The sequence below is a fragment of the Aminobacter sp. SR38 genome (genome assembly GCF_014843375.1).
Lineage (GTDB): Bacteria > Pseudomonadota > Alphaproteobacteria > Rhizobiales > Rhizobiaceae > Aminobacter > Aminobacter ciceronei.
In genome coordinates, this window is sequence record NZ_CP062112.1 from 5,438,755 (window position 1) to 5,493,733 (window position 54,979).

General features: G+C 60.5%; 58 protein-coding genes and 1 pseudogene (2 of these 59 running past the window's edge). 33 read left to right on the top strand and 26 right to left on the bottom strand.

The window, feature by feature from the left end; all coding sequences use genetic code 11:
* Together IG197_RS26630 and IG197_RS26635 are read right to left on the bottom strand one after the other, a co-directional pair.
* Positions 1-405, bottom strand: partial view of a DeoR/GlpR family DNA-binding transcription regulator gene (locus IG197_RS26630; RefSeq protein WP_246765255.1) — the 5' portion only. It extends 261 nt beyond the left edge of the window; the window shows 405 of its 666 coding nt (coding positions 1-405); it begins with the start codon at positions 403-405; the stop codon falls past the left edge of the window.
* Positions 406-700: 295 nt separating this feature from the next.
* Positions 701-1,138, bottom strand: coding sequence for an NlpC/P60 family protein (locus tag IG197_RS26635; RefSeq protein ID WP_246765256.1), 438 nt, complete (start codon positions 1,136-1,138; stop codon positions 701-703).
* A 336-nt stretch (positions 1,139-1,474) separates the two neighbouring features.
* Between IG197_RS26635 and IG197_RS26640 the strand changes: the two genes are divergently transcribed.
* Positions 1,475-1,960, top strand: a complete 486-nt coding sequence (locus tag IG197_RS26640) for an N-acetyltransferase (RefSeq protein WP_192315893.1) — start codon at positions 1,475-1,477, stop codon at positions 1,958-1,960.
* A 21-nt stretch (positions 1,961-1,981) separates the two neighbouring features.
* Here IG197_RS26640 and IG197_RS36675 read toward each other — a convergent pair whose 3' ends face one another.
* A complete protein-coding gene (locus IG197_RS36675) occupies positions 1,982-2,110 on the bottom strand; it encodes a hypothetical protein (protein WP_256441226.1) in 129 nt (42 codons plus the stop codon).
* 84 nt (positions 2,111-2,194) lie between these two features.
* Here IG197_RS36675 and IG197_RS36680 point away from each other — a divergent pair, with 84 nt between their 5' ends.
* Positions 2,195-2,320: a hypothetical protein gene (locus IG197_RS36680; RefSeq protein WP_256438249.1), complete on the top strand. Its 126-nt coding sequence runs from the start codon at positions 2,195-2,197 to the stop codon at positions 2,318-2,320.
* A 12-nt stretch (positions 2,321-2,332) separates the two neighbouring features.
* On the opposite strand, the gene IG197_RS26645 is transcribed toward IG197_RS36680, so the two are convergent.
* Entirely contained in the window at positions 2,333-3,226 is an 894-nt protein-coding gene (locus IG197_RS26645; RefSeq protein ID WP_192315895.1) for a LysR family transcriptional regulator, read from the bottom strand.
* Between the two features lie 16 nt (positions 3,227-3,242).
* Positions 3,243-4,313: a YeiH family protein gene (locus IG197_RS26650; RefSeq protein ID WP_192315897.1), complete on the bottom strand. Its 1,071-nt coding sequence runs from the start codon at positions 4,311-4,313 to the stop codon at positions 3,243-3,245.
* 171 nt (positions 4,314-4,484) lie between these two features.
* On the opposite strand from IG197_RS26650, the gene IG197_RS26655 reads away from it, so the two are divergent.
* Together IG197_RS26655 and IG197_RS26660 are read left to right on the top strand one after the other, a co-directional pair.
* Entirely contained in the window at positions 4,485-5,378 is an 894-nt protein-coding gene (locus tag IG197_RS26655; RefSeq protein WP_192315898.1) for a DMT family transporter, read from the top strand.
* Positions 5,379-5,479: 101 nt separating this feature from the next.
* Positions 5,480-5,947, top strand: a complete 468-nt coding sequence (locus IG197_RS26660) for a DUF1801 domain-containing protein (RefSeq protein WP_312870921.1) — start codon at positions 5,480-5,482, stop codon at positions 5,945-5,947.
* An 18-nt stretch (positions 5,948-5,965) separates the two neighbouring features.
* On the opposite strand, the gene IG197_RS26665 is transcribed toward IG197_RS26660, so the two are convergent.
* The 3 genes from IG197_RS26665 to IG197_RS26675 form a co-directional block, all read right to left on the bottom strand.
* Positions 5,966-7,390, bottom strand: a complete 1,425-nt coding sequence (locus IG197_RS26665) for a coniferyl aldehyde dehydrogenase (protein WP_154383989.1) — start codon at positions 7,388-7,390, stop codon at positions 5,966-5,968.
* A complete protein-coding gene (locus IG197_RS26670; protein WP_192315899.1) occupies positions 7,377-8,069 on the bottom strand; it encodes a lysoplasmalogenase in 693 nt (230 codons plus the stop codon). Before IG197_RS26670 ends, IG197_RS26665 begins: the two co-directional genes overlap by 14 nt.
* Positions 8,070-8,320: 251 nt before the next feature.
* Entirely contained in the window at positions 8,321-8,953 is a 633-nt protein-coding gene (locus tag IG197_RS26675) for an alpha/beta fold hydrolase (protein WP_192315900.1), read from the bottom strand.
* 245 nt (positions 8,954-9,198) lie between these two features.
* Here IG197_RS26675 and minC point away from each other — a divergent pair, with 245 nt between their 5' ends.
* The 4 genes from minC (at position 9,199) to IG197_RS26695 (ending at position 11,999) form a co-directional block, all read left to right on the top strand.
* A complete protein-coding gene (gene minC / locus IG197_RS26680) occupies positions 9,199-9,903 on the top strand; it encodes a septum site-determining protein MinC (RefSeq protein ID WP_067961361.1) in 705 nt (234 codons plus the stop codon).
* A gap of 16 nt (positions 9,904-9,919) precedes the next feature.
* A complete protein-coding gene (minD, locus tag IG197_RS26685; RefSeq protein ID WP_067961362.1) occupies positions 9,920-10,735 on the top strand; it encodes a septum site-determining protein MinD in 816 nt (271 codons plus the stop codon).
* Entirely contained in the window at positions 10,732-11,001 is a 270-nt protein-coding gene (gene minE, locus IG197_RS26690) for a cell division topological specificity factor MinE (protein ID WP_067961364.1), read from the top strand. Before minD ends, minE begins: the two co-directional genes overlap by 4 nt.
* Before the next feature lie 242 nt (positions 11,002-11,243).
* Entirely contained in the window at positions 11,244-11,999 is a 756-nt protein-coding gene (locus IG197_RS26695; protein WP_192315901.1) for a DUF1868 domain-containing protein, read from the top strand.
* Positions 12,000-12,065: 66 nt separating this feature from the next.
* Here IG197_RS26695 and IG197_RS26700 read toward each other — a convergent pair whose 3' ends face one another.
* The 4 genes from IG197_RS26700 to IG197_RS26715 all read right to left on the bottom strand — a co-directional run bounded on the left by IG197_RS26700 (position 12,066) and on the right by IG197_RS26715 (position 13,940).
* Positions 12,066-12,740, bottom strand: a complete 675-nt coding sequence (locus IG197_RS26700; RefSeq protein WP_192315902.1) for an alpha/beta hydrolase — start codon at positions 12,738-12,740, stop codon at positions 12,066-12,068.
* The gene (locus tag IG197_RS26705; RefSeq protein ID WP_192315903.1) at positions 12,737-12,910 is read right to left on the bottom strand and encodes a hypothetical protein; all 174 of its coding nucleotides are present in this window, start codon (positions 12,908-12,910) and stop codon (positions 12,737-12,739) included. The genes IG197_RS26700 and IG197_RS26705 overlap by 4 nt, the downstream gene beginning before the upstream one ends.
* 124 nt (positions 12,911-13,034) lie before the next feature.
* A complete protein-coding gene (locus IG197_RS26710; protein WP_192315904.1) occupies positions 13,035-13,433 on the bottom strand; it encodes a VOC family protein in 399 nt (132 codons plus the stop codon).
* A gap of 75 nt (positions 13,434-13,508) precedes the next feature.
* The gene (locus tag IG197_RS26715; RefSeq protein ID WP_067961369.1) at positions 13,509-13,940 is read right to left on the bottom strand and encodes a hypothetical protein; all 432 of its coding nucleotides are present in this window, start codon (positions 13,938-13,940) and stop codon (positions 13,509-13,511) included.
* A 303-nt stretch (positions 13,941-14,243) separates the two neighbouring features.
* On the opposite strand from IG197_RS26715, the gene IG197_RS26720 reads away from it, so the two are divergent.
* Complete coding sequence (locus IG197_RS26720) at positions 14,244-14,684, top strand: hypothetical protein (protein WP_192315905.1); 441 nt, start codon at positions 14,244-14,246, stop codon at positions 14,682-14,684.
* 107 nt (positions 14,685-14,791) lie between these two features.
* Here IG197_RS26720 and IG197_RS26725 read toward each other — a convergent pair whose 3' ends face one another.
* Both IG197_RS26725 and IG197_RS26730 read right to left on the bottom strand, forming a co-directional pair.
* The gene (locus IG197_RS26725; RefSeq protein WP_210346887.1) at positions 14,792-15,751 is read right to left on the bottom strand and encodes an aspartyl/asparaginyl beta-hydroxylase domain-containing protein; all 960 of its coding nucleotides are present in this window, start codon (positions 15,749-15,751) and stop codon (positions 14,792-14,794) included.
* A 214-nt stretch (positions 15,752-15,965) separates the two neighbouring features.
* Positions 15,966-16,412: pseudogene (locus IG197_RS26730) on the bottom strand (aldehyde dehydrogenase family protein); the annotation flags it as partial.
* A gap of 690 nt (positions 16,413-17,102) precedes the next feature.
* On the opposite strand from IG197_RS26730, the gene IG197_RS26735 reads away from it, so the two are divergent.
* Positions 17,103-17,564: an acyl-CoA thioesterase gene (locus tag IG197_RS26735; RefSeq protein ID WP_192320004.1), complete on the top strand. Its 462-nt coding sequence runs from the start codon at positions 17,103-17,105 to the stop codon at positions 17,562-17,564.
* Positions 17,565-17,751: 187 nt separating this feature from the next.
* The gene (locus tag IG197_RS26740; RefSeq protein ID WP_067966427.1) at positions 17,752-18,099 is read left to right on the top strand and encodes a RidA family protein; all 348 of its coding nucleotides are present in this window, start codon (positions 17,752-17,754) and stop codon (positions 18,097-18,099) included.
* Positions 18,100-18,134: 35 nt separating this feature from the next.
* On the opposite strand, the gene IG197_RS26745 is transcribed toward IG197_RS26740, so the two are convergent.
* Positions 18,135-18,422 (bottom strand): hypothetical protein, encoded by a 288-nt coding sequence (locus tag IG197_RS26745; protein WP_192315906.1) that lies wholly within the window; start codon positions 18,420-18,422, stop codon positions 18,135-18,137.
* Between the two features lie 361 nt (positions 18,423-18,783).
* Here IG197_RS26745 and IG197_RS26750 point away from each other — a divergent pair, with 361 nt between their 5' ends.
* From IG197_RS26750 to IG197_RS26790, 9 genes are all read left to right on the top strand, one after another.
* The gene (locus IG197_RS26750; protein ID WP_192315908.1) at positions 18,784-19,605 is read left to right on the top strand and encodes a universal stress protein; all 822 of its coding nucleotides are present in this window, start codon (positions 18,784-18,786) and stop codon (positions 19,603-19,605) included.
* A gap of 20 nt (positions 19,606-19,625) precedes the next feature.
* Positions 19,626-20,132 (top strand): hypothetical protein, encoded by a 507-nt coding sequence (locus IG197_RS26755; RefSeq protein ID WP_192315909.1) that lies wholly within the window; start codon positions 19,626-19,628, stop codon positions 20,130-20,132.
* A gap of 161 nt (positions 20,133-20,293) precedes the next feature.
* A complete protein-coding gene (locus tag IG197_RS26760; protein ID WP_192320006.1) occupies positions 20,294-20,824 on the top strand; it encodes an Hsp20/alpha crystallin family protein in 531 nt (176 codons plus the stop codon).
* Between the two features lie 220 nt (positions 20,825-21,044).
* Positions 21,045-21,470 (top strand): DUF2267 domain-containing protein, encoded by a 426-nt coding sequence (locus IG197_RS26765; RefSeq protein ID WP_067961380.1) that lies wholly within the window; start codon positions 21,045-21,047, stop codon positions 21,468-21,470.
* 50 nt (positions 21,471-21,520) lie between these two features.
* Positions 21,521-22,138, top strand: coding sequence for a phosphoribosyltransferase (locus IG197_RS26770; RefSeq protein ID WP_371746497.1), 618 nt, complete (start codon positions 21,521-21,523; stop codon positions 22,136-22,138).
* 147 nt (positions 22,139-22,285) lie between these two features.
* On the top strand, positions 22,286-23,122 hold the full coding sequence (locus IG197_RS26775; protein ID WP_192315911.1) for a universal stress protein: 837 nt from the start codon (positions 22,286-22,288) through the stop codon (positions 23,120-23,122).
* Between the two features lie 11 nt (positions 23,123-23,133).
* Positions 23,134-23,883, top strand: coding sequence for an SDR family NAD(P)-dependent oxidoreductase (locus IG197_RS26780; RefSeq protein WP_192315913.1), 750 nt, complete (start codon positions 23,134-23,136; stop codon positions 23,881-23,883).
* Positions 23,884-23,948: 65 nt separating this feature from the next.
* Positions 23,949-24,881 carry a carbamate kinase gene (locus tag IG197_RS26785; protein ID WP_192315915.1) on the top strand — a complete coding sequence of 311 codons (933 nt, stop codon included), beginning with the start codon at positions 23,949-23,951 and terminating at the stop codon, positions 24,879-24,881.
* Between the two features lie 23 nt (positions 24,882-24,904).
* A complete protein-coding gene (locus tag IG197_RS26790; protein ID WP_192315917.1) occupies positions 24,905-25,366 on the top strand; it encodes a pyridoxamine 5'-phosphate oxidase family protein in 462 nt (153 codons plus the stop codon).
* 64 nt (positions 25,367-25,430) lie between these two features.
* Here the strand turns inward: IG197_RS26790 and IG197_RS26795 are convergent, their stop codons facing one another.
* The gene (locus IG197_RS26795; protein WP_154383998.1) at positions 25,431-26,267 is read right to left on the bottom strand and encodes a universal stress protein; all 837 of its coding nucleotides are present in this window, start codon (positions 26,265-26,267) and stop codon (positions 25,431-25,433) included.
* Between the two features lie 163 nt (positions 26,268-26,430).
* Here IG197_RS26795 and IG197_RS26800 point away from each other — a divergent pair, with 163 nt between their 5' ends.
* On the top strand, positions 26,431-26,832 hold the full coding sequence (locus IG197_RS26800) for a cytochrome c (RefSeq protein WP_067961394.1): 402 nt from the start codon (positions 26,431-26,433) through the stop codon (positions 26,830-26,832).
* Positions 26,833-26,883: 51 nt separating this feature from the next.
* A complete protein-coding gene (locus IG197_RS26805) occupies positions 26,884-28,419 on the top strand; it encodes a bifunctional aminoglycoside phosphotransferase/ATP-binding protein (protein WP_192315919.1) in 1,536 nt (511 codons plus the stop codon).
* Between the two features lie 4 nt (positions 28,420-28,423).
* Here IG197_RS26805 and IG197_RS26810 read toward each other — a convergent pair whose 3' ends face one another.
* Positions 28,424-31,150 carry a bifunctional acetate--CoA ligase family protein/GNAT family N-acetyltransferase gene (locus tag IG197_RS26810; protein WP_192315921.1) on the bottom strand — a complete coding sequence of 909 codons (2,727 nt, stop codon included), beginning with the start codon at positions 31,148-31,150 and terminating at the stop codon, positions 28,424-28,426.
* A gap of 128 nt (positions 31,151-31,278) precedes the next feature.
* Between IG197_RS26810 and IG197_RS26815 the strand changes: the two genes are divergently transcribed.
* Positions 31,279-31,623: a hypothetical protein gene (locus tag IG197_RS26815; protein ID WP_192315923.1), complete on the top strand. Its 345-nt coding sequence runs from the start codon at positions 31,279-31,281 to the stop codon at positions 31,621-31,623.
* A gap of 49 nt (positions 31,624-31,672) precedes the next feature.
* Positions 31,673-33,295, top strand: a complete 1,623-nt coding sequence (groL, locus tag IG197_RS26820; RefSeq protein WP_192315925.1) for a chaperonin GroEL — start codon at positions 31,673-31,675, stop codon at positions 33,293-33,295.
* 127 nt (positions 33,296-33,422) lie between these two features.
* On the opposite strand, the gene IG197_RS26825 is transcribed toward groL, so the two are convergent.
* The 5 genes from IG197_RS26825 to arcD form a co-directional block, all read right to left on the bottom strand.
* Positions 33,423-34,232 carry a universal stress protein gene (locus IG197_RS26825; protein WP_192315927.1) on the bottom strand — a complete coding sequence of 270 codons (810 nt, stop codon included), beginning with the start codon at positions 34,230-34,232 and terminating at the stop codon, positions 33,423-33,425.
* Positions 34,233-34,303: 71 nt separating this feature from the next.
* On the bottom strand, positions 34,304-35,248 hold the full coding sequence (gene arcC / locus IG197_RS26830; RefSeq protein ID WP_192315929.1) for a carbamate kinase: 945 nt from the start codon (positions 35,246-35,248) through the stop codon (positions 34,304-34,306).
* Between the two features lies 1 nt (position 35,249).
* Positions 35,250-36,251: an ornithine carbamoyltransferase gene (argF, locus tag IG197_RS26835; protein WP_192315931.1), complete on the bottom strand. Its 1,002-nt coding sequence runs from the start codon at positions 36,249-36,251 to the stop codon at positions 35,250-35,252.
* A 12-nt stretch (positions 36,252-36,263) separates the two neighbouring features.
* Complete coding sequence (locus tag IG197_RS26840) at positions 36,264-37,481, bottom strand: arginine deiminase (RefSeq protein ID WP_192315933.1); 1,218 nt, start codon at positions 37,479-37,481, stop codon at positions 36,264-36,266.
* A 21-nt stretch (positions 37,482-37,502) separates the two neighbouring features.
* Complete coding sequence (gene arcD / locus IG197_RS26845; RefSeq protein WP_192315934.1) at positions 37,503-38,972, bottom strand: arginine-ornithine antiporter; 1,470 nt, start codon at positions 38,970-38,972, stop codon at positions 37,503-37,505.
* A 306-nt stretch (positions 38,973-39,278) separates the two neighbouring features.
* On the opposite strand from arcD, the gene IG197_RS26850 reads away from it, so the two are divergent.
* From IG197_RS26850 to IG197_RS26870, 5 genes are all read left to right on the top strand, one after another.
* Positions 39,279-41,147, top strand: a complete 1,869-nt coding sequence (locus IG197_RS26850; protein WP_192315936.1) for a heavy metal translocating P-type ATPase — start codon at positions 39,279-39,281, stop codon at positions 41,145-41,147.
* A 26-nt stretch (positions 41,148-41,173) separates the two neighbouring features.
* A complete protein-coding gene (locus IG197_RS26855; protein ID WP_192315938.1) occupies positions 41,174-42,445 on the top strand; it encodes an MgtC/SapB family protein in 1,272 nt (423 codons plus the stop codon).
* Positions 42,446-42,608: 163 nt separating this feature from the next.
* A complete protein-coding gene (locus tag IG197_RS26860) occupies positions 42,609-42,893 on the top strand; it encodes a hypothetical protein (RefSeq protein ID WP_246765257.1) in 285 nt (94 codons plus the stop codon).
* Between the two features lie 75 nt (positions 42,894-42,968).
* Positions 42,969-45,572, top strand: a complete 2,604-nt coding sequence (mgtA, locus tag IG197_RS26865; protein ID WP_192315941.1) for a magnesium-translocating P-type ATPase — start codon at positions 42,969-42,971, stop codon at positions 45,570-45,572.
* A 36-nt stretch (positions 45,573-45,608) separates the two neighbouring features.
* A complete protein-coding gene (locus IG197_RS26870; RefSeq protein ID WP_192315943.1) occupies positions 45,609-46,196 on the top strand; it encodes an NAD(P)H-dependent oxidoreductase in 588 nt (195 codons plus the stop codon).
* Positions 46,197-46,202: 6 nt separating this feature from the next.
* Here the strand turns inward: IG197_RS26870 and IG197_RS26875 are convergent, their stop codons facing one another.
* A complete protein-coding gene (locus IG197_RS26875) occupies positions 46,203-47,186 on the bottom strand; it encodes a zinc-dependent alcohol dehydrogenase family protein (RefSeq protein ID WP_192315945.1) in 984 nt (327 codons plus the stop codon).
* A 23-nt stretch (positions 47,187-47,209) separates the two neighbouring features.
* Positions 47,210-47,857: a BON domain-containing protein gene (locus IG197_RS26880; RefSeq protein ID WP_192315947.1), complete on the bottom strand. Its 648-nt coding sequence runs from the start codon at positions 47,855-47,857 to the stop codon at positions 47,210-47,212.
* Between the two features lie 208 nt (positions 47,858-48,065).
* Between IG197_RS26880 and IG197_RS26885 the strand changes: the two genes are divergently transcribed.
* From IG197_RS26885 to IG197_RS26895, 3 genes are all read left to right on the top strand, one after another.
* Positions 48,066-49,574 carry a PAS domain-containing sensor histidine kinase gene (locus tag IG197_RS26885; protein ID WP_192315949.1) on the top strand — a complete coding sequence of 503 codons (1,509 nt, stop codon included), beginning with the start codon at positions 48,066-48,068 and terminating at the stop codon, positions 49,572-49,574.
* Positions 49,561-50,184, top strand: coding sequence for a response regulator FixJ (fixJ, locus tag IG197_RS26890; RefSeq protein WP_192315950.1), 624 nt, complete (start codon positions 49,561-49,563; stop codon positions 50,182-50,184). The genes IG197_RS26885 and fixJ overlap by 14 nt, the downstream gene beginning before the upstream one ends.
* Positions 50,185-50,383: 199 nt before the next feature.
* On the top strand, positions 50,384-50,944 hold the full coding sequence (locus tag IG197_RS26895) for a helix-turn-helix domain-containing protein (RefSeq protein WP_083948563.1): 561 nt from the start codon (positions 50,384-50,386) through the stop codon (positions 50,942-50,944).
* Positions 50,945-50,964: 20 nt separating this feature from the next.
* On the opposite strand, the gene IG197_RS26900 is transcribed toward IG197_RS26895, so the two are convergent.
* The gene (locus tag IG197_RS26900; RefSeq protein WP_192315952.1) at positions 50,965-51,456 is read right to left on the bottom strand and encodes an NUDIX domain-containing protein; all 492 of its coding nucleotides are present in this window, start codon (positions 51,454-51,456) and stop codon (positions 50,965-50,967) included.
* 146 nt (positions 51,457-51,602) lie between these two features.
* On the opposite strand from IG197_RS26900, the gene IG197_RS26905 reads away from it, so the two are divergent.
* The gene (locus IG197_RS26905) at positions 51,603-53,195 is read left to right on the top strand and encodes an MBL fold metallo-hydrolase (RefSeq protein WP_192315954.1); all 1,593 of its coding nucleotides are present in this window, start codon (positions 51,603-51,605) and stop codon (positions 53,193-53,195) included.
* A 196-nt stretch (positions 53,196-53,391) separates the two neighbouring features.
* Here IG197_RS26905 and IG197_RS26910 read toward each other — a convergent pair whose 3' ends face one another.
* On the bottom strand, positions 53,392-54,979 hold the 3' portion of the coding sequence (locus tag IG197_RS26910) for a SulP family inorganic anion transporter (protein WP_192315956.1). Its footprint extends 197 nt past the window's final position; the window shows 1,588 of its 1,785 coding nt (coding positions 198-1,785); the start codon falls outside the window, past its right edge; it ends in the stop codon at positions 53,392-53,394.

The following is a 54,979-nucleotide window of genomic DNA, read 5'->3' on the forward strand; positions in this document are numbered from 1 at the left end:
GAACTTGAAGCGCCTGATATATTCCGACGTTTCCTCGCGGAAGACGCCACCGTCGACCTGGCGGACGAAACCGCCTGGCACGGCGATGGCGAAATTGGTGCTTTCGCTCAGCGTCGTTGCGACGCGCAGCGAGTAGGTGACGACGCGCAGGTCGCGGCGCTTGACCAGCGCGCGCGCCATCGCCTCGCAGGTGGTGCCGGTGTCGATGAAGACAGCAGCACCATCGGGCACAAGCTCGGCGGTCAGGCTGCCGATGCGCTCCTTGGCGGCGGCGTTTTCGACGTGGCGCTGGCGCAGCACCGTCGGATCGACGGGTGCTGAAATCGTCGCCCCGCCATGCAGGCGCCGCACCTTGCCGCCCTGCTCCAGCGCCATGATGTCGCGACGTGCGGTCTGCGTGGTCACCCCGTATAGTGGTGACCTCCTCGGCCAAGTGAGCAACGGTGCCTCGGACCATGGCGTCGACGTCAAGCTGGCGGTCAGCTTTTAAGCGCTGTTGCGGCTCTGTCTTGCCGAACTGGAATCGGCTTTCCCGCTTCCAGTGCGCGCGGACCAGGATGGACCTCAATCCGGCAGTCAGCTTCCAGGAACTGCAACTCTGTCCTGCCGGCACCTGTGTGCCGGCTGGACGAGGACAAAAAAGCCCTCGGCGTCGAAAAAGGCATCCGCGGCCATGGGGCCGTGGCCGCGGATGCCTGACTTACCTGATCTTGTGGCCTTGCAGGATGCGCTCGACGGGTGCCCAGCCAATGTAGCGTGGCTGAGTCCAGCCTTCGGCGGGCTCCAGTGCCTCGACGGCGTTGATGTCGTCGATGCGCACTTCATCCCAGGCATGGACGATGCGGCCCTCGCCAAGGCAAAGCCCGACATGGCCCCAGTTGGTCGTGACGTCGAATAGCTCGCCGGTCATGTCGAAGAAGACGAAGGCGCCGCGCGGCGGTTCGCCGGTCGGTGGGTTGACGCCATATTCGTCCGCCGATTCCTTGGCGCAGTCGCCGCCGAAGATTTCGATCTCGTTGCTCTCTTCATAGGCGTCCTCGACGAAGGCGAGGCAGCGGAAGCAGTAATCCTCATTGCCAAGCTGGGACATGGCCCAGGTGATGGCGTTATCGATGTAGTTTTCTGTGCGTGTTTTCAAGGAGCAGATATCCTGTTGAAATGATAGTTTTGTTGACCTCGATCGTGATTGCTACGATGCGCGCCATTCGGTCCTCCATTCCAGGATGTTAAATTAGTAATGTCCGAATCTTTTCCAGAACATGTTTTGATTTTACCGATCAAGTGGTTCTTGCGTCGGGGGGGCGGCTCATACTTTTGTTTGTATCGCTCGAGCAATACATAATTTGAAATGAGAGTTGCTTGACGCCACGGAATTCCGAAACTATGTGCGCTTCGGGCAACAGCCCGACCCGTTGGCGGACGACATCAACCGCGCCGGCTTTGCCGGGTCAGACATCCAAGCATGGAAAGTGCCATGACCGAAAAGATCAATTCGGCCGCCGAAGTCTCGTTGCGCCGTATCTCCGCCCAGACCGTCTCCGACATTTGCGATCTCAGCGAGACGTTGAGCGAGGCCCAGCGCAACAAGGTCGCCGACAACGGCACCTCGATCGCCGAGGCGCATTTTTCCGAAAACGCCTGGTTCCGCGCCGTCTATGCCGACGAGGTACCGGTGGGCTTCGTCATGCTGCATATCGGCTCCGACTATGACGTCATCGACTGCCCTGGCGCCTTCCTCTGGCGCTTCATGATCGCGGGACCGTTCCAGCGCATGGGGTATGGCGAAAAGGCGATCGCGCTCGTCGTCCGCGAGATGAAGGCGAGGGGATTTGCCGAACTCTTCACCAGCTACGGCCTGGGTGAGGCGAGCCCGGAAGGCTTCTACAAGCGACTCGGTTTCGTCACGACGGGCGAGACCTATGACGACGAGGTCGAGGCCGTGCTGAGCTTCGCGAACTGACCGGGCATACGGGCCGGCGGCTTACCGGCGGCCCGCATGTTCCAGGTCAGCCAGTTCACGCAGCGGGCGTTCGAGCCTCTCCATCTGGCTGGCTATTGGCCACATTCCGTCGATGACGATGTCTGCTGAATCGACGAGCGTGACCGCCATCGGCGTAGAACCTGTGCGATGCCAGCCCAGATAGTCATCGGGATGGCGTGAGATGCCATCGACGTCGTCCCAGAGATGACAGCTGTGAAAGCGCTCGGCCAGGGCGCGCGTGAGCGTGGTTTTTCCGGGTCGGAAATTCCCGAAATGGCGATGATCATCCGCATGCGCGGCATCTGGCAGGGGACGATGACGCCAGCATTTCGCACGTGAAGCCGACGTCGATCAGCCGTGGCTGGCTTCACCCCGGACCAGCGCCAGAAATTCGCGCGCGGCGCGCGTGGCATAACGCTCCAGGTGGCGCAGTACGAAGAAGCTGCGCCTGGGCAGCGCGAAGTCGACGGCGACAAGCGTGCCGGCCTTGAGCGAGGCGTGCGCCACGAGGCGCGACATGATGGCGACGCCGGCACCGGCTTCCACCGCCGCACGTACGGCCTCGTTCGAGGGCAGCTCGAGCACGATGTCGAGGCTGTCGGTCTCGACGCCGCGCAGCGCCCGTATCGCTTCGAAATGGGCGCGCGTGCCCGAACCTTGTTCACGCACGATCCAGCGCTGCGACTTCAGGTCCTCGGGAGAGGACGGCGGCGTGACGGTCCAGGGATGATCGGCGACGGCGACCAGCACCAGTTCGTCCTCGGCGACCGCTTCAATGGCGAGGGCGGGATCGTTGACCTCGCCCTCGACAAAGCCGAGATCGGCCGAACCGTCATGGATCTGAGCTGCGACCGTCTCGGTGTTGCCGATGGTGATGCCGAGCGCGATGCCGGGAAAGCGCTGTTGGAAACGATGAGCGACCGATGGCAGCCAATAATTGGCGACAGTCTGGCTGCCGGCAAGCTTGAGCGAGCCGCGCTTCAGGCCGGCGAGATCGGCCAGCACCACCTCGGCGGAGCCGGCACGGGCCAGCACGGCACGCGCCTCGGACAGGAAGATGCGGCCGGCGTCGGTGAGCACGATGCGGCGGCCGACGCGGTCGAACAGCTTCGTCTGGTAACGCGCCTCCAGCGCCGACACCGCGGCGCTGGTCGCCGATTGCGTCAGGTTCAGTGCCTGGGCGGCCCGAGTGACATGTTCGCGTTCGGCGACCGCAACGAAGATCCTGAGCTGTTCGAGAGTCACGGCTTTCCTTTCGGTCTCAGCCCAGAAGCTTGACCAGCATTAGAGAGAAAGTCGCGATGAAAAGGAACGCGGCCAGGCCAAGAAAGAGTGGACGAAGTCCCTTGGCCCTGAGCTTGCGAATGTCGGTCTCGAGGCCCATGGCGGCAAGCGCCATGGTGAGCAGGAAGGTGGTGAGTGCGACGATCCATGTCTTCGCATCCGCCGGAATGTCGACGAGGCTGTTGACGCCAACCATGGCTATGAAGCCGAGCACGAACCACGGCATCGGGGCAGTTGTGTCGCCTTGGGTCGCTCTGGACGATCTCGCGCGCTGGCGGGCGGCAAGGCTGAGCGTGATCACGACAGGCGCCAGCATCAGGACACGGGTGAGCTTGGCGACGGTGCCGAACTCGCCGGCCTGCTGGCCGTCCTGGAAGGCGGCTGCCACGACCTGGGCGATCTCGTGGATCGAGGCGCCCGCCCACAGACCGTAGGCGTGGGGGCCAAGCTGGAGCAACCCGGGCAGCAGCGGATAGGCAAACATTGCGATCGAGCCGAAGACGGTGACGCAGGCAACCGCATAGGCGACATCCTCGTCCGATGCCTTGGTCACCGTGTTGGTGGCGATGACGGCGGACGCGCCGCAGATCGAGGTGCCGGCGGCGATCAGCTCGGCAAGCTTTTGCTCGACGCCGATCAGCCGACCGAGCCACACGGTGAAGGTGAAGGTGGCAACAAGCGTGGCAGCGATGATGGCCACACCAGTGATGCCGACTTCGGCGACCTGGCTTGCTGTCAGCTGCAGGCCAAGCAGGATGATGGCGAAACGCAGCACCTTGCGCATCGAAAACGCCACACCTGGTTTGGCCTGGTCCGGGGTGCCGGCAAGATTGTGAAAGGCGATGCCCAACACGATCGCAATGATCATCGGGCTGAAACTGCCGAGGCCGGGCAAATGCCGCAGCGCAAAGGCAAGGGCAGCGATGCCCGCCGCAAGCAGCAGCCCGGGCAGCAGTCTGGCGTTGTCGTGACGGCCACGCGCCGGCTGGCGCCCCGCCTGGCTGCGGGTGGGGGAAAGCGTGGTTTCGGTTCTGGTTAGGGCATTCATGGGCTTGGACCTGTCGATTTCAGGTGCAAGCTATGCGCCCGCTTTCAATCAATCCAACGCGTAATATCGCTTGAATCGTTCGGGTGAGGCGAATGGTCTGGCGCGTTTCACCTCTGTCCGGTCTCTGGTATCTCTTGGGCCCTTCCGTTCCTCATTCATGCCGAGTCGCCGATGCCTGTTTACGAGATTGCAGCACTGGGTGCCGCGACATGCTGGGCCGTCACCGGGTTGATTTCGGCCGGGCCTGCCGGCCATCTCGGTGCGCCGGCGTTCAACCGGCTGCGCCAGCTCTTCGTCACCGGGCTTTTGGCTGTCTACGTGGTGGCGACCGGCAACTGGCGCGAACTCGACGCCGGCGTTGCCGGGCCGCTGATCCTGTCGGGCCTGATCGGTATCTTCGCCGGCGACACGCTTTTGTTTGCCGCGCTGAACCGGCTCGGCCCGCGCCGCTCCGGCATATTGTTTGCGCTCAATGCGCCGATTGCTGCCGTGCTTGGCTGGATGGTGCTGGGCGAGGATCTGTCCGCCAAGGCCGCGGCCGGCATCGGGTTGACGGTCGCCGGCGTGTTGCTGGCGATCCTGTTCGGCAAGCGCCGCGACCAGCTGCACGCCTGGGAGACGGTGAAGGGGCCGCTGTGGATCGGCGTGGCGCTCGGGCTGGGAGCCGCCACCGGCCAGGCGATCGGCTCGATCATCGCTCGGCCTGTCATGGCGACAGGTATCGACCCGTTCCTCGCCTCGATGCTGCGTGTCGGCATTGCCGCCTTCTGCCTGACGGTGCTGCTGCAACTGCCGATCCCGGCGGTGAAGCCGAAGGGGCCGCTGACCTGGAAAGTGGCGGCGCTGACGGCGCTGACCGGCATCATCGCGCTCGCCATCGGCATGACGCTGCTGCTGTTTGCGCTGTCCGGCGGCAAGGTCGGCATCGTCTCGACCCTGTCTGCCACGTCGCCCGTGATCATCCTGCCGATGCTGTGGGCCAAGACGGGCGAACGCCCGGCCGGCGGCGCCTGGGCAGGGGCGGCGCTGGTGGTGGCTGGCATGGCGCTGCTGTTCATGAAGTGAGGGCGGCCGACGGCAAATGAGGCCCGCACCGGCCCCTGAAATTCAGCAGGATTTGTCAATCCGGATGATGCGATCGTGCCGGGCGGAGCAGGGATCAGCTGATGATGCAGCAAGCCGACATGAACGAGTGCAGACTGGCTGATATGCACAACGTGGCTGCGCTCAACGCCGCGATACCAGAGGCCGTGGCGGCGGCGTTTGCAGCATTCCCCGCGCCGGTGCGGGCGCGATTGCTCGAGATACGCGGGCTGATCCTGTCGACGGCGGCCGAAACGCCGGGCGTCGGGCCATTGACCGAAACGCTGAAATGGGGCGAGCCGGCTTATCTGACGGAAGCCAGCGGCAGCGGCTCCACCATACGGCTCGGCTGGCCGAAGCCCGGCGGCCAGACCTGCGCGGTGTATTTCAACTGTCAAACGACGCTGGTGGAGAGTGTTCGCGCCCATTTTGGCGAGACCTTCACCTATCAGGGCAACAGGGCGCTCCTGCTCGACGTCGATAAACCGTTGCCGGCCCCATTGGCGATCTGCCTGGCGATGGCGCTGACCTATCACCGGCGGCAGCGCTGACCCAGCGGCACATCTCAATCAGTGCAGTTTCGTTACCAGCCGCACCAACCAGTCGGTCAGGCCCTTGTAGGGCGGGCGGATCAGGTCACTGGCCGAGGGCTCGTATTTGCGCAACACCGGCATCGCCTTGGAGAAGGTGAGGAAACCCTCGCGGCCGTGATAGTGGCCCATGCCGGAGGCGCCGACGCCGCCGAAGGGCAGGTTGGCGCAGGCGAACTGGTAGAGCGTGTCGTTGACACAAACGCCGCCGGCGACGATGCGCGACAGCATGGTTTCGATCTCGGCCTTGTCGTCGCCGAAGCAATAGAGCGCCAGCGGGCGGTCTCGCTCCACCACATAGGCGATGGCCTGGTCCAGCGAAGCATAGCCGACGATGGGCAGGATCGGCCCAAAGATCTCGTCGCGCATGACGGCGCTGTCAGGGGCGGGATCGAGCACGGCGGTCGGCGCCAGCAGGCGCTCGCGGCCGGCGGGCAAAGTGGCGATGTCGAGCAGTGGGACCCGCTCGTGGCCGCGTACGGCTGCGTCGTCGAGCAGGCCGCTCAGGCGGGCGAACTGGCCGTCATTGACGATCGAGGTGTAGTCGTCGAAACCTTGCCTGGCGTTGTAGCGGGCACTGACTTCCTGCTTGACCAGGCGGACGAGCTCGTCGCGCTTTTGCTGCGGCACCAGAACATAGTCGGGCGCGATGCAGGTCTGGCCGGCGTTGAAGAATTTGCCGGTGGCGATGCGCCGGGCCGTGCGTTCGAGATTGGCCGACGGCGCGACGATGGCTGGCGACTTGCCGCCGAGTTCGAGTGTCACCGGCGTCAGGTTGCGGGCGGCCGCGGCCATCACCTTGCGGCCGACAGCCGTCGAGCCGGTGAAGAACAAGTGATCGAAAGGCAGTTCGGAAAAGGCCGCCGACAGCTCAGTGCCGCCTTGCGCCACCGCCACCCGCGCAGGCGGAAAGACTTCTGCCAGCAGCGACTGCAGGAAGGCGGCGGTGCGCGGCGTGTGTTCGGAGGGCTTGAGGAAGACGTGGTTGCCGGCGGCGATGGCCGCGACAAGCGGTGCCAACGCCAGGTTCACCGGATAGTTCCACGGCGCGATGATGCCGACGACGCCAAGCGGCACGTGGCGGATCTCGGCGCTGGCGGGCAGGAGCTTCCAACCGGCCGAACGACGCTCGGGCTTCATCCACGATTTCAGCATGCGTTGCGTGTGCTTGATTTCAGACAAGACGACGCTGCCTTCGCCGAGCAGGCTTTCATGGCGGGAGCGGTGGCCGAAATCGGCGCTGATTGCCTCGACCATCTCGTCGAGGCGCTGGCCGAAAGCGCGCTGCAGGCGCTTGAGGTCGTCGACGCGCTGGGCATAGGACGGCCGCGTCTCGAGCCAGGCGGCGCGCAGCGTGTCGAAGGTTGCCCTGAGGTCGGGCTGGCTGTCGTTAGGCTTCAGCATCGTTTTCCGTCGAACGGGCGAAGAGATACTGCGCTGCATAATAGGTGCCGAGCACCCAGATGGCATTGTAGGGAATGTTCCAGCGGAAGCGGCCATAAGCAAGCACTGTGTCGCTGACCATGAAGAACAGGCCGCCGAGGGCTGCAAGGCGTGCCGCTTTCTGCGCGGGCGTGCCGGCAAGCTGGCGGTCGCGCGATAGCGCCTGGGCGGCCATGGCGGCAAGCACCAGCGCGTAGATCGCAACCGGAATGCGCATGGGCGAGGGCAAATACGACCACAGCCCGGCGAAGACGGCAGCGGCCAGCGCGGCAAACAGCGCGAAGATGCCGATATTGCCTGCAAATTTCGAATCGCGGGTCAGCGCCCAGATATAGGCGCAGTGGGTGAGCAGGAAGCAGACGAGGCCGGCAAGGAAATAGTCGCCTGGCAGCATCAGGAAGAAATCGCCCGCCGCGGCAAAGCCGAGGCCGATGGCGATCGGCAGGCCATAGGTTCGCGAATCCATGCCGCGCAGCACGGCGACAAGCAGGAGCAGCGTTGCCGTCGGCTTGGTGAGGTAATGCAGCCAGCGCCAGGGCGAGCTGGCATCGGGCGCGATCAGGCTGCCCAGAATGGCCAGCACCGCGCAGATGGCGAAGAGCCCGTAGATCGTTGCGTTGCTGCGTGTCGCCGTACCCATGCCGCGCGCCCCCTCGTGCTGCCGATGTCAGGATAAGCCAATGTTTTCGACGGTTTGTCCAGTTACCCTTACGTAAGGTGCGGGAAGGGGCTGGCCGTGTGCGCGAATTGGCTGGACGGCGAAATCAAGGTTGGCAGGGTTGGCATTGGTTCGCCGCCAATCGAGCCAGGACCGTTGCGCAAGAGGTGCTAAAGGTGCGGTCAACACCCCCGAGCGCGTCCGGTTCTGTCGGCCGGGCCCGCAGGCGCGCCTCACAGGGGGGCGGCAAACGCCCTGATGTCGGCGGCCAGCAATTCAGGCTGCTCCAGTGCCGGGAAATGCCCGCCTGAAGGCATCACCGTCCATTGGTCGATGTCGAACCAGCGCTCACCCCAGCTTTGCGGGGCAGGCAGGATGTCGCGCGGAAAGATGGCGACCGCCACCGGAGCCCCACTCCTGGGCGGTGGCGACATCGCCCCCAGGTCGCCGAAGGCTTCGCGGCAGAGCCACTGCGACGAACCGATCGTTTCGGTGACCCAATAGACGGTCAGGATCGTGCTGAGAACATCGTTCGAAACCTTCCGGTCGTCCGTCCAATCGTGGAATTTTTCCGCAATCCAGGCTGCCAACCCCGCCGGCGAGTCGTTGAGAGCGACGGCTATGGTGCGCGGCTTGGTGGCGTGCAGCATCGCATAGGCGCCTTCTGCCATCCGCCACTGCGGGACAATGTCCAGAAACGCGCGCTCCTCGTCGTCGAGGTCGGAGGCAGCGGGATATCCGGAGAATACATTGACCATGTGGATGCCAAGGAGCCGGTGAGGATGATCTGCCCGAAGCCGCTCGACAACGCCGGCGCCCATGTCGCTGCCATGGGCGAGGAACTGTTCATAGCCAAGATTTGCCATCAGCTTTGCCCAGAGGTCACCGGACTGTCTTCGATGCGTTGGCGATGGGTCTGGAAGGCTTCCTCAAGGGCGAACCAGACATCGGGTGAGAGTGGCGCCAGCCCCATTGCCGAGGCCGCAGGCCGTCGCGCAAAAGAAACACATCGGGCGTATTGCAGGCTGTAAGGCGAATTGCAGTTTACGTTTCGTTCACCATCGCCTACACCCCGACCTCCCTGAAGTCCCGCCGGTGATTTGCGCCCCCGATGCAGAACAAATCCATCCGCTTTCGCGCCCGTTCGTTTGTTGCCTTCGCGCTTGTGCCCGAGGCGCCGCTGGACCAGTGGCTGCAGGATCTCGACCGCTGGATCGAGAATTCTCCCGGCTTTTTCAAGGGCCGGCCGGTGGTGCTGGACCTCAATGCGCTGAAGCCGTTGGCCGACGAAATCGGCGCCCTGGTGGCCCTGATCGCCGAGCGCGGAATCAGGACCTATGCGATCGAGGCCGACTATATCGATTCGCTCGGCGACGAGCTGCCACCGAAACTGGCCGGCGCCAGGAAGACGATGGTCGAGGAAGAACAGGTCGACGCCGAAGCGCTGGCGAAGGCCGAGGAGGCCGCCAAGGCGCCGCTGTCACCGTCCAACACGCTGATCGTCGAGCAGCCGGTGCGTTCCGGCCAGTCGATCGTCCATCCGCATGGCGACGTGATCGTCATGGGCTCGGCAAGCTTCGGTTCCGAGATCCTCGCCGGCGGCTCGATCCACGTCTATGGCACGCTGCGCGGCCGCGCCTTTGCCGGCGCCTGGGGCGACCGCAGCGCCCGCATCTTCTGCCGCCGCAACGAGGCCGAGCTTTTGGCCGTCGACGGCTGGTACCGCACCGCCGAGGACATGGAGCCGTCGATGCATGGCAAGGCGATCCAGGTCCATCTGGAAGACAACGCCATCCAGGTCGCGCCCCTCAATTGACAACGGAGACAACAAAATGGGCAAGGTAGTGGTCGTCACATCTGGCAAGGGCGGGGTCGGCAAGACGACCTCGACGGCTGCCCTCGGTGCCGTGCTCGCCCAGTCCGGCAAGAAGGTGGTGCTGATCGACTTCGACGTCGGCCTGCGCAATCTCGACCTGGTGATGGGCGCCGAGCGCCGCGTCGTCTTCGACCTCGTCAATGTCACGCAGGGCCAGGCCAAGCTGGCGCAGGCGCTGATCCGCGACAAGCGCGTCGAATCGCTGTTCCTGCTGCCGGCTTCGCAGACGCGCGACAAGGACGCGCTGACCGAGGAGGGTGTCGCCGGTGTCATCAACGCGCTCCGGGACAAGTTCGACTACGTGCTGTGCGACAGCCCGGCCGGCATCGAGCGCGGCGCCCAGCTTGCCATGCGTTTCGCCGACGAGGCCGTCATCGTCACCAACCCGGAAGTCAGCTCCGTCCGCGATTCCGACCGCATCATCGGCCTGCTCGATTCCAAGACGCTGAAGGCCGAGAAGGGTGAGCGCGTCACCAAGCACGTGCTGGTAACCCGCTACGATGCCGGCCGCGCGGCCCGCGGTGAGATGCTGTCGATCGACGACGTGCTGGAAATCCTGTCGGTGCCGCTGCTCGGCATCATTCCGGAAAGCCAGGGCGTGTTGCGCGCCTCCAATGTCGGCTCGCCAGTGACGCTGAACGAGCCGACCAATGCCGCTGCGCGCGCCTATGCCGACGCTGCCAAGCGCCTTGAGGGCGAGGACGTGCCGATGGTCACGCCGGTCGAGAAGAAAGGTCTCCTTAACCGTCTTCTGGGAAGGAGAGTGGCATGAAACTGCTCGACTTCTTCAAGCGTGGCGGTAGTGCACCGGTGGCGCGCGAGCGTCTGCAGGTGCTGCTCGCCTATGAACGCAACAACCGCAACCAGCCCGATCTCGTCGCCGTGCTGCGCGAGGAGATCATCGCGGTCATCGCCAAGCACGTCCAGGTCAACCAGGATGACGTCAAGATCACCATGGATCGCGGCGCCACCACCTCGACGCTGGAAATCGACATCCATATCCCCAACGCCGGCATCAAGGCCGCGGCGGCGATCTGAGCGAAGACGCAGGCTGGCTGGGCGATCCGCCGAGAGGCCGCCGGTGTGCAGGATGTCGTGCCTGCCACGCCGGCGATGGCCTGAGGTGTCGGGGCGGCAGCACCCGCATCGACGATCCCGATGGTGAGGGCAGCTTTTCAGGCTGCGGCTTCGTGAACTCGCAGTCTCGTATCTCCTTGTTGTCATGCGGCGGTCGCTGAGGGGCGTTAGGGCAGGCGGACCTCGAACGATGGACCGCAACGATGCCCGCAGATGCTCTCTCGCCCGAACTGATCGCTTATTCCAGTGGACGCAACACGACCCAGCCGCCGCATCTCGGCACGCGCTATCTACGCGCTGGTGGCTTCCTGCCTGAGCCCGGCAACACCATCGTCTGCCATGTCTCGAAGGGCTCGCCGACGCTGGAAGGTCTGGTCGAGGCCCGCGAGAAATTCCTCGCCATGCCCGAGGCGAGGCACTTCGTCTTCACTCCCATCACCAGCCTGCACATGACACTGTTCCAGGGCGTCATCGAGTACCGTCGCAAGCCGGGATTCTGGCCGGATGGCCTGGCGCTCGACGCGTCGATCGAGGAGTTGACCGAGATCATGGTCGCGCGGCTGGAGACGCTGCCGGTCTTGGAACCGTTCCAGGTCGAGGTGACACATGCGCGGCCCTCCGGCCTTCTGGTTGACGGTGCCCGGGAACGCGACCGCAGGGCAATGCGCCAATGGCGCGACGTGCTCGCCGACCTGCTCGGCTACCGCCATCCCGATCATGACGACTACCCGTTCCACATCACCTTCGCCTACGCCATCGACTGGCTCGACGACGACGCCTTGCCGCGCTGGCAGGAGATGCTGGGCGAAGTGGCCGGCGACATCAGGCGCAAGATGCCGATCCTCGAACTCGACCCGCCGGCGTTCTGCTCGTTCGAGGACATGAACCACTTCTGCGAGTTGCTGGTGCTTGGCGGCCTTGGGCGGAAATTGCGCAGGTGGGAGGCACTCGGCAGCTGAATGAATGGATCGCGGCGAGCGTCGCGATCCCGGTGACGATCTGTACGCCGCCCAGCGCTGGCGCGCCTAAAGGCGCTTGTCGATCCAACTGGTCATGTCGGCAATGGCGTCCTCTTTGCCGATGTCGTTGAGCAGATCGTGATAATGGCCCTCATAGAGCTTCAGCGTCTTGTCCCGGGAGCCGGCGGTTTCGAAAAAGTATTCGCTTCCATGGCAGACGGTGGCCTTGTCGGAGGTGCCGTGCATGATCAGCACCGGCAGGGTGATCATGGGGAACTCCTCACGCAGCCTTTCGTCGGCGCGGACGAGCGCTGCGACGGTCAGCGCCGGCTGAACCTCGTGGGCGATCAGCGGGTCGCTGTTGAGAGCTGCCACCGCATCCGGGTCGCGGGAAAAATCCTCGTTCTTGAGCTTAAGCACCGGCAGGCGCGGGGCGACGTGGCTGAGCCCTTTGATCGCAGCGAGCGCGAATCCGGGCGCCGGCACCTGGAAGGCAAAACTCTCGCAGATGAAGCCGGCAAGCTCCGACTGGTTTTCGAGCGTGTAAGTGGCCGAGACCACGCCGCCGGCGCTGTGGCCGAGCAGGAACAGCGGCAGGCCGGGATATCGCGACTTGGCAATCCGGATCGCGCCGGCGACATCGCTGACATAGTCGTCGACCGTCTCGACAAAGAAGCGTTCGCCGTCCGATTTGCCGCGTCCGCGCAGGTCGAGCGCGAAGACGGCAAAGCCGTGCTTCACGAGATGCTCCGCGCCCAGCCATACTGCCCGCCATGGGAATTGACGCCGTGGCAGATGACGACGACGGCGCGCGCCTTGCCTTCCGGTCGCCGCGACCTGAGGAAGATGTTCAGCCCCCCGGCGCTCTGGAATGTCTCTTCGGTCGTATCAGCTCCCCAAGCCTGCATCATGACTACCCCCGCAGTTGATGAAAAGAACCTCCCATCGAGGCCAAGGAACTGTGAGCGCCTTTGCTCAAGCGCGCAAGCATGGGTTGTGCAGGCGCCTGTCGGGGGAAGTCGCGACCTCTTGCGCCTAGCGCCCGGCCGGTTGGAACAGCTCGACGAGATTGCCCGAGGGGTCGACGAGCAGGATCTGCGCGCCGCCGGGGCCCTTGATCATGTCGTTGCGGAACTGCGCGCCCTCGGCCTGCAGTCGCGCCACCTGCGCCGCGAGATCGTCGACGATCAGGTGGATGCGGTTCCAGCCGCCGGCGCGCGGCTGGGCGCCATCGGACATCGGCCGTGCCGCCGAACTGGTCGGGCCGCTGAGTAACAGGCGCAGCGACCCACGGGAGACGTCGGCAAAGGCCGGCGCATAGTTGGTAAGCACCTCGAAGCCGAGATGGCGCGTGTACCAGTCGATCGAGACCTCGACGTCGTCGACGAGGTAGCGGACATTGACCATTTCAGAGTGTACCGTGTCAGATGGCATCGGTTACTCCCGGGATGGGGGCACAGTCGCCGCAGCAGTCTGCTACGACGACGCGTCCTTGCCAAGGCGGCTGGTCTAGGCGGGCGGGAGTTCGAACAGCAGGGCGCCATGCTGCCGGCCGCGTTCGACATAGCCGATGATGCGGAACCAGCGCGCGACCTCGGGGCGATCGAGCCAGCCGCGCGAGTGGATCGGCACGTTGCCGGCAAGTTGCTGGATACGGCGGATGTGACGCTTGCAGAACCGGACCGTGGGCGCGGCGAAGAATTCGTCCTGGGCGGCGAAGAGTGTTTCGGCCGCGTCCGAATGCTCGTGCCAGGCGATGATCGCCACCGGGCGGTCACCTTCGACAAGCGCGTGGGCGCGTCCTTCCTTCAGGTTCATCATCAGGTTGTCGTAGGCGCTCTTGGCGTCCTTGCCGGCGGCGGCATACTCGTCGGACATCCGTTTGGACAGGTCATGGAAGACCACCTCGAGGTCGCCGATGGTCGCTGTTCTTGCGCGCATATCTCCTCCTTCGCACCCCTGGAGGCAGTTTGCCCTAGGGAAGAACGATGTCCAGTGAACAATTTTTGGCTGTTCCGGTCGCGAGGAAAAGATATTCCAGCAACACTGCGCGTATTTCGTGCAGCAGATTTGGTGCAGGCAGCAAGTTGTTTTGCCGAGTAACAGCTGAAATCGATGGCTTGTTCCGTCTGGGCATGGTCTGTTCATTCCAGTCCAAGACGTGGCCTTCCCCCGGGCGTAGATGAAAGGGGCTGGCGGCAGGGGCCGCCGCTGCGCCGGCCGTTGCCGGTCGAGGGGCGAGGCATGGGCAGAACCGCATTGTCAGGTCATCGGGCATGGATCGGCAGTGGCGCGCTGGCGCTCTGCTACGCGATCTCGGCCTGCTCGACGACCACTGAATCGAACTTCGAAGGTCCTGGCTATTCCGACGACACGCGCAAGCTGGAAAAGCAGATGATGGCGGAGGCGACTGCGCTGGGAACGGCGCAGGGCGTCGCGGGGGTAGCCGCCTCGATGCTGCCAATGGGTGCCGGCAGCCTTGTTACCACGACGGCGGGCAGGGCTGCCCGCGACGCGATGATCATCCGCCACGACAAGGTGATGCGCGAGCAGATCGAGCGCGACAACGCCGAATTCTACAAGCGCTACGGCATTACGGAGGCGGATGCCGGCCCTGTCGTCGCAAACCGGAGCCCGGGCGGGCGCAAGCGTTGCGCCAGGAGAGGCGGGGTGCGGCGGTGCTGAGATTGCGGTCTTTTCGCAGCCTCCATCACACCCTGCATCGGAAATTCTGAAAAGCCATCCCCGAGCGGCCGTGTTCCGAAACCAGGGATGGTTCTACGATACGGCCTTCAAACCAGGCGGCCAAGCAATTGAGCCACGCCCGTTGCCAAGCCCACAAGCAGCAGGACCAGCAGTACATTTACCGACCGCTTGATGGTGTAATACATCAGGCGATTGGTCGCCTTCAGCGCTTTGATCCGTGCCAGCAGCGGTGATAGCCGGGCAAAGGCCCTGTTGGCCAGACCGCGATGGTCTTCCGGTGTGTTGGGCACGACCGAGGAACGGGTTATGCCCTGGTAGAAAAAGTTGAACAGCGCCCCGATCGGGTTCAACGGGCGTTTGACGTCGCACATGAGGATGAGACGGTCGGAGTCGGTGTCGTTGCGGACATAGTGCAGGTAGGTCTCGTCGAACATCAGCACCTCGCCATCGCGCCAGCTCTGATTGCGGCCATCGACATTGATGAAGCAGTCGTCCGAATTGGGTGTCGCCAGGCCAAGATGATAGCGCAGGGATACGGCGAGGGGATCGGCATGCCTGGTCAGTTTTGAGCGGCCCGGCAGGAAGGCGAACATGGCGCCATGCACCGCCGGCACCTGCAGCAATATCTCTGTCGTCCGGGGACAGAGCCGCCGCGCGGAATGGTGCGTGTAGCCATACCAGTTGAGGTAGAAGCGGCTCCAGCCATATTTGAAGAACGTCCGAAAGCCGACATCGTAGGAGCCTGCCGTGCCCGGACGCTTGGTCGCGTCAAAATAGCCCTGGCGCACCAGCTCCAGCCCTTCGTCGCGGATCGTCTGCCAGTTCTGGCGCAGCAGGCCGACTTCAGGGAACTCGGCCGGGTCGAGGACGGCCTTCGATCCACGCCGCAGCGTGGTCATGTAGAGCACGCAATTGAGGGGCGTGAAGATCGGCCAACCCTTGCGGATATACTCGGTCAGGCTGTTGTAGCGAGCCTCACCCCTGAAACGGTAGACATAAACGATGCTTATGGCGGCGAGCGCCAGAATGAACGCGGAAACCAGCATGAGTTCTCCTTGGAAAACCTTCCGCGCGACTGATTACGGATGACGCATTGCAGCAGCATTACGTGACTGTGCCCGGCTACAGCTCGCCACCGATCGGCTTTGCTGCCGGCAGATCGGATCGTTGGGTCGGGCAAACTGGCTGGCATTCCTTGGCTGATTGGGACGATGTGCCCCCACCAACGACAAAAGCCGCCGATGATTTCGGCGGCTTTTGCAGGCGGATGTCGGTCGGGCCATAGGTGTTGACCCAGACCGTGCCGGCCTTGAGGCGCCTGGTGAAGTCGTGGGCGCGGCCGATATCTGCCGTCCAGACCCCGGCGGCGAGGCTGTAGACAGTTCCGTTGGCAATGCGCAGTGCGTCCTCGTCGTCGTTGAATTTGATGACGGTGGCGACGGGGCCGAAGATCTCTTCCTGCGAGATGCGCATCTCGTGCGCGACGTCGGCGAAGACTGTCGGCTCGACATAGAAACCGCGCTCGCTGTGGCGGCTGCCGCCGGTGACCAGGCGCGCGCCCTCCTGCTTGCCGATCTCGATGTAGTCGAGCACCCGCTTCATCTGCACTTCCGAGACCAGCGGCCCCATGCCGGTCGAGGTCTCCCTGGGGTCGCCGATGCGGGTGGATGCGGCGCGCGCGGCCAGCCGTTCGACGACCTCGTCATGACGCCGGCTCGATCAGGACGCTACGCTAGGTGTTCAGGACGATGGAGTCAGCTGCGCCAGCAGTGCGGATCTATGCTTTCCGCAATGTCACTGCAGGAATCCTATAGTCTCCGAGGCTCTTCGCTGTCACTTCGGGCGTTCGTCGCTCGAAAGGCCAAGCAATTGGCTTTTGGTACACTTCCCGGACCGCTCCTCGCCGCTGCGCTCCTGCGTCGCGTTGGCATGACGACGAGATAGGTGCGTTCCAACCTTCAAAGCAGAACGTGGCGGTGGCGGCCAGCAATAGCAAGAGCGGCCCGCTTGGCGTTGCCAAGTCGGGCCGTCTGCATTGCGCGGTGGGCGTTGGGGTGGGGCAGCCGACGCAATACTCACACCTAGGATTTAAGGCACCGCGTCGGCGCACTACCCCACCTTCCCACCCTCGAATCTACGCCCGTCGCAGGTACAGAGACAATTAGCTCATTGGATGGGTTGATGTAGCTTGTTCGTCTGATGGAGCAGCCAGTTGAGCTCGATCGGAATGGGCGCGTCTCCGACCTGTTTTGGGCACAGCTCCTTCGCGACCATTCGGGCTCGCAGTTTGGGACGGTGATGAAGTGCGCAGTGTTCGACACGCATCAAATGTGGTCGAATGCGGCTGCAATCATCGGGGAGGTTCGTTAGGTGGACAGGGATACGCGCCGGCTCGAGATGGTCGTGCTGATGACGCCCGAAATGGCGAATTTCAGCGGCAAGGTGCATGGCGGTGCCTTGCTCAATCTCCTCGACCGCGTCGCTTTCTCATGCGCGTCCCGTTATTCCAACAAATACGCCGTCACGCTCTCGGTAGACCAGGTGGTGTTCCGCGAGCCGATCAATGTCGGCGAACTTGTCACCTTCCGGGCCTCGGTCAATTTCGCCGGCCGCACCTCGATGGAAATCGGCATCCACGTCGCGGCCGAAAACATTCGCTCCGGCCAGCGGCGCCACACAAATTCCTGCTACTTCACCATGGTGGCAGTGGACGAAGACGGCCGCCCGACCGGGATCCCGCCTTTTGTGCCGTCGACCGACATCGACCGCAGACGCCACCGCGCCGCTGAACTGCGCCGCGAACTGAGGCGGGAGTTCGAGGGGCGCTTTCGGGCCGCAGCGAATGCGGGCGAAGAGTAGCGGCGTGTATGTTGGATGGTGCAGCCACTCGCCACCCGCCGAAAACTCTCGGCCGTGACGAATGGCGTCTCAGCTGCCGGCAGATCGCTGCCGATGAACGTCCCTTGCTCTCTGGCGGCCTATCAAACATAGGCTGTCGTCAGTTGGATTCCCACGTGCCGTGGAGCCCGCGAAAAAGGATGATCCGATGCTTGAAAGAATAAACCCCGATATCAGGTGGAGTGACGCTGTCGTCGTAGGCAACCTGATTTTCGTCGCCGGCCACACCGCCGAGAAGACGCGAGGCCAATCGGTGCGCGAACAGACGGAAGAGGTGCTCCAGTTGCTCGACGAGACGCTGGCGCAGGCCGGGGTGACAAAGAGGAACCTCGCCATGGTGCAGATCTATCTGGCCGACATGTCGAACTTCGCCCAGATGAACGAAGCCTGGGACCGATGGGTCATCTCCGGCGAGGCGCCGGCGAGGGCGACGGTCGAATCCAGGCTCGCCTATCCCGATCTCGGCGTTGAAATCACGGCGGTAGCTGCGCGATAGGGCAGGTGAGGAATGCTGCCGGGCGCCGCCTCTCGTCAAGAAACCACCATCGCGTCGCGATGGATTTCAACGAAGACTCCGAAATCTTCCAGGGTTCGACGCGGCTGCCATCGCTCCTCAATGTTGGAAGCTTCACGGAGAAACCTGACGCACCATTCCTTTTTCCAGGCGACGGTGCGCAGTTCTTCCTCGGAGAGATCACTCAGATCTGAACTGTCATGTCGAACCCGTAGGATCGACAGTGTTTTCGAGTAACGTCCTTCATCAATGCGCAGGCGCTTTGACCGCAAGAGCGCGTTGATGTCCTTATCGGTCTTGGACATGTAGTAATCTTCCGCGACCAGATCGCCTGAGATGGGCTGACCCGGGAGCACCCTGACGCACAATGCCAAACCCGAAGCTCCCTATGAGGTCCCAGACTTGAAAGAGACCATCGACCGACGGTAGCCGGGCGGGATAACCCAGATCTTGCAGCTGGTGCGGCTGGCGAAGGATCAAATGCCCAATCATTTGGGATTTGGTAAGCGGCCGACCGCAACACCCGCCTGTCAGTGAGATGGGCGGGTGCAACTGATGAGCGAAGGAAATCAGGCCGATTTGGTTGTCGGGTAAGGCTCCTCCTTGACGCACGTCAAAGCGGACCAACGCCAACATGTCATGGTTTGCTCGGAGTGGAGCAAGTCAATGAGCTACAACACGATCCTCCTGCAACTCGATATCGACCGTCCTGTCCGGTCTAGGGTAGCATATGCAAAAGCCGCGGCTCTGATGTTTGACGCAGATTTGATAGGCTTCTGCGCGGCCGAGCCGAGATATGTCATGCCGACAGGTGACAGCGACCTTGCAATTGCAGAAGCGATGCAGCGCCAAGTCGACGAAATTGAGGACCGCCTCGCAAAGGTAAGGCAGGAATTCTTCCAGCTGGCAGGTGACGACAAACGTGTCTCCTGGCGTGGTGAAATCGGCAATCCCAACCAACTGCTAGCACTGCACTCGCGAGCGGCAGACTTGATCGTCGCGGGGTCTGGGCCTCTATCGGCAGTCGACTCCAACCGAACTGTGGACCATGGAACTTTGCTGCTTTCCGCAGGGCGCCCAGTGCTGCTGGCGCCTGCCGATTTCAAGCCCGTCAGCGCTGAGGCTGTCTTGATCGCCTGGAAGGATACGCGCGAGGCTCGGCGTGCAGTCGCAGATGCGATGCCATTCCTTACAGCTGCGTCGCGGGTGCGCGTCGTGGCTCTCGGAAGCGTCGACGGCACAGCGAGACAAGGCATCGATGATGTCGTCAGCTTTCTCGCTCGACATGGCGTTAGGGCAACCGCAGAGGCCATTGATGTCGGCGGAGCAGATGAGGCCGAAGCCTTACTCCAGATTGCCGATGAATATGGCGCTGATCTGCTTGTCTCCGGTGCCTACGGTCATAGCCGAATCCGAGAATGGGCGTTTGGCGGTGTCACTCGTGCCCTGCTTAGAAGTCCAGCGATAAATCGGCTGATGTCAAACTGACGGTGATCCAGGGTGCAGCAATGCCAGACCTTGAACTGGTTTCCATGTTGCCGAGCCCTTATGCGTATGTCTCGCGAAGTGGCACCTCTGCACAACTCGGCGACATGCTGGCTGTAAGCTTTGAGAAGCTCTACGGGGCGCTATCGTCGAGCATGGTCGTTCCGGCAGGTCCACGTCTGGTTCGCTATCGCAAGATCGACGAGAATGAGGTTCTTTTCGACGCAGGCTTCCCGATACGCGAGGATCAATTCAGAATCTTGCGTGGGTCCGGCTTAGGGCTTGGCGCAACGGCGGCCGGAGAAGCAGTCAAGGCTCAACAAGTTGGTTCCAGAGAGCCATTGACCGACACCTACAGGGCTGTGCTCGCGGAAATTCACGCGCGCGGGCTCACTGCGACTGGCGACATGTGGGAAGCCTATCCAGGCAGGTCGACAAGCGAGACTGTGACCGAACTGCTCTGGCCCCTTCGCGACGTGCCTGACTTCGTCTTCACGCCCAATGTGCCGTCATGGTCACCGCCAGTTTGACATACGTCAATGTGGTCGAGGGTGCTCGGCGTAACATTCAGGAACATCGTCTCAAGGAAGAGCTGGGAGAGCGCCTCTCCAACCTGCGCGGCCATCTGTGCACGCGGCGGAATAGCTGCCCAAACGAGGCGATAGGTCAACGTTCAAGAAGGATCAATTCCATGGCTGATACATCGACCAAACTTCCCGTAACGGCCGAGAAGGAAAATGTACCGCAGGCTCGCGGCGGAGGATGGACTTCGTTTGAGTCCTTGCGCCGAGAGGTCGATCGTCTCTTCGATGATTTCCATCCATTTGGTTGGCGAGGGGCTATTCCAAGGTTGCCAGAGCTACGCACTCCCTTTGCAGGCAATTGGCCATTGGCTCCTGCGATGGATCTGGTCGAAAAGGACGGGGAGTACGAAATCACGGCCGAACTCCCTGGGGCCGACGAGAAGGACATCGATATCAAGGTCACCAACCACGTGCTGACGATCAAGGGTGAAAAATCCGAGAAAAAGGAAGAGAAGAAGAAAGACTATTTCCTGTCAGAACGCCGTTACGGTTCATTCCAGCGGTCCGTTCAGATTCCCGAGGGGGTCGATGCCGACAAGATCGAAGCCACCTTTTCGAAGGGCATCTTGACTGTCAGGCTGCCGAAGACTGCGGAAGCCCAGAAGCCTGAAAAGACGATCACGGTGAAGGCCGCATAGGGCCAACCACAATGCTGAGTGTTGGCGCGTTCATGGCGCCGACACTCATGCCAGAAGGTCTCCGATGGTAGCGGACGAAAGCTAGCGTCCGCGCCCTGAGGCACCTGGGGCTTTCTGACAACGAGATCGCCAGATACTTCGCAACGACGTGGGGTGGTGAGGCTGATCTCCCAAACCACCAAAAGTCGAGACACTCCGGCAAAGGACATGGGGTCGACTCATGGGACACGCATCAAAGCCCAACTTCTCACACTCCGCCCAGCAAGCTCAGCAATGGGTGAATGAACTGGCTGCCGATCTCGGCTGGCCGGAAAACCTCTCTCATCGTTTGATGAGGGCAGTGCTTCAGGCGTTGCGCGACTGGCTGTCGCCAGAGGAGGCCGCGGATCTTTCTTCGCAGCTACCTGAGATGATCCGAGGAATCTATTTCGAAGGCTGGGATCCAGCGAAGTCGCCCGCCGTGGAGCGTGACAAACGTGACTTTGTGCTCCGAATCTCGAAGTCCTTGAACGAACAGCCCGAGGTCGACATCGAGGAAGGTATTGCAGCCGTATTCAGGCTCCTCGATCGGCATCTTTCCCATGGTGAAATCGTCCAGGTGAAGAATTCGATGCGCAAGTCGCTTCGACACCTTTGGCCGGAATGACGGCAATGTTCCGAGATAGGCAAGAGGCGGGCGAAAGGCTGGGGCTTGAATTGCTTGGCGCCAAGCTGGCCAAGCCCGTTGTTCTGGCGCTTCCCCGTGGGGGCATCCCAGTGGCCGCAGCCGTCGCTAGTGCGCTCGATGCTCCTCTCGACGTGCTCATTGTCCGCAAAGTTGGCGCGCCGGGGAACGCGGAATTGGCTGTCGCTGCAATCGTCGATGGCACGCCTCCGGATGTGGTCGTGAACCGCGAAATCGTCGAAGCGTATTCCCTGGGAGACGAGGAACTTGCTGCGCTGGTGAACGCAGAGCGTCCGGAACTGGAGCGGCGCAGCAGGCTTTTTCGAGGGGTCACCCGCTCCCATTCACTGGCTGGCAGAACTGCGGTCTTGGTCGACGACGGTGCCGCCACAGGGGCGACCCTGAAAGTCGCCTTGCGCGCGGTCAAGCGGCGGGGGCCGACACGTACCGTCGTGGCACTCCCTGTCGCACCGTCCGACGCGCTTGACGTTCTCCGACAGGAGGCCGACCAAGTCTTCTGCTTGAGTGCGCCAGGCCGCTTTCGCGCCCTGAGCTACCACTATCGCAGTTTCCCTCAGCTGACGGATGAGGACGCGATGAATGCGCTTCGGGCAGCCAACGAAGAGCGAAGGCTTCGGCATCCTCGATAAGACAATTCCGATGTCTTCTTCTCTCGGGCAGTTGCGGTGCATCTGCAAATGTTTGCTCTACGTCAAGGCGAAGATCTCCCGGAACGCTCATTCTGACCATGTTCAGGTCGATGTGGCTTCCTGAAACGTTGCTCAAGGAGACGCAGCATGAAAACCCAGATTTTTCTGCCACTCGCGACATATCCTGATCCAAACTCGGATGCCGTCGCCGTCAATGCCGTCGCTGTCGCGCAACAGCTGCATGCCGACCTGCATGTTCTAGCGATTCATGCGGAGATCCCACACGTTTCGAGTCCATTGTCACGAATTCTGATCGATGTCCCGGCGCGAATCCGGGAGGCCGAGGCAGTCAGTCGCAAAGCCGGCGATCACCTTCTCGCGAAAGTGGTCGAAGAAGGATCGCGACAGGGCGTTGCCGTCACCACTGCTTCCGAGGCCGTCCTTCTCGCGCTTCAGGGTGAAAATGCGGCAACCCATGCTAGGTATCATGACTTTGCGCTCGTGGGGTGGGAGCCGAACAACCAGACCTCCAGAATGATTGCGGAAGGGGTCATTTTCGACTCCGGCCGGCCAACCATCCTGCTGCCCGACTCGGCCAGCGCAGCCAAGATCGAGCACATCGCGATCGCATGGGACGGCAGCCGCGTGGCAGCTCGCGCCGTGGCCGATGCATTACCACTCCTGACGCACGCCTCCAGGATCCATGTTCTCACGATAGTCGACGAAAAGCCGCTGAAGGCAGCCGACATCGGCGAAAAGCTGGTCGCTTCATTGAGAAAGCGTGGGCTCAACGCGGATGCCGCAGACATCAAATCCGAAGACTGCCCGATCGCAATCACCTTGCAGGAACGGGCGATAGAGCTGGGTACGGACCTCCTGGTGATGGGGGGATACGGCCATTCCAGGGTTCGTGACTTCGTGCTTGGAGGGGCGACGGAAGGCGTGCTGACAGACCTGCGTCTGCCGATACTGATGTCGCATTGAGGAACGCGGCCATGGAGTTCTCGAGTAAAGTCGCGCTTGTCACCGGAGCTGGATCGGGCATAGGCGAGGCTGTGGCTCGAGAGCTTGCCGCGGGCGGTGCCAAGGTTGTTGTGGCAGACATCGACATCCACTCAGCGGCACGCGTGGCACAAGCCATCGTGGCTGAAAATGGCGAAGCCCACGCCTGTCAGGTCGACGTTGCTGATCCACGATCAGTTGAACAGATGGTCCGGTTCGCCGTGGAGACGTTCGGAGGCCTTCACCTTGCGGTCAACAATGCGGGCATAGGCGGCGTGGATACCGAAACGGCCGACTATCCGATCGATAATTGGCTAAGCGTGATGGAAGTGAATCTCGATGGTGTTTTCTACTGCATCAAGTTCCAGCTTCCGGCCATGCTGAAGTCCGGCGGAGGAGCGATCGTCAATATGTCTTCCATCCTGGGGTCGGTGGGTTGGAGCAAGGCTTGCGCATATGTTGCTGCAAAGCACGCTCTGGTTGGATTGACGAAAGCGGTAGCCATTGAATATGCAGCGAAGAATGTTCGCGTTAACGCCGTCGGCCCAGCGTTTATCGACACCCCACTCCTCAAAAAGAACCTGGACGATGAGACGATCGGACAGCTGGCGGCCCTGCACCCGTTGAACCGCCTCGGATCTGCGCGTGAGGTCGCGGCGCTGACCTGCTTCCTCTTGTCCGAAAGAGCAAGCTTCATAACGGGCAGCTATCATCTGGTCGACGGAGGTTACACGTCGCGATAGTCGCCCTCACGGCATCGCGAACCTCCCCGATTGCCAACGGCGAACACAAACTGCGGAGGCACAACATGAGACTTGTGGTTTCCTTGGGTGGGAATGCCCTCTTGCGCAAAGGGCAGGCGATCACGGCCGAGAACCAGCGCGAAAACGCCGCCATGGCCGCCATGTGGCTCGCGCCCGTGTTTAGGGAACACGACGTGGTGATCGCTCACGGCAGCGGCCCACAGTTGGCGATGCTCGCACTGCAGTCGTTTTCCTACAGGGTCGCCGAACCTACGCGTCTCGATCTGCTGTGCGCTCAAGCTGGGGGTGAGACAGGGTATCTGCTGGCTCGAGAGTTGCGGAACAAACTCGGGAGCGACCGACACGTTGTCGCGCACATGGCGCAGGTGCTGGTCAATGCCGATGACGAGGCTTTTGGGAAGCCGGCGAAGCCCATCGGACCCTTCTACGAACGGACCTACGCCCATCAATTGCGCCAGCTGCGTGGCTGGCAATTTGCGGATTTTGACGGCGAGTATCGACGTGTTGTCCCAGTTCCCCGCCTTCTAGAGACCATCGAGATTGGCGCAGCGAAATCTATGCTCGGGTCTGGTACGGCAGTTGTCATGTGCGGCCCCGTACCCGTCGCTGCGGGCTCTGGTGGTGAGTTGCACGGGATGGAGGCCCTGCCGGACAAAGACGAATTCGCTTCGCTCCTGGCACGAGAATTGGATGCCGACGGATTGCTGTTTCTGACGGACGTGCTGTCGGTTGCCACGGACTATGGCAAACCGGAACAGCGACAAATCAGACAAGCCACTCCCGCGTCGTTGGGAACGCTGGCCTTCGATCCGTCTTCGATGGGGCCTAAGGTGAAGGCCGCATGCGACTTCGTCGAGGCATCGCACAGATGGGCTGCCATCGGATCGATTTCGAATGTGGAACATGTCCTGTCACGGGAGGCCGGGACACGTGTTGTGCCAACCATGGCAGGCGCGATCGACTTCTGGCCGCGCTGATTCAACCTTACGGAGGTGAGGTCATGTGGGTTCGTTCTTTGTCTACTCTTGACTGCAGCAAGATTTTGGCTCGCAGTCATTTCGGCCACCTTGGTTGTTCCAAGGACGGACGGCCATATGTTGTGCCGTTCTACTTCTGTTACTCAGACAGCAGGCTTTACGCGTTCTCTATGCCTGGAAAGAAGATAGACTTCATGCGAGCCAATCCCTGCGTTTGCGTGCTGGTCGACGAAAGGGGAAGTGGCCGAGAGTGGCGCAGCGTGCTGGTCGATGGCCGATTCGAGGAGTTGAAAGGCGACACGCCGCAGAACAAGATCGATCAGGAGCATGCCTGGAACCTGCTCAGCAAACATGTGAACTGGTGGGAGCCAGGCGGTCTGAAACCCGATCAGCGTCCCATTGCCCAGCATTCATCCCACCTTTTCTTCCGGATTTACGTCGAACAAGTATCGGGCCGGGAGGCTGTCGAGGGGGAGCAATCTTGAAGGATGTTGGCAATCTGACGCGCGGGGCCGGTTCGATCTCTCCCACCGACCCCGCAGCTTAAGTTCAGCGTGCCATCAATACCGGGATTGAAACGTCTTCCAGGATCGATTTGGTTACGCCGCCGAAGATCTTCTCCCGCAGGCGGGAGTGGCCATATGCGCCCATCACGATCAGTTCAGCGGACATGTCCGAGGCATGCCGCTTCAGCACATCGGCGACTTTTTGCCCTGAACTCGGCAACCTGTCGACCGTGACCTTTGCGCCGTGGCGGGCCAGATAGGTCGCAACATCGGCTCCGGGCTCGTCGCCCTGACGGCCTTCACCCTCAAGCGGATCGACGAGGACCAGATGCACGTCGTCTGCGGCCCTCAGGATGTCGATAGCCTCCCGAACTGCGCGCGAGGCTTCGATGCGCGAATCCCATGCAACCATCACCTTCCTGGGCCGCAGCGTCGGCTTGCTGCCCTCGGGCGACAACAGCATTGGCTTGCCCGACGAGAAGAGCGCACCCTCAATCGTCTTGTCCCTGAGCGTTCCTCCTGACAGCAGATCCGGACCGACGAAGGTCAGATCAGAATATCGCGCGCGCCGTCCGATGATCTCGTCGGCCCAGGCCATTTCAGGATAGGCGTTGGAAACATCCGCCGAAATCGCGGCGCTGGCTAGCAATCGCGTGACCTCGGCCGTCCTCGTATCAAGCCTCTCGAGATCGGCGCGCCGCTCTTCCATCCAGGCATCGGACATCGGCGCTGCGTAGTCGCCAATGGGCGGAGGTGCCGCGAGCGTCACGGCAAGCACGGAAAGATGAGCGTCCACCTCCGCGCACAAGGAGGCGGCCAACTTGATGTCGTTGTCGCCGCGGTGGGTGCCGGTAACCGTTAGAATTGTCTTGAAGGCCATGGCTTGAATCCTCAGTCAATTGAAACCAGGTCTTCTGATAGCGCCCAGGATCGGAACATTCCTTGCTCTACGTCAATTCGTGAAAGCGCATGTGATTTGATCCGTATCAAGGTTACGCATGACCGGGACATTAGGCTCCAACCCGATGGGCTGAGGTCGCCATATGAAACGCTTGATCACAGTCGCTGTATTGATTTCAGGCAGCTCAATTTCTCTTCATGCTCAAGAGATGAGCTACGGGGAAACTGAGTTTCTAAATTCATGCGCGGCCTGCCATGGAAGTGGCGGGCGGGGCGATGGTCCTTTGGCTGCGGAACTACGAAGCGCACCGACTGATCTGACGCAGCTTGCCGAAAAGAACGGTGAAGAGTTTCCGTATCGGCGTGTGATGGCAACAATTGACGGCCGCTATGTTGTTCCAGGCCATGGCGAGCGCGACATGCCAGTCTGGGGGCAGCAATTCCTTCTAAGCGACAAACGCCTTTATGGTCCGGATGACGGACCCGTCGTGACGCAGGAGAGAATTCACGAGCTGGCAACGTTCATCGAGAGCCTGCAGAGGTGAAAACGAAAGCGTTGCTTCCTGAGGCCACAGGACGGATCGAGGGCATGGATAATGATCACCGATAACCAGGTCGCAGCAGTCGATTTCTTGATGGATGCCACCAGCCATGGTGATCCGCGGCCCGTGGAAATGATTGAGACGCACATTTCCCGCGTTTTCCTTGCAGGAGATCGCGCGTTCAAGATGAAGCGGGCGGTGCAGCTTCCGTACGTGGACTTCTCATCGGCGGATCGTAGGCTTGCTGTTTGTCAGCTGGAGGTGGAACGCAACTCAAAGACGGCACCGGAGCTTTATCTCGGGGTGAGACGGTTGACGCGAAGGCCTGACGGCCGTCTGGAGTTTGATGGAAGGGGAGATCTCATTGACGCTGTGGTCGAGATGCGACGTTTCGATCAATCTGCCTTGCTCGACAAGATGGCAGTGGCAGATGAATTGACACCGCAACTGATGACCGACGTTGCCCATACGATCATTAGATTCCATCGTGATGCGCCTGTGGCCCATGGCTGCGGAGGTGCTGCCAATCTTCAGCGCGTGCTCGACATCAATCTTGCAGGGTTCGGCACGAGCCATGTGTTCTCCAGATCCGAGGTCGAGGAGTTCGATGGCCTCTTCCGGACAGCCCTACAACGGCAGGGGGGGCTGCTAGACAGTCGGGAACGACATGGAAAGGTGCGTCGATGCCATGGCGACCTTCACTTGCGCAACATCTGCCTCTTCCAGGGCAAGCCACGTCTGTTCGACTGCATCGAGTTCAACGACGACATCTCTACCGTCGATGTCCTCTACGACCTTGCGTTTTTGTTGATGGACCTTTGGCATCGGGGGCTGCACGAGTTTTCTAACCTGGTTGCGAACCGCTATCTCGATGAAGCAGACGATGAGGACGGTTTCGTACTCCTGCCGCTGCTAATGGCAATCCGTGCAGCTGTACGCGCACACGTCACTGCCACGCAGGCTGAAGAAGGCGGGCCCCAAAAGACGCGACTTGCAGCGGATGCACGATCGTACTTCAAACTCGCGCGTCAGCTTCTGGCCGCTTGCCCGCCCCGTCTCGTGGCGATTGGTGGCCTCAGCGGCTCCGGCAAGACAACGGTCGCAGAAGCGCTTGCAGCACATATTGGAGCTCCGCCAGGCGCACGCGTCGTCGAAAGTGATCGCATTCGGAAAATCCTTCATGGTGTGGCACCCGAAACCCGGCTGCCTGAAAGGGCCTATGCTCCCGAAGTTTCCGAGCGCGTTTATGCGGAGATGGCCTGGCGTGCAGGACTTATCCTGTCTCAGGGGGCGTCGGTGGTGGCAGATGCCGTTTTCGAGCGTCCGAAAGACAGGAACAGAATGGAACTCTGCGCTACAGAACGGGGGGTGCCGTTTGCGGGATTTTGGTTGGAGGCCGATGCCAACCTGCTTTGGTCGCGGGTGAGCGAGCGAAGTGGGGGCGTGTCAGATGCGACGGTGGACGTGCTGTCGCGTCAGCTTCGCAGGTCGGTTGCCGATGTCGGCTGGCAAAGACTGAATGCCGCCCAGACACCTGCCGGCGTTGTCTCAGACATTCTGGTCGCCACGGATCGCGGGGTTTCCTGCTGAACAGTCAGTCGTTGGCTTCGGCATTCGCGCGAGGTTTCAGCCGCAGCGATGCCCGGCAGAGGCCGGGGTCATCGACTTCATGCTGGATCATAAATCCCAGGACGCGGCACATCGACAGCATCTTGTGGTTCTCGGCAAGCATCATGCCTTCGATCTTGGCGATTCCGTCCTCACGGGCATAGTCGATAAGCTGGTTGAGCAATTCCCAGCCGATGCCCTGGCCCTGCAGATCCGTTCGGACGAGCAGCGCATATTCTGCGACGACGTGATCCGGGTCGCATGAGAGGCGACCGATGCCGGCAAGCTCGTCACCACCACGCGCAATGACTACGAAGGCTATCTCGCGGTCGTAGTCGAGCTGGGTCATCCGCTTTAGCATCTGGTCTGGAAAATGCTTGCGAGGACTGAGAAATCGTAGCCGCATGTCTTCCCGCGTGACCTTAGCCAGGAATGCCGGATAGAGTGCGACATCTGTCGGCTTGATCGGCCGGATGATGTATCGCTGCCCTTTGACCTCGATGTCTCGCTCCCACATTGATGGATATGGACGAATGACGAGATCGGCATTGGGTGCGGGGTCCTCGACCAACGATGGATCGAACTGAATGCGGGCATCCAGGGCGACCGCTCCCTCGCGATCCGACAACAGAGGATTAATGTCCATTGACTTGATGCAGCGAAAGTCGACGACCAGTCGCGAAACACTGTCCAAGGTACCCAATATGGCGGCTCGATTGGCTGGTTCGCGATCACGATATCCTGCCAACAATCGGCCTGCCCGCGTATTGTCGATGAGATCTCCGGCCAATACGTCGTCGAGCGGAGGCAAAGACACTGCCGTGTCGTCAAGCAATTCAACGGCAACGCCGCCGCTTCCGAACATAATCACAGGCCCGAAAATCGGGTCTTGATGGATGCCTACGAGCAGTTCGTATGCGCTCCGTCTGCTAATCATGGGCTGGACAGTGAAACCGTCCACCGACGCATCAGGCGCAGAGTGCTGTACGCGAAGGCAGATGGCCTCGGCGGCATCCCGCGCAGCTTCAGCAGAACCCAGGTCGAGAGCCACCCCGCCAACGTCTGATTTGTGAGAGATGTCCCTGGACACAAGCTTGACGACGACCTTGTCGGCACTCAGGAGCATAGCTGCCGCAGCCTTCTCGACATCTGCGGGTGACTTTGCGACTACGGTCTTTGGCGTTGCAATGCCATATGCCGCGATCAGCTCCTTCGCTTCGGCCTCCGTCAACATTTGCCGTCCATCAGCCGCAGCCGCCCGGAAGATTGCTATCGCGTGGGAGCGGTCAGCCATGTAAGCGCTCCCGGACTCCGGCGGCACTCGCATCAATGCGGCCTGGGCTCGCGACCACTCGCTGAGATATGATGCTGCCTGAGCTGCCTCAGCCGGAGTCTCGAAACTCGGGACCCCGGCGTTCTGCAAAAGGTGCCGCCCCTGTCGTGCCGTGCTTTCTCCAAGCCAGCAGGTGATCAACGGCTTTCCGTCTATCTTTCCGCTTCGGGCGATTGAAGAAACGGCCAATGCCGCATCGGTCGAAGAGGCGAGGCCAGTCGGGCAATTTAGAACCATCAGGGCATCGGTTCCGGGGTCGGCTGCGACGGCTTCAATGGCTTCGGCATATCTACGTGGCGATGCGTCACCGATGATGTCTACCGGGTTTCCTTTCGACCAGGTCGACGGCAGACAGGCGTTAAGGCGTTCAACCGTCGCGGGAGCGAACGCAGCGAGTTCACAGCGACGATCAAGCAAGTCGTCGACCGCGAGGACTCCGGCACCACCGCCATTGGTTACGATGCCTAGGCGGGTTTGTTGAAGCGGCCCCAGAAGAGCTAGTATCTCTGCCGCATCGAACAGCTCAATGAGACCTCCGACGCGAAGAATTCCCGCCCGGGTGAAAGCAGCGCTGACCGCGCGGTCACCGCCGGCAAGTGCGCCAGTGTGTGTCATGGCCGCCTTTGCAGCCTGATCATGTCGGCCTGATTTTATCGCGACCACCGGTTTGAGCCGAGCTGCCGCCCGTGCAGCCGACATGAATTTCCGCGGATGGGGGATAGTTTCCAGGTACATCAGGATCGCATGCGTGGACGGGTCACTGGCGAGCAGGTCGAGGTAGTCGCCAACATCAACATCGGCCATGTCGCCCAGGGACACGATGTGGGAAAAGCCGACATTGTTGTCGAGTGACCAGTCTACCAGCGCTGTCACGATCGCCCCGGACTGGGAAAGCAGCGCGATGCCGCCCGGGGACGCATTGCAATGCGAAAAGCTGGCGTTGAGTTTCAGCTTGGGCGTGAGCAAGCCAAGCGTGTTAGGCCCAACTATTCGAAACAGATTGGGCTTTGCGGCCTCGAGCATTGCCTGCTTGAGGCCGTTTTCCACCGTCAGGCCGGCAGTGATTACGACAGCCGCCTTGCTGCCTATGTTGCCGAGATCCCGGACAATGCCTGGAACCGTTTCGGCAGGGGTAACGATCACGCTGAGATCGGGTGCCTCGGGAAGTTCTTTGGCGCTTCGATAGCAAGGTCTGCCCGCGATCTCACGATACTTTGGATTGACTGGCCAGATCGGTCCTTCGAACCCTCCCTGGACAATGTTCTCTATGACCACCGCGCCTACCGAGCCGGGCCGGGTCGATGCGCCGAATATGGCGATCGATCTGGGATGCAGCACGAATTCCAGGTTGCGGATGGTCAAAGCGACTTCCTCCTCCATGGACCAGTACGGCTCCGCGTTGCAGGACGCATTGCCCTAGATCAATTCCCGATGTCGCCGTTCAGATTGACATGCATCAAGGCTCGTCGGGTCAACCCGTGCTTCATTTGTGAAAAAGGAGGAACCAAATGAACATGCAGTTCACCAAGCTCATGCTGGTTGCTGCAGTCGCGATTGTTGCCCTGACCAGCGAAGTCCCAGGGACTCTGGCCCAGATGCGTGGCCCGTTGATGTTCCAAGGTCACCAAATGATGTCCGCGGATGAGATGGCCACGATGATGGACCGGATGCGTAGCGCAAAGTCCGACGAGGAATGCGACGCTATCCGGGCCGAGCACCACGAGGCCATGCAGAAACGCGCAGCGGAACTGGGGATCACCCTGCCACAAGACTCCGAATGGGAACACATGCCATCCGGATGCGGCACTGGGATGATGGGTGGCAATGCCCAGAAATCGCCGACGACCAAGTGAAGCATCCTGACGGATCCGGCAATCTCGAGACCTTCAAAAGGATCACGCAATGGCTCACAAACAAGTGTTGTTTCGTTCGGAGGCTCGCGAGAAGATATTGCGAGGCGCTGCCCAGCTCGCCGACGCGGTTCGAGTTACACTCGGACCGCGTTCGAAGTCGGTTCTGATCGAGGCAAAATGGGGTCCGCCAATAGTCTGCAATGATGGCGTTACGATCGCCAAAGAGTTCGACCTCAGGGATCCGGAGGAAAATCTCGGAGCCCGGATGCTCAGGCAGGCAGCCGAAAAAACGGGCGAGATGGTGGGTGACGGAACCAGCACTTCGACCATTCTTGCTCAAGCGATGCTCGCTGATGGCGTTCGAAACGTCGTGGCAGGTGCCAGCGCCATCGATATCAAGCGAGGTCTCGATCGCGCTGCGAAAAGAGCGATCGAAGCATTGAAGGCAGCTTCCAAACCGGTTCAGACCCGATGGGAAAGGGAACAGGTCGCTGCGATCTCGGCGCACAATGATGCCGGGATTGGCGAACTGATTGGAGCGGCCATGGAGAAAGTCGGCGATGACGGTGTCATCACCGTTGAAGAGGCAAAGACGACGGAGACAGTCCTCGACGTGGTCGAGGGCATGCAGTTCGACCGTGGTTACCTTTCACCATATTTCGCGACTGATACGGAGAAGATGGAGGCGGTCCTTGAGGACGCGCTTGTAATGGTCGTGGACCGCAAGATTGGTACGCTGAACGATCTGGTTAAGCTTCTCGAGGCCGTGGCCAAGTCCGGCGCGCCTCTTCTGATCGTGGCCGAGGAGGTTGAGGGAGATGCTCTTGCGACGCTCATCGTCAACCACATCCGCGGGACACTGAAGAGCTGTGCCGTCAAGGCGCCAGGTTTCGGCGACAGGCGTAAGGCAATGCTTGAGGACATCGCAGTTCTGACGGGAGGACAGCTCATCTCGGAGCAGTTGGGTATCAAGCTTGAAAATGTCTCGGTCGAGCAACTCGGCCGTGCCCGCCGCGTCGTGTGCGACAAGGAAAACACGACAATCGTAGGCGGCGGCGGAAAGCGCAAGGCAATTGATGCCAGGATCGAGCAGATTCGCCGGGAGATAGAGAATACCACCAGCGATTATGATCGCGAAAAGCTGCAGGAGCGGCTCGCAAAGCTCACTGGGGGCGTTGCGGTAATCAAGGTGGGGGCTCCCACCGAATCCGAGATGAAATCACGAAAAGAGGCCTTGGACGACGCAATCAGCGCCACCAAGGCAGCTATCGCAGAGGGCATCGTTCCCGGTGGCGGGCTTGCACTCCTGCGCTGTACGACGGCTGTCGAGGAGGAAGAGAAGCTCGTTGACGGCGACGAGCGTACGGGAGTGCAGATCTTGAAACGGGCGCTCGAAATTCCGGTGCGCCAGATAGCGGAGAATTCCGCAGTCGATGGTGGTGTCGTCGTTGCGAGAATGCTGGAAGGGAAAGACAATTTCGGCTTTGACGCTGGTCGCAAGCAGTATGTCGATCTCGTCGAGGCGGGTATCATCGATCCGACCAAGGTCGTGCGCATTGCGTTGGAAAATGCAGTTTCGGTAGCTAGCACGTTGCTGCTGACCGAAGCCACGATGACGGAGATTCCCGAAGAAAAGGGAGTTCGACCGACCGACACGAACATGTCGATGTAGTCGGATGCGCTGACTAATGTTCAGCTGTCAGCGGACGCTCAATAACTGCCGACGAAACTCTTCAACGAAGAAGGACCGAAAGCCGCTCTTCTTGGGCTTTCGATCCGCGCGGTTGGGCGAAATGCTCTCAACTTGACAAGAACCGATTGAGCCGGGCTTCATCGAGCAATGCGCGCGTGACCCCACCAAACGCCCACTCTCTCAATCGGCTGTGCCCGTACGCGCCCGACACCACGAGGTCAGCACCGCTACGGTCGATGAAATTGAACAACATGAGATATTCATCGGGGCTTTCGATCAATCTTGGCGTGGCTTTGATGCCATGTTCCGCCAGGAAAGCGACTACATTGTTTAGGCCATCTCGAATGACTTGATCTGCCTCAGCCGTCACGGTCACCACCGTCACTTCTTTGGCCGCGACAAGCAGAGGCAGTGCGTCGGCTACGGCGCGTCGGGCTTCGCGTGTGTCCTTCCATGCCACAACGATGCGCTCGGCACCAAACTGCTCCACCTTGTCGCGCACGACCAAAACCGGACGGCCCGCACGAAGAACGACACTCGCGGGACTGGCGTGCTTATAGGAATCTCCGGTAGCCGCGCCCTCTGAAGCCGCCATGACGATGAGGTCCGCTGACTGGGCTGCCTGGACCACTGCATGGGTGGGGTTGGTCAGGCTCTGCCGCCATTCGGTCCGCACCGATCCCGTGGTCAACCGCTCAAACTCTGCCCGCACTTTCGTGAAGCGCTTCTCGATGTTGTCCCGCATCTGTTGCCATGCTTCCGCTGTCATGACCCCAGCCATAGGCAGCGGTGCGTCGGCCCCACAGAGACCGATCAATCTTGCGTCGTGGGATCTCGCGATATCGATTGCCACCGTCACAATCGGAATGACCGGTCCGTCGATATCGATGTTCACAAGGACGGATTTGTAGCTCATTTCTGCGCCTCGAAATCAGGATCCAACTCGATCTACAATGGCGCAAGCAGGGGTGAACGCCTTGACGCGGATCAATTGACAATCCCTGTCGAAGATGGGTTGTGCGCCACGTCATGCGCGTGAATCCGGGTGCCCCTAGTTCCGGCCACGATGGCCGAAGCGTCTTCGAGACGTCCGATTGCGCCAGGCCGACCTGTTGCATGCGCGAACTCGATGGCCGCGGCCATTTTCGGACGCATCGAGCCAGGAGCGAAGTCATCCAGCGAGAGCTCGGAAACACTGACCTGATCGAGGGGGCGAGCGCGTGGCGTCCCCCAATTTTCGTAGGCAGCATCTACGTCCGTCAGCATGAGCAAGAAGTCCGCATCAAGCTGTCGCGCCAGTAGGGAAGATGCCAAATCCTTGTCGATGACTGCTTCGATCCCGGCTAGGCTTCCGTCGCTCAGCTCGACTACCGGAATGCCTCCCCCGCCGGCGCAGATAACGGTCACGCCGCCCTCGGTCAGGAAGCTGATCACCTGGACTTCCAGGATTTCAAGCGGTTTCGGCGAGGCAACGACACGCCGCCACTTCTCGCCGTCAGGCGCGATGTGCCAGCCCCGTTCGGCAGCCAGCTTTGTCGCCATCGCCTTATCATACATTGGTCCGATCGGTTTCGTCGGCTTGCTGAAGGCAGGGTCGTGCGGATTGACTTTGACCTGGGTGAGAAGGGTGGCGAAATGCCGATCTCTCATGACGTTGCCAAGTTCCTGTTGAAGAACATAGCCGATCATTCCTGCACTTTCTGCGTCGAGCACGTCCAGTGGAAATGGCTCGCCCGAAGACGCGGCCGCCTGCAGGGCAAGCAGCCCGACCTGCGGACCGTTTCCATGAGTGATCACCAGGGCATGGCCCTGGCTCACGAGGTCGGCGAGTGACCGGGCAGCTCTTCTGATGTTGGCGCGCTGGTTTTCTGCCGTCATCGGTTCGCCTCGCTTCAATAGGGCGTTGCCTCCAAGCGCCACAACGATACGCATTTCAGCTGCCGATCGTTGCCAAGAGGATGGCTTTGATCGAATGCATGCGGTTCTCCGCCTGATCGAACACGATCGAAGCCTCGGACTCGAAAACGGCATTCTCGACCTCCATGCAGTCAATGCCGTATTCGCGTTCGATATGCGCCCCGACCGCCGTCTCGGTATCGTGGAACGCTGGCAGACAATGCATGAACTTCGTGTGAGGGTTTCCTGTCGCAGCCATCAGATCGCGGGTGACCCGAAAAGGTGTCAGCAACTTGATCCGCTCGCCCCAGCCGCCTTCGTCCTCACCCAAAGAAAGCCAAACGTCGGTGTAGATGAAGTCAGCTCCCTTGACGCAGGCCTGCACGTCGTCGTCGATCCTGAACTGGCCGCCTCTTCGTTCGGCCACCTCTTTCACGTGGGCGCAGAAATTATTGTCGGGCCACAGCTCTCGGGGAGACGCGATCCGGATATCCATACCAAGCTTGCTTGCACCTATCGCCAGCGACTGGGCAACATTGTCTCTGCCTTCTCCGACGAATGCGATCGTCATGTCCGAGAGATGTTTGTGGGTGAATTCCCGCATCGTCATGAAATCGGCGAGGATTTGGGTTGGATGCGCTTCGTCAGTGAGTCCGTTGTATACTGGGACCCCCGCATAGGCCGCCAACAACTCGACCTGGTGCTGACTGTAGCCCCTGTACTCGATGGCATCGTACATGCGGCCCAGCACCCGTGCGGTGTCCTTCATCGATTCCTTGTGACCGATATGGCTTCCTGACGGCCCGATGTAGGTAACATGCGCGCCCTGGTCATAGGCCGCGACCTCGAAGCCCGATCGGGTGCGGGTCGAATCTTTCTCAAAAATCAGGGCGATGTTCTTGCGTGTCAGCCGCGGCTTTTCGGTTCCCGCTTGCTTGGCGGCCTTCAGATCTGCGGCAAGCCGAAGCAGATATCGGATCTCCTGGCCGGAGAAATCATCAAGCGTCAGGACGTTACGCCCATGCAAGTTTACGGGCATGGTGATCTCCTCTTAATTCGGATCTCGAGATATCGGGCACGTCATGCAATGGCCTCCACCGCGGCCGCGGCTCAGCTCGCTGCCTTCGATCGTTATGACCTCGATGCCTGCGCGCCGCAGCTGCGTGTTGGTGTAGACGTTGCGGTCGTAACCGATGACGACACCCGGCTCGATCGCAACGACGTTGTTGCCGTCATCCCATTGCTCTCGCTCGGCTTCGGGTGCATCACCACCAGTTTCGACGATGCGCAGGGTTTTCAGATTGAGCGCCTCTGTGACCACTTCCGTGAAGGGCCTGCGCTCCTCGACAACATCGACGGAATTGATGCCTTCACCTGGGCGCAGCGAAAAAGTCTGAAGCCGCCCGACCACCGCCGGGAACATTGTCGCGAGGTCGCGGTCGCACAAGGTAAAGACAGTATCGAGATGCATGAAGGACCGATCGCGGGGCATAAGCGCCGCGATCACCTGGGTAGCTTCTCCGGCCGAAAAGAGGTTTCGCGCGAGGCCGCCCACGGCTTGTGGAGTGGTTCGTTCGCCCATTCCGACAAGGACCACGCCATTGCCGATAGGCATGACATCGCCGCCCTCCAGACTCACATTTGGACCGGGCTTGTCTGGCGAAACAAAGGGCACGCCGGCGGCTCGAAAACGCTGATGGAAACGATAGACCGCTTCGACATTGACTGCCTCCGGCTTGCGCGCTGGCCAATACATCGGATTCACCGACACGGACCGATAGATCCAGCAGGAGCTGTCGCGAGTGAAAAGTTGGTTGGGCAGCGGAGGCAGTACAAAGTCTTCTGCAAGCAGTGTCTTGCCCGTCAGGCCAGCGGGGTCGAACGGCAGTTCGGCGCGAGTTATTCCGCCCACAAGAAGCGATGAAAGCTGCTCTGCGGGCATGGGGTCGAGCCAGCCACGAAGCTCGCTGACCATGTCATGGCCAACCACCGACGCGTCCACCCTGCGGTCGAGCAGCCAGTCGCGGGCTTCAGGGATTGCCATAGTCTCGGCCAACAGCTCACCGAAGAGGTGCACGGTCACGCCGCGCTCGCGGAGCGAATCCACGAAAATGTCGTGCTCCTGACGTGCGCGCCTGACCCATAGTACGTCATCGAACAAAAGCGCCTTGCAGTTCCCTGGTGTGAGACGGCGGAGGCTGAGGTCAGGCCGATGCACGATGACTTCGCGCAACCGACCGGTTTCGGAATGAACGCCGAGTTCGGCCATAGCTAAACCTTTCGGAATGGGTCAGAGCGCGCTCACCGCACCCGTCCACATCTGGTACGCCGCATAGATGGCGACCCCGACCAACACGGCGGCGATCGCAGCTTCCGCAGGTCGAAAGATCCGTTGGCTGTTTTCCCGACGTGCCCAGACGTAAAAGACGATCCCTGGGGCGTAGAGCACAGCGCACATGAACAGGTACGAAAGCCCGGCGGCATAGACGAGCCACAGCCCGTATGCCGTGGCCAACAGCCCCATAAGCATAGGCGCATTACGGTTTTCGCTGGCACCATAGCTGTCGCCTTGTATCGCCAGCTTTGCGGCGTAAGCACCAGAGAAGATATAGGGGACAAGGATAGCCGTCGAAGCGATGAAGAACAAAGCTTGGTAGGTGCTCTGCGCAAACAGCGTAATGATGAGGAAGGCTTGCACCAGAATGTTGGTCACGAAGAGCGATACGGACGGAACGCCACGGTCGTTTTCATGACCGAAGAAGGCCGGCATGGTGCCGTCTTTACCCGCGATATGCGGCACCTCAGCTGCGAGCAACGTCCAGCTCAGGAATGCGCCGACCACTGAAACAACCAATGCCAGATTGATAAGTATGGCACCCCACGGACCGACCACGGCCTCTAGAACGCCTGCCATCGAGGGGTTCTTCAGTGCAGCCAGTTGCGGCTGACTGATGATGCCGAGCGACAACAGGGACACCAGTGCGTAGAGGGCAAGGCAGGCTAGGAAGCCAAAGACGGTGGCCTTGGCAATGTCCCTGCGCTTCTCGGCGCGAGCCGAGAAGACACTGGCGCCTTCGATGCCGATGAATACCCACAACGTCACCAGCATCGTGCTCTTCACCTGGTTCATGATTGAACCGAGGCTGGCATTTCCAAGCCCAGTGAAGTCGGCATTGAATACGTCCACCTTGAATGCCACGACGACGATGCCGATGAACAGGACGATGGGAGCGATCTTGGCTGCCGTCACGATCAGGTTGACGAGTGCAGCTTGCCGAACGCCAGCCATGATGAGGAAATGGATTGCCCACAGCAGGGCTGATGCGCCTACTACGGCCTGCCATGTGTTTCCATCGCCGAAGGCAGGAAAGAAGTAGGAAAGTGCGCTGAATACGATCACAGCGTATGAAACATTGCCGACCCAGGCGCTGATCCAATAGCCCCAGGCGCTGTTAAAGCCGACGAACGGTCCGAACCCTGCTTTCGCATAGGCATATGGCCCGGCATCAAGTTCTGGCTTGCGGGTCGCAAGAGACTGATAGACGAACACCAATGCCAGCATGCCGATGGCGGTAATGGCCCAGCCAATCACAATGGCAAGAGGACCTGCGCCAGCGGCCATGTTTTGCGGCAGGCTGAACACCCCGGATCCGACCATCGAACCGATGACAAGGGCCGTCAATGGGCCCAGGCGCAGCTTGGTCTGGTTTGCTGTCGCGGCGGCGGAGTTAGGTGCGGAAGAGATGTCTGTGGCAGCCATGGTGCGTCTCCCAAAGTGCAGACCAATTGTTGGCAGAGTGCGCTGCAATTGGCCGTTCGGCTTTGACGCGCGTCAAATCGCTGGAGTGCGTGCAGTGTTTTGGTTTGAGGTCGGAGCGAGCGCGGATTCAAATTGACGTGGATCAAGGCGCTTGCGCAACGCTCCGATAGTCAAACCGAAGGTAGCGTCCTCTCGGACGATCTTGTCGCAATGTGACTTGAACGTATGCGGGACGCGGCTGCCGTCTGAAGTCGGAATGGCGACGGCAGACTCGTACCTGTTGTCGTGCAAAGCGATCGAGGGAACATGCCCGTCAACGAACCCTTGCTCAGAAAGATCTTACTGGCGATCGCCGTTTTAGGGCTCGCCGCTGGGTTTGCGACACATTTTCAGCTCGGCATGGAAAATCTGGCTGACAGCATTTGGGCCTTCGCAAGCGCCCCGGTGGTCGCCGCCCTCGCACTCTCCATTGTCCGAGATCTGTGGGCTGGTCGTTTTGGTGTCGATGCCATTGCTCTTGTGTCAATGAGTGCGGCGCTTTGGCTCGGTGAGGATTTGGCCGCAATAGTTGTCGCGATCATGTACATGGGGGGCAATGTCCTTGAGGACTATGCTCGTGGTCGTGCCCAAAGTGACCTGAAGGCCTTGACTGACCGGTCACCGAGGATTGCTCACCGCCGCCGCGGCGAGATCCTCGAGAGCATTTCAATCGAGAGCGTCTCGGTTGGAGACGATTTGATGGTTCGGGCCGGCGAGGTGCTGCCCGTCGATGGCGTGCTGCTCGATGATGACACCAGGATCGATGAGTCCGCCATCACCGGGGAGCCGTTCTTAAAGGCATGCAAGCAAGGAGATGCAGTCCGCAGCGGCACAGTGAACGCAGGAGAAATGTTTCACATGCGCGCCACTGCCGTCGCAGCGGAAAGCACCTATGCCGGCATCGTCAGAATGGTCGAGGCGGCTCAGACTGCCAAAGCACCATTCATCCGCATGGCCGACCGATTTGCGTTGGTGTTGTTGCCCCTCACGCTGATCGTGGCAGCTGCCGCGTGGCATGTTTCAGGTGACCCAGTGCGAGCACTCGCCGTCCTGGTCGTGGCAACACCGTGTCCGCTCATTCTCGCGGCGCCGATCGCTTTCATAGCCGGAGTCTCCCGCGCGGCACGTCAGGGTGTTCTGATGAAGGGCAGCACGGCGCTGGAAGCCCTCGCAAAAGTAAGGACTGCCATCTTCGACAAGACAGGCACACTCACCCATGGCGGCGCTCAACTGATCGAGATGCAAATTGCCCCGGGAAGAGACGAAGATGAACTTCTAGGTTTGTTGGGTTCCCTAGAACAGGCATCTCACCACGTTCTCGCCTCAGCGATCGTTGCCCTCGCTAGAAACAGGGGGCTCACCTTGACGCGCCCTGATAGCGTTTGTGAGCATAGAGGATCGGGGTTGATCGGAACCATTTCAGGAACCAGGGTCTCCGCTGGTTCCCGGTCCCTAATCTTGGCGGCTTCAGCGCCCCCGGCTTGGGCGGAACGGGTGGTGTCCCGATATCAGGGGCATCCGGTTCTTGTTGTGTACATGGCCGTCGAGGGCCGCCTTGCGGCAGTCTTGGTTCTTGGCGACGGCCTTCGGGCGGATGCGGTTTCAGCCGTGACCCGGCTTCGGAATGCCGGCGTGAGGCGCAGCATAATGCTGACAGGCGATGATGCAGATGCCGCCAATCGGATAGCGGCCACTCTCCCGCTGGACCTCGTCGTTGCGGACGCGTCACCCGCTGACAAGGTGGCTGTTGTGAATGCCGAGAGCAGCAAGGCAGCTACCATGATGGTCGGCGACGGCATCAACGATGCTCCAGCACTAGCGATGGCCACAGTGGGTGTTGCGATGGGGGCTCGCGGAGCAACAGCCTCATCCGAGGCTGCAGATGTGGTCGTCCTGACAGACAGCTTAGGGGCTGTGGCGACGGCGGTTGAAATCGCGAGCCGGACTACCATGATCGCAAGACAAAGCATCGTGGCTGGCATCGGGCTATCTGCATTGGCGATGATCGCCGCGGCCTTTGGCTTTCTTTCGCCTGTCTCTGGGGCGCTTCTTCAGGAGGCGATAGACGTTGCGGTCATCCTCAATGCTTTGCGGGCACTCGGCAACCATGGGAAACGCAAAGTGGGATACCAATGACAAGCCGCTTCGACAGCAGGTGACCAATGGATGGTGCCATAGCACGTCTCGGACTTGCGCTCGCGATCGGGCTCCTGGTTGGCCTCGAGCGTGGGTGGCAAGAACGGAACGAGCCTGATCGAAGCCGCACTGCAGGCATTCGGACATTCGGGATTTCTGGGCTTCTTGGTGGTGTTATCGCTGCCCTCAGCCAAGCCGTACAAGCGCCGGCAGTGCTGGTTGCGGGCTTCCTTGGATTTGCCGCCGTTCTGTCTTGGTACAAAGCGCGGGAGGCGGCACATGACGAGGACTTCAGCGTCACCGGGGTCGTGGCCGGCCTGGGGGTTTTCTCACTGGGGGCATTGGCTGTTGTGGGCGACTACCGTGCCGCGGCAGCTGGGGGCGGCGTTTTGGCTGCGACCCTAGCAAGCCGGGAGGTTCTGCACGGGCTGCTTCGGCGACTGACTTGGATCGAGTTGCGCTCGGCACTTGTGCTAGCCGTCATGACGACAGTCGTGCTGCCACTGCTGCCCGACAAGGCGGTTGACCCATGGGGAGGTTTCAATCCTCGCGAGGTTTGGGTCTTCACCATTCTAATCGCCGGGATCTCGTACGCGGGCTATGTCGCCGTACGCATTCTCGGAGCCAGGCGTGGTCTGGTCGTCAGTTCCGTGACAGGCGCTGTCGTTTCGTCGACAGCAGTCACCATAGCCTTGGCTCGCTCCGCCAGGACTTCGGGAGGCGTGCTAACATTGGTTGGAGCAGCGTGTCTTGCAGCAGCCGTCTCCATCATTCGAGTGGTCGTCGTGGTCCTTGTCCTGGAGCCGGCCGTGGCCGGGCTCATTGCAACATCAGCCCTCGCTGCCGCTGTCGGGTTCGGCTGCGTGGGTGGCTTCTTCTTGTCAGCCTACGGTGATCAGAAGGTCGATAGCAATTTGGTGCGCAATCCGTTCGAACTCTACCCATTGCTCGCGTTTGCAGTCCTCTTTTCAATTGCGTCGGTAGCAAGTGCATGGATGGCAGGCTTGATTGGAAGCAGAGGGGTGCTTGCGGTCTCGACGCTTTCCGGCCTCTTCGATGTCGACGTTGCCGTACTGAGCGCTCTTCGCCTGGTGGCGGGGCCGACTTCCACTCAGACTGCTGCTTGGGCTGTGCTGGTGGCACTTGCGGCGAATGCGTTGGGGCGCATAGGAATGGCTGCGATTGCCGGACCTGGTCGTTTTGCCGGAGGCCTGCTTCTGGCGACGCTCATAGCCATGGCGTTAGGCACGGCTGTCTTTTTCCTTACGGGTGCCATGTCCTGGTCGTCGTCAATTTGACGCGGATCAATGCCGTCCCGCGGGATCGAGCGCTATGTCAGGGCAAATAGAGGATTGCGCTATGACCTCGTTGGCAGATTTGACACCTGGCTTTCGGAACGTGCGGCTGCTTCTGGCCCGCGAAAAGGGACATCCCATCGGGGATCGAGAGGTCGGATACGATTTGCTTGTCCCACTCGATGCTGAAGGTCGGCTTGATGCTGCCGACTGGAAGACGCACCAGGCGTTCTGCCGCGTCCGAAAGTTCGGCGACGGGAGCGAAGACCGCATAGGGTTGCTGAGGCGCAAGCCGGGCGGGCAGTGGTATTTCGACTATTCTGAAGGCGACCGCGACGATGAGATCGGCTTTCGCCTAAACGACGAACGTTTCACTGTCGGCGAATACGTCTCGATCGGACGAAATCAAGCCATGCATACCTACCAGGTCGCCAGGGTCGAGCGGCCGTGACACCTCAGTTGGCCGTCCGGCTGTTCTGTTAGTGGTCCCCTCTGACATCTGGAGTACCCTCGAAGGGGCGAGCCGATGAAGCCGCAGCGTGATCCCTATTGGTCGATGCCGCTGGTGGAGGTCATGACTGCGCTGGGCACGAACCCAAGCGGTTTGACCACCGCGCAAGCGAACCAAAGTCGTGCGCTTCACGGAATCAACGCCATTCAAGGTCGCTCGGGGGGAGAGGCTCTCCGCCTGGTGCTTCGGCAAGTCCGCAGCCCGTTGGTGCTCATACTCATGTTTGCCGCGGCAGTGTCGTCTCTGATGGGAGAGGCGCAAGAAGCAATTATTATCTGCCTGATATTGTTGGCGAGTTGTGGCCTGGGCTTCACGCAAGAATACGGCGCGTCCAAGGCCGCATTGGCCCTGAAGCGTCAATTGCTTCGAAGAGTCAGGACTTTGCGCGATGGTATCGAGACCGACGTTGCCGTAGATGAGGTCGTCCCCGGTGATCTTCTCAGGTTATCCGCTGGGGACATGATTGCTGCCGACGGCCTCATCGTCGATGCCCGAGACTTCAACGTCAGTGAGGCGGTCCTGACTGGCGAATCCTTTCCCGTCCTGAAAACCATGGGAGTAGTAGGGGCAGAAACGCCACTGGGGCAACGGACGAATTCTGTCTTCACAGGGACATCCGTCCGCAGTGGCACGGCTACCGTACTCGCCGTCGCAACAGGAAGCGCCACAGAGTTCGCAGCCATCGCCGATGCAGTCGAGAGGCGGGTGGAGGAAAGCGGCTTTGCCAAGGGAATCCGGCAATTCGGATACCTGATGACCGAGGTGATGCTGGCGATTGTGATCGTCGTATTTGTGGTCAACCTGTTGCTCCACCGACCGTTGGCAGAATCGCTGCTCTTTTCTCTTGCACTGGCGGTCGGCCTTACCCCGGAACTGTTGCCTGCGATCATCAGCGTGACGCTCGCTCGTGGGGCCGCGGTCATGGCCAAGAATGGCGTGATCGTCCGACGGCTCGAGGCAATTGAGAACCTGGGCAGCATGGATGTCCTGTGTACCGACAAGACGGGGACATTAACCGAAGGAGCCATTCGGCTTGACCGATGGGTAGATTCGCGTGGGCGGCCATCCGATCAACTGCTTGCTTGGGCGAAACTGAACGCGTCGCTCCAGACTGGGATCAAGAATCCACTCGACGAAGCGATCGTCGATGCCGGCACTCAGGAGCAGCAGCCCCTGGGCGGGCAAGAGTTCAAGCTCGACGAGATTCCCTACGACTTCGCCCGCAAGCGCCTGTCCGTAATCGTCCGCAGAGCCGAAGGCGGCTCGCTGATGATCTGCAAGGGTGCGGTCCGGACGATGCTGGACGTGTGCGGGACTGAGACAGACGGACACACGGCTGAAAAACTCTCCGATCAGCGTCGGGCCGATATCGATGACCAGGTTCGGTCGTGGAGCGAACAGGGCTTTCGCGTTATTGCCCTGGCTGTCCGTCAGTTTCTGAAGACTGAAGGTTTCACCCGCGGCGATGAAATGGATCTCACGCTCGCGGGCTTTCTACTATTCTTCGACCCTCCAAAGGAGAGCTCGGCTGACGCACTGAAGGAACTCGCCAATCGCGGCGTGTCCGTTCGAATGATCAGTGGCGATGACCGACACGTTGCCAGGCATCTTGCCAAGGCTATAGGCCTAGCCCCCGACGCGATATTGACCGGCGGCGAACTGGTTCACATGACGAAGGAAGCCTTGTTCGCGCGTGTCGAAGACATCGACATTTTTGCCGAGATCGACCCCAACCAGAAGGAACGGATCGTCGAAGCATTCAAGAGACGAGGCCGGATTGTCGGCTACCTCGGGGATGGCATCAACGACGCGCCGGCACTCCACCAAGCCGATGTCGGCATCTCGGTGGATCAAGCCGTCGACGTGGCGCGCGAGGCGGCCGATATCATTCTGCTCGAACGGGACCTTGGGGTTCTCATGTTGGGGATCGACGACGGTCGAAAGACCTTTGCCAACACGATGAAGTACATCGCCATCACGACAAGCGCGAACTTCGGCAACATGATCAGCATGGCCATCGCGTCGCTTTTCCTGCCTTTTCTCCCCCTCTTGGCGAAGCAGATCCTGCTAAACAACTTTCTTTCCGATCTCCCGTCTTTGGCGATCGCAACCGACAATGTCGACATAGATGAAACCAGGCGGCCGAGGAGATGGGACATCTCCTTCATTCGCCGCTTCATGATACGTTTCGGTTTGGTCAGTTCCCTGTTCGACGCGGCAACGTTCGCCTTCCTATTGTTTGTGGTTCACGCCGACGCTTCGGTGTTTCAGACCGGTTGGTTCACTGAATCGTTACTCACCGAACTTGCCATCGTTCTGGTCATTCGGACCCACAAGCCTGCTTGGGCAAGCCGTCCCAGTCGGATGCTTGTCTCGCTTACGATCCTCGTCGGTGCCGTTGCGGTTAGTCTGTCCTATTCGCCCGTGGCCGCCTGGTTTGGGTTCGTGCCTCTGCCTTTAACAACCATGGGCGGACTGCTCTACATCACCCTTGCATATGTGATGGCGACGGAGTGGTTGAAGGTCCGGTTCTTCGCGATTTCTGGCATTTCTAACACTGGCCTGCGCAGTCCAACGAAGCGTGCCCTTGTTGGCGGATTGGCGAGCAGGTCGCAGTGAACGGACGAGCAGGTCGCAGTGAACGGAGTTGTCTCGATGGCCCGACGTATCCTCATTGTAATTGGTCACCCGGATCCTTCCCCTGATCGGTTTTGTCGCGTGCTTGCGAAAGCGTATGCTGCCGCGGCGGAGAGCGCGGGCCATCAGATCCGTCAGATCGATCTGGCGATCACAGACTTCCCGCTGTTGAGGACCGCCGAAGAGTTCGAGCACGGTATCGTCCCTGAACCATTGCGAGCGGCTACCGACGCGATCGTCTGGGCTGAACACTTGGTGTTCGTATTCCCTTTGTGGCTTGGCACCATGCCTGCACTGCTCAAAGGATTCCTCGAGCAGACGATGCGGCCAGGAGTGGCCTTCCAGTACCCGGAAAACAAGGGAGTGCTGACAAAATCTCTCCTGCGAGGCCGATCCGCTCGGATCGTGGTGACCATGGGAATGCCGTCGATCTTCTATCGGCTATGGTTCCTCAACCACGGGATTGCCGGCATGCGCCGAGGGATCCTGAATTTCGTGGGGATCAAGCCCGTTCATGAAACACTCCTCGGCCCCGTGGGTGCCGGGGAAGCACGGCGATTGAAATGGATCCGCCAAATCGAAGAGCTCGGCAGGCGTGCCCATTAACCCGCACTACGGCACCAGGACGGCCGCCCCGCTGACTCGGCCGGACCGAAGGTCTTCGAGCGCGTCGTTGGCTTTGTGAAGCGGGTAGACGGTAGTGCGAGCAGTGACCTTCGCCTGCTTGGCAATGGCGAAGAATTCGTCGCCATCGCGGCGGGTGAGGTTCGCCACTGAAACGAGTTCACGCTCGCCCCATAACAGCTCGTAGTGCATGGCCGGAATATCGCTCATATGAATGCCGCCGCAGACGACACGCCCACCTTTCCGAACCAGTGCGAGCGCCGCTGGCACGAGCGAGCCGACCGGTGCGAAGATGATCGCCGCGTCGAGTTCTGCTGGAGGTCGATCTTCCGAACTGCCCGCCCAAATACACCCAAGCTGGCGGGCCAATTCCTGGGCCGTCACGTCGCCCGGTTTGGTGAAGGCAAAGACTTGCCGCCCTTGCCAGACGGAGACTTGGGCAATGATATGGGCTGCCGCGCCAAAGCCAAACAGTCCCAGCCGCTTGGCATCACCCGCCTTCTTCAGGCATCGCCATCCGATCAGTCCAGCGCATAGCAGGGGGGCCTGCGCCACCGGGTTATCACGTCGATCGAGTTCAAAGGCATAGTCCACGTCAGCCAACACATGGGTCGCGAAGCCGCCATCCGCCGTGTAGCCTGTGAGTACGGGTGAATTGCAGAGGTTCTCTCTGCCCGCCCTGCAATAGCAACAGTTGCCGCATGTTCGACCGAGCCACGGTACGCCGAACCTGTGGCCGAGCATTGAACTGTCGACATCCGATCCGACTAGGTCAGCAATGCCGACAATCTCGTGCCCCGGGATCAATGGCAGCTTCGGATTTGGCAGGTCTCCGTCCACAACATGGAGATCGGTTCGGCATACAGCGCAGGCTTCGACATGCAGGCGGATCTGCCTGGGTCCGGGGGCAGGAGTCGTCCTTTCGACAAGCCGAAGCGGCTGGCCCGCATGCTCAAGCAACATTGCCTTCATTGCTGCAGCCTCCCGATACGACCTCAGCTCACTGAAATCCGGTCGTCGACCTGGGTCACTCCGGGGATGGACCATGCTGCGCGTTCGGCCGCCATTCGCTCCGACCACGTGCGGACGTGGCCCTCCAGCCGGACGGTTCCATCGGCCACCGAAACCTGGATTGCTTGAGCTTCGACTTCAGCGCTGCGTATCAAGGCCGACTTGATCTTCTTGCTGACATCGGCTGATGTCAGGTGCGGCTTGATTTCAATATTGTTGGAGATGCCAACCACGCCAGCCAGCCGATGTATGGCATCGGTTGCGGCGGACTTCTGGTACTGCCAAGTGACGCTACCAGTAAGCGTCACCCAGCCACGTTGCACCGTGATCTGAACAGCGTTGTCCGGAATCGTCGTATTCCATGCCAGGGTGTTTAGAGCCCGCCTGGCGATCTCGTCATCGGCGGTGGCATTGGCTCCGAAGGGCCGGACCTCGATTTCTTGAGCGATCCCCTTGACCCCCTTCATCCGTCGCGTCGCTGCTTCTGTCGCGGCCTTTTGAGCATGGGTCGAGACGTGTCCAGTCAAGGTGACAACACCGTGATCAACTGCTACGCCGATATGGGCCGCATCGATGCTGGGCTCGAAATCGAGTTCGTCCAGGACATCCTGCTTGAGAGCGTCGTCAGACATGCTTCGAACTCCTTCGGCAGCAGAAAGCGTCCAGTCTCTCGCAGAAAGCCAGGGCTGCATTGACCTGTGTCAAACGGATTGCGCCCGCGGCCCCACTCTTTCAGCCTGCACGCGATCCCGATAGCACTGCAAGATCTATGGATGTACAAGGGTGGAATGCTGACCCGCATTTCGGCGGCGTTAGGTCAGGGGACATCAGGAAGCGGGTATGGCAGCAGACGCCATCTCTAAGTTCCGCAAGGTAACGTTTCCCTTTGTTTACAAAAGGGAAAAAGCTTACCTTTTTGCCTGTTCAGTCGTGGCATTCGCATTCTTGGTGCGTATTCTCCTCCATGGCTTTCTGGCTGACAGCGCCACTTTCATACTCTTCGTCCCGGCAATTCTCATGGCTGCGATGATAGGCGGCACAGGCCCCGGACTGGTTTCCGTCGCCCTGTCCGTCATTGGCGCTTTCTACATTGGCGGGCTCAAGCTGGAGGGCAACACTGGTGTCGGTGCGCTGGTGGTTTTCACCCTCGTTGGGTTCGCGCTGGCGGCAATGGGTGAAGTCCTGCATAGGGCCTGGACCGTCAATGAGGAAACGAAGCACAGGCTCGTCGAGCGCGAGGCTCATCTCAAGTCGATACTGGACACCGTCCTCGACGCTTCGGTTGTCATCGAAAGAGATGGAACCATCGTTTCCTTCAACACGGCAGCAGTCAGGCAGTTCGGATACCTGGAAGAGGAAGTCAGGGGCAAAAATGTTCGAATTCTCATGCCGGAGCCGTATCGAAGCGGTCACGATGGTTTCATCCGCAGGTACCTGACCACTGGCGAGAAGCGCATCATCGGGGTCGACCGGGTGGTGGTCGGCCGCAGGAAGGATGGCTCCACGTTTCCGATGACGCTTGCGGTGGGCGAGATGAAATCCGGCGACAAGATCTATTTCACCGGATTCATCAGGGATCTGACCGAGCGAGAGGAATCCGCAGCACGCCTCCAGGAGATCCAAGGCGAACTTGCCAGGCTTTCCCGTCTTCATGAACTGGGCGAAATGGCCTCTACGCTTGCGCACGAGCTCAACCAGCCATTGTCGACGATCGCAAACTACGCGCAAGGGGCTTTTCGCATGCTTCGCGAGCGCCCAGACCAAGCGGCATCCCAGCTTCCAGAGGCCTTGCAAGAGATTGCGACGCAATCGCTACGAGCAGGAGAGATCATCAGCCATCTTCGGGAGTTCGTGCTGCGCGGCGAGACCGAGAAAGCGCCGGAGGACATTCATAAGCTTGTCGAAGAGGCAGGCGCTCTGGCCCTGATGGGGTCAAGAGAGCGAGGCGTTCGCTCAGTCTTTGATTTCGGGCCCGGAACAGGGATGGTGATGGTTGACAGAGTGCAGATCCAGCAGGTGCTCACAAATCTCATGCGCAACGGCATTGAAGCCATGCGCGATAGCGACACACGGCTGCTCACCGTGCGGACAGCTTCTGGGAACCCGGGGGAAGTGGCCGTCGAAGTTTCCGACACTGGGCCTGGCATCCCCGATGAAATCGCTGCACGCCTTTTCCAGCCCTTCGTCACCACCAAGGCCAGCGGCATGGGCATTGGCCTCTCCATTGCCAAACGCATCGTTGAGGCCCACGGTGGCGAGCTGAGCATGCGGATGAACGCCCATGGCGGGGTCACTTTCCGCTTCACCTTGCCTGCTTTTGAACAGGAGACGATCGATGGACAAGGGTGAGAGCGTCGTCCACATCGTCGACGACGAGGAACCGGTCAGAAGGTCTCTGGCATTCCTGCTTACCATGTCCGGATACACTGTGCGCCAGCACGAGTCTGCCTTGGCGTTCCTGTCTGCGGCACCAACCATCCGCAATGGCTGCCTGGTGACGGACCTTCGCATGCCTGACGTAGATGGGATCGAATTGCTTCAGCGGCTCCGCCATCTGTCCTGCGCCATTCCCGCGATCGTCATCACGGGACATGGCGACGTTCCACTTGCCGTCGAAGCCATGAAAGCAGGAGCTTTCGATTTCATCGAAAAGCCGTTCAAGGACGATGTCCTGATCTCGGCCGTAGACCGGGCCATCGCCAGCCTCGGAAGGCAGGCCGTTCACGAGGACATATCTGCCATTCGTACACGCGTGGCGCTGTTGAGCGAACGCGAGCGCGAGGTATTCGCCGCCGTTGTTGCGGGCCTCCCCAACAAAACGATCGCCTACGATCTCGATATCAGTCCTCGAACCGTCGAGGTTCACCGGGCAAGCGTGATGTCCAAAATGGAAGCGCGAAGCCTTCCAGAACTGGTGAGAATGGCCATCGAAGCGGGACTTGGTGCCAGGCAGCATTAACAGCCCCCCAAACCATCACGTGACTACGTATTGTCCCCTAGTGACATAACCGAATTTCTCCGCAGCGGCTCATGCGCGATGAATCTCCCGGTTACAGCGGGAGAGAGCAATGCATTCTCAGGGCAAGGTCGACAATACCACGGGGTCCAATTGGGACGCGCTTTTAGGCCAGATGCCTCTTCCGGCATTCGGAGTTCCAATGCCCGCGTCATTCCATCCGGCTGGCTCCGAGATTTTCTCCCCAGGCAGCGACGCGAACTGCTTCTATGTAGTGAAGTTCGGTTGCGTTCGGGTTTACAGGCTGCTGGCTGATGGCCGCAGGCAAATCTCTGCATTTCACCTGCCCGGCGAAGTGTTCGGATTTGAGGCAGATAGTCGCCATCATTTCTTCGCCGAGGCGGTCGGTGCCACCTCGACGCTTTCCATGAGAGTGTCGGCAACCGCTGATTTGTCGGCAACGCTGCTGCCTCTGGCGCTGCGCGGCCTGGTGCGCGCCCAGGAGCATCTCCTCGTTCTCGGCCGTCAGAATGCCCCTGAGCGAGTTGCCGCCTTTTTGCTGGACATGTTCGAGCGTCAAGGTGGGCTCGAGCGCTTTGAACTGCCGATGTCACGGACAGACATTGCCGATTATCTAGGCCTGTCGCTTGAAACCGTGTCACGTGTTTTCACCCGACTGCGCGGACAAGGCATCATGCGGCTGGTGTCCTTGAGAACCGTTGAAATCGTCAAGATGCAGGCGCTATCGGTTATGTGCGAATAGATGGCTGGGCATTGTCCCAGTCACTGGCCCGAGCATCTTTCCGCAGAGGCTGCGCTCGCAGTTGCTTGGCTCAGTAAATCCAACAATGGTCGCTGTCCGGCGACGAGCTTGTTGCTCGCGTCGGCCAACGAGAACCACTCAATTCGGTCCACCTCCGGGAAGAGCTTGTCTTGGCCGCTTTGGGGCGGCCACTCCATGGCAAACAGGTTGCTTTTGAAATCGGTCATGTCGATGTCGGCTTCCACGGCAAAGGCGGTGACCAGCTTCCCACTATGCTGGCGGACGGTTCCGAGCGGAATGAGCTTGCCCGTCACTTCGATGCCTGTCTCTTCCTGGAACTCTCGCCTGGCCGCTGCCTCCGATTCCTCGTCGTCGGCATGCTCGCCTTTGGGCATGGACCAGGCGCCAAGATCGCGTTTGCTCCAGAACGGCCCGCCCGGATGTGCAAGCAGGACTTCCACGAACCCTTGCGTTCGCCTGAACGCTAGTATGCCTGCGCTCTTCCTTGCCATGACAAGCCTGCACCCCGCTTCCGGATGGGTTCAAAATAGCAGGCCGAAAATTGACCCCAGTCAAGGTTTGCAAAGTGAAACCTGGCAGAATTGCGTCTAGGTTGGCGGACCAAGCCAAAACGGGAACCTTCGCGGAGCGTCAAGAAATGGTGCCACGTCTACGTTTTCATGGCGCGGCTCATGCGGTGACAGGCTCTTGTTACGAGCTTGAAGTCGGGAACGAGCGCATCCTGATCGACTGTGGTCTCTTCCAAGGGTCGAAATCTGAACGGGAGCTCAATTACGGAGACTTTCCATTCGATCCGAGCAGGATTGACGCGGTCGTGCTGACCCATGCCCACATCGATCACAGTGGGTTGCTTCCCAAGCTGATGAAGCATGGGTTCTCCGGCCCCATACATGCTACCCGAGCCACGATCGATCTCTGCTCGGTCATGCTGCCCGATTGCGCTCACATCCAGGAAATGGAAGTTGAGCACCTCAATCGCCGCAACGCCCAACGGGGTCGTATGGCAGTAGCCGCCATATACACGGCGGAAGACGCGGCAAAGTGCATGACGCTCTTCCATGCCAGGCAATATAAAGAATGGTTCGAAGTCATAGCTGGTGTGCGGGTTAGGTTCTGGAACGCCGGGCATCTGTTGGGGTCCGCTTCAGTCGAAATTGAGATCAATTTTTCGGACAAGCCGCTCAGACTATTGTTTTCCGGAGATGTCGGTCCGGCCCACAAACTTCTGCAGCCTGATCCGGAAGCGCCGACGGATGTCGACTATCTGATTTGTGAATCGACCTACGGAGATCGGGAGCGAGGAGAAATCACCCCTCAGCGACGTAGGTCCCTGCTCTTGCAAGAAGTGCAAGGCGCGCTCGCCGCAAGTGGTCCGCTTATCATCCCATCGTTTGCCGTCGAACGAACGCAGGAGTTGCTTGTCGACCTGTTCTGGTTGATGCGCGAAGGGCAGATTCCCAAGGCCGATGTCTTCGTGGATTCGCCGCTAGCCACTCGCGCCAGCACAATCTTCGAGCGGCATGCCGACGAAATCCAGGAAGGCGATGCGCTCAGGCAGGCCCTCAGTTCTCGTGAAATTCGCTTCACGGAAACGGTTGAGCAAAGCAAGGCGATCAATCGCCTTAGCGGGTTCTACGTCGTGATCGCAGCAAGCGGCATGTGCGATGCAGGTCGCATCCGACACCATCTGAAGGCGAATCTGTGGCGAAGGAACGCAACAGTGATGCTTGCCGGATTTCAGGCACAGGGAACGCTGGGACGCATACTCCTCGACGGGGCCGAACGGGTACGAATTCAGGGAGAGGAGTTTCAAGTCAAGGCTCGGATCAGACTGCTCGACCTGTATTCGGGCCACGCCGATGCCAGCGAGCTCGAGGATTGGGTAAGGGCGCGCCTGCCTATCCATAAAGGGGTATTCCTGACCCATGGCGAAGAAACTGGCCTGTCCGGACTGAAGGCACGCTTGGCGGCATTCGTCTCTCCGGAACGTATCATTGCGCCGCAACTCGACGAAGCCTTCGATCTCGGTAGGGCCGGCGCGCAAAGGGTTGATTTCAACGAACCGAAGCGTCTGTTGCCGGGCAAGGTCGCCCGCCTTGATTGGCACAACGAGTTATCGGAATTGCTGCTCGATGTAAGCCAGGCCGTCAGTCAGCAGGCGGACGAACGCGGACGGTCTGCTGTCATTCGTCGGCTGCGCCGAGCCCTCACCACTGAGGGCCGACCTTGAGCCGTGCCGACCAGTTCTCTCTGCATGCCGCCCAGGAGCGGATGTCCGAGCCATCATCTCGACGCGGATCCCCCAGCCGCTTGCGGGCCGTGTCGAACGCCTGTTTCGAGCCATCCAAAAGCGGACGCTGCCCAGGAGCCAATTCGACGATGGGGGACGCACCCGCATCGGTCAAGGCGAGAGGTGATGTCACGGCTTACCCCGGATCTGACCTTGAACAGGTGCTCGCGGCATGACTTGGGTTGTCCGGGTGGTTCAGGCCCTGTTTGGGGGCAAGGGTCTGCATCGCGTCGTATTGCGACAGAAACACCTGCCCCGTCAGCGCATCGAGGAAATGGGATCTTTTCAACCGGTCCATCACCGGGCCTTTAACTTCCGACAGGTGCATCTTCACTTCCATCATCCCCAGGCGATGGTTGATCGCCTCCAGGCTTTCCAGTGCGCTGAGATCGATCTCGTTGATGGCAGAGCACATCACCACCACGTTTCTGATCGGGCAATCGGAGGCGACGCGATCGGCGACGTAATCCTCCAGAAAACGAGCGTTGGCGAAGTAGAGGCTCTCGTCGATGCGGATGGTGAGAAGGGTAGGGTCGGTGAGGACGGTGTGGCGTCGGATATTGCGGAAATGCTGGGTGCCTGGAACAAGGCCAACCTCTGCAATATGTGGACGCGAGGATCTGTAGAGATGTAGTGCGATGGATAGCACTACTCCCGTTGATACGCCGATCTCTACGCCCATCGCGAGGGTCAGAGCGATCGTCGAGGCCACGGCGACGAAATCTGCCTTCGAGTAGGTCCAACTGCGCTTCAAGATCGAGAAATCGACCAACGAAAGCACCGCCACGATGATCGTCGCGGCCAAGGCGGCCGTGGGGAGGAAGTATATCAGCGGGGTTAGCGCTATGGCTGCGACGGCCAACCCTATTGCGGTAAAGGCGCCGGCGGCAGGCGTCTCGGCCCCTGCATCGAAGTTTACCACCGATCGAGCGAAGCCACCCGTCACCGGGTATCCTCCCGTGAAAGCCGCCCCGATGTTGGCGGCGCCCAGTCCGATCAGTTCCTGGTCGGGGTCTATCCGCTGTCGTTTCTTGGCGGCGAGAGTCTGCGCGACCGAGACGGATTCCACGAACCCGATGACCGAAATCAACAATGCGGGAAGCAGCAGAAGCCCGATCAGATTGGTGGAAAATGAGGGCAGCGTTAGCGGCGGCAGGCCCTGTGGCACGTCACCAACGATTTGCACTCCCTTTGCATCCAGTCCGAGGCCCCAGACTGCGACCGTCGTCACGGCCACGGCAAGCACAGGACCGGCCTTGGTCACCATATCCGCCAGGCGCGGGCCAAGGCCGAGTTGGCGCAGCATCGGTTTCAAACCCTTGCGGACCCAGAACAGAAACCCGGTGGCACCGATCCCGATCACCAGAGTGATCCAGTTGGTCGCAATGAGGTTGTCGGCCAGTGATACGACCATTGCAGGCAGAGTGTCGCCACCTGCTCTTACGCCCAGAATATGTTTGATCTGGCTGGTCGCAATGAGGATGCCGGATGCTGTGATAAAGCCTGCGATGACGGGATGTGACAGGAAGTTGGCGAGAAATCCCAGCTTAAGGAGCCCCATCGCCAGCAGGATTGCCCCAGACAATCCTGCAAGGGTGAGGGCGGCCACGGCATAGCCCATGGTCCCCTGTTCGACGATGTTGCCGATGGCAGCGGCCGTCATCAGTGACACCACCGCCACTGGTCCCACGGCCAAGGCCCTGCTGGTACCGAAGATCGCGTAA

What these genes read in the sequence shown, in the direction of transcription:
- IG197_RS26640 (WP_192315893.1), top strand. Translation starts at nt 1,475, where the DNA reads ATGACCGAAAAGATCAATTCGGCCGCCGAAGTCTCGTTGCGCCGTATC.
- IG197_RS36675 (WP_256441226.1), bottom strand. Translation starts at nt 2,110, where the DNA reads ATGGCGGTCACGCTCGTCGATTCAGCAGACATCGTCATCGACGGAATG.
- IG197_RS26650 (WP_192315897.1), bottom strand. Translation starts at nt 4,313, where the DNA reads ATGAATGCCCTAACCAGAACCGAAACCACGCTTTCCCCCACCCGCAGC.
- IG197_RS26655 (WP_192315898.1), top strand. Translation starts at nt 4,485, where the DNA reads ATGCCTGTTTACGAGATTGCAGCACTGGGTGCCGCGACATGCTGGGCC.
- IG197_RS26660 (WP_312870921.1), top strand. Translation starts at nt 5,480, where the DNA reads ATGATGCAGCAAGCCGACATGAACGAGTGCAGACTGGCTGATATGCAC.
- IG197_RS26665 (WP_154383989.1), bottom strand. Translation starts at nt 7,390, where the DNA reads ATGCTGAAGCCTAACGACAGCCAGCCCGACCTCAGGGCAACCTTCGAC.
- IG197_RS26670 (WP_192315899.1), bottom strand. Translation starts at nt 8,069, where the DNA reads ATGGGTACGGCGACACGCAGCAACGCAACGATCTACGGGCTCTTCGCC.
- IG197_RS26675 (WP_192315900.1), bottom strand. Translation starts at nt 8,953, where the DNA reads ATGGCAAATCTTGGCTATGAACAGTTCCTCGCCCATGGCAGCGACATG.
- minC (WP_067961361.1), top strand. Translation starts at nt 9,199, where the DNA reads ATGCAGAACAAATCCATCCGCTTTCGCGCCCGTTCGTTTGTTGCCTTC.
- minD (WP_067961362.1), top strand. Translation starts at nt 9,920, where the DNA reads ATGGGCAAGGTAGTGGTCGTCACATCTGGCAAGGGCGGGGTCGGCAAG.
- minE (WP_067961364.1), top strand. Translation starts at nt 10,732, where the DNA reads ATGAAACTGCTCGACTTCTTCAAGCGTGGCGGTAGTGCACCGGTGGCG.
- IG197_RS26695 (WP_192315901.1), top strand. Translation starts at nt 11,244, where the DNA reads ATGCCCGCAGATGCTCTCTCGCCCGAACTGATCGCTTATTCCAGTGGA.
- IG197_RS26705 (WP_192315903.1), bottom strand. Translation starts at nt 12,910, where the DNA reads ATGATGCAGGCTTGGGGAGCTGATACGACCGAAGAGACATTCCAGAGC.
- IG197_RS26710 (WP_192315904.1), bottom strand. Translation starts at nt 13,433, where the DNA reads ATGCCATCTGACACGGTACACTCTGAAATGGTCAATGTCCGCTACCTC.
- IG197_RS26715 (WP_067961369.1), bottom strand. Translation starts at nt 13,940, where the DNA reads ATGCGCGCAAGAACAGCGACCATCGGCGACCTCGAGGTGGTCTTCCAT.
- IG197_RS26720 (WP_192315905.1), top strand. Translation starts at nt 14,244, where the DNA reads ATGGGCAGAACCGCATTGTCAGGTCATCGGGCATGGATCGGCAGTGGC.
- IG197_RS26725 (WP_210346887.1), bottom strand. Translation starts at nt 15,751, where the DNA reads ATGCTGGTTTCCGCGTTCATTCTGGCGCTCGCCGCCATAAGCATCGTT.
- IG197_RS26735 (WP_192320004.1), top strand. Translation starts at nt 17,103, where the DNA reads ATGGTCGTGCTGATGACGCCCGAAATGGCGAATTTCAGCGGCAAGGTG.
- IG197_RS26740 (WP_067966427.1), top strand. Translation starts at nt 17,752, where the DNA reads ATGCTTGAAAGAATAAACCCCGATATCAGGTGGAGTGACGCTGTCGTC.
- IG197_RS26745 (WP_192315906.1), bottom strand. Translation starts at nt 18,422, where the DNA reads ATGTCCAAGACCGATAAGGACATCAACGCGCTCTTGCGGTCAAAGCGC.
- IG197_RS26750 (WP_192315908.1), top strand. Translation starts at nt 18,784, where the DNA reads ATGAGCTACAACACGATCCTCCTGCAACTCGATATCGACCGTCCTGTC.
- IG197_RS26755 (WP_192315909.1), top strand. Translation starts at nt 19,626, where the DNA reads ATGCCAGACCTTGAACTGGTTTCCATGTTGCCGAGCCCTTATGCGTAT.
- IG197_RS26760 (WP_192320006.1), top strand. Translation starts at nt 20,294, where the DNA reads ATGGCTGATACATCGACCAAACTTCCCGTAACGGCCGAGAAGGAAAAT.
- IG197_RS26765 (WP_067961380.1), top strand. Translation starts at nt 21,045, where the DNA reads ATGGGACACGCATCAAAGCCCAACTTCTCACACTCCGCCCAGCAAGCT.
- IG197_RS26775 (WP_192315911.1), top strand. Translation starts at nt 22,286, where the DNA reads ATGAAAACCCAGATTTTTCTGCCACTCGCGACATATCCTGATCCAAAC.
- IG197_RS26780 (WP_192315913.1), top strand. Translation starts at nt 23,134, where the DNA reads ATGGAGTTCTCGAGTAAAGTCGCGCTTGTCACCGGAGCTGGATCGGGC.
- IG197_RS26785 (WP_192315915.1), top strand. Translation starts at nt 23,949, where the DNA reads ATGAGACTTGTGGTTTCCTTGGGTGGGAATGCCCTCTTGCGCAAAGGG.
- IG197_RS26790 (WP_192315917.1), top strand. Translation starts at nt 24,905, where the DNA reads ATGTGGGTTCGTTCTTTGTCTACTCTTGACTGCAGCAAGATTTTGGCT.
- IG197_RS26795 (WP_154383998.1), bottom strand. Translation starts at nt 26,267, where the DNA reads ATGGCCTTCAAGACAATTCTAACGGTTACCGGCACCCACCGCGGCGAC.
- IG197_RS26800 (WP_067961394.1), top strand. Translation starts at nt 26,431, where the DNA reads ATGAAACGCTTGATCACAGTCGCTGTATTGATTTCAGGCAGCTCAATT.
- IG197_RS26805 (WP_192315919.1), top strand. Translation starts at nt 26,884, where the DNA reads ATGATCACCGATAACCAGGTCGCAGCAGTCGATTTCTTGATGGATGCC.
- IG197_RS26810 (WP_192315921.1), bottom strand. Translation starts at nt 31,150, where the DNA reads ATGGAGGAGGAAGTCGCTTTGACCATCCGCAACCTGGAATTCGTGCTG.
- IG197_RS26815 (WP_192315923.1), top strand. Translation starts at nt 31,279, where the DNA reads ATGAACATGCAGTTCACCAAGCTCATGCTGGTTGCTGCAGTCGCGATT.
- groL (WP_192315925.1), top strand. Translation starts at nt 31,673, where the DNA reads ATGGCTCACAAACAAGTGTTGTTTCGTTCGGAGGCTCGCGAGAAGATA.
- IG197_RS26825 (WP_192315927.1), bottom strand. Translation starts at nt 34,232, where the DNA reads ATGAGCTACAAATCCGTCCTTGTGAACATCGATATCGACGGACCGGTC.
- arcC (WP_192315929.1), bottom strand. Translation starts at nt 35,248, where the DNA reads ATGCGTATCGTTGTGGCGCTTGGAGGCAACGCCCTATTGAAGCGAGGC.
- argF (WP_192315931.1), bottom strand. Translation starts at nt 36,251, where the DNA reads ATGCCCGTAAACTTGCATGGGCGTAACGTCCTGACGCTTGATGATTTC.
- IG197_RS26840 (WP_192315933.1), bottom strand. Translation starts at nt 37,481, where the DNA reads ATGGCCGAACTCGGCGTTCATTCCGAAACCGGTCGGTTGCGCGAAGTC.
- arcD (WP_192315934.1), bottom strand. Translation starts at nt 38,972, where the DNA reads ATGGCTGCCACAGACATCTCTTCCGCACCTAACTCCGCCGCCGCGACA.
- IG197_RS26850 (WP_192315936.1), top strand. Translation starts at nt 39,279, where the DNA reads ATGCCCGTCAACGAACCCTTGCTCAGAAAGATCTTACTGGCGATCGCC.
- IG197_RS26855 (WP_192315938.1), top strand. Translation starts at nt 41,174, where the DNA reads ATGGATGGTGCCATAGCACGTCTCGGACTTGCGCTCGCGATCGGGCTC.
- mgtA (WP_192315941.1), top strand. Translation starts at nt 42,969, where the DNA reads ATGAAGCCGCAGCGTGATCCCTATTGGTCGATGCCGCTGGTGGAGGTC.
- IG197_RS26870 (WP_192315943.1), top strand. Translation starts at nt 45,609, where the DNA reads ATGGCCCGACGTATCCTCATTGTAATTGGTCACCCGGATCCTTCCCCT.
- IG197_RS26875 (WP_192315945.1), bottom strand. Translation starts at nt 47,186, where the DNA reads ATGAAGGCAATGTTGCTTGAGCATGCGGGCCAGCCGCTTCGGCTTGTC.
- IG197_RS26880 (WP_192315947.1), bottom strand. Translation starts at nt 47,857, where the DNA reads ATGTCTGACGACGCTCTCAAGCAGGATGTCCTGGACGAACTCGATTTC.
- IG197_RS26885 (WP_192315949.1), top strand. Translation starts at nt 48,066, where the DNA reads ATGGCAGCAGACGCCATCTCTAAGTTCCGCAAGGTAACGTTTCCCTTT.
- fixJ (WP_192315950.1), top strand. Translation starts at nt 49,561, where the DNA reads ATGGACAAGGGTGAGAGCGTCGTCCACATCGTCGACGACGAGGAACCG.
- IG197_RS26895 (WP_083948563.1), top strand. Translation starts at nt 50,384, where the DNA reads ATGCCCGCGTCATTCCATCCGGCTGGCTCCGAGATTTTCTCCCCAGGC.
- IG197_RS26900 (WP_192315952.1), bottom strand. Translation starts at nt 51,456, where the DNA reads ATGGCAAGGAAGAGCGCAGGCATACTAGCGTTCAGGCGAACGCAAGGG.
- IG197_RS26905 (WP_192315954.1), top strand. Translation starts at nt 51,603, where the DNA reads ATGGTGCCACGTCTACGTTTTCATGGCGCGGCTCATGCGGTGACAGGC.